Raw genomic sequence first — 42,669 nt, forward strand, 5'->3', positions numbered from 1 at the left:
TGCCCTAATTGTGATGCAGATTTTTATTATTCAGGAGAAAAGAAAGTAGAAGAAGGTTCGTATTTAGTTGATGAGAACGAACCTTTTCCATTCTAAAACTCATAGTCCCCGGTAGGGGATTTTTTTATAAAATAAAATTCAGTATGTTTTGAATGTTTTCACTGTCTCCTATATAATTGTAGTATTGAATAAGCTTTAGTATGAGCATACTGTTTCTTGGAATAATGTCTAAGGAGATAGATTCTAAAAGCTTGTTTTTTAGATCGTTTAAACTATTCCTATCTTTCAACAATACACAAACATCTATCAGATTTTCAAAGCTCTCCGTTAGTGCTCGTGAATTCTTATATAGTCTGGATTCTTCTACGGATTTTAAAAAGAAATTCTTAGCTCTTTCATAATCTTTGATTTCTAAAGCTCCTAAACCAAGATCATTATATATTTGTTGAGAAAATGACTGTTTATCAATAGAACTATAAATATTAAGCAAGTCATTTGAACTTTTTAGGCATAACTTTAAATTCATGGTATCATGAAGTATAATATATGTTTCTATCATGTTACATAACACTATAAGTCTGTATTCTATGTTATCATTATTAGTGATAGCTAACAATTGATTATAAGTATCAATTGCCTTTGTATATAATTTCTTGTTTTTATAGCAATTAGCCTTCGTATTCATAATTGCGAAATTATAATTTGATTCTAATGAGAAATTTTTTTCGAGATATTCTATTTCTTTTAGGCAGTTATCAAATTGATTTAGTTTTTTATGTATCATCATTTTGTTGAAATTAAGTTTGCAACTTGATTTAGAATCAAGGTTAGTGGAATGTGTTTCTAACATGGTGTAATAATCAAGACATTCTTTATATTTACCTAACACATCACAGCAATGAGCTAATGAAAAAAGTAAATCAATTTGCTTTGTATTATGAACGGATAATTTACCACTGTTTTCGAAAGCTTTAATGTAGTATTTGTAAGCATAACTAAACTCGTTACACTTGTCATATATCTCTGCAATTAAAAAATATATTTCAAGTTTTATATGAGCCAGATCATATTTAGCGAGAAAGGTTTCAACAGCATTTATTTTATCTTGGAATTTATCTGACAATGTTAAGTTTGTATCAGATAAGTAATCAATATATTCTTGAGCCTTTTTATTTACCTGTTCTTCAATACTTTCTAATAAATAAGTTTCTGAGATTGAGAAAAAAATCTCATTATTTTTACATAGTTTATTTATATTTTCAGTTACAATTGCAGCTACCTGTGGGGTGAGAGCAGCCTTATTGCTTTCTATTAAACTTATTAAATTTCTAGTTATACTACCTCCTGCAACTTCATCCTGGGTAAATTTGAATCTTTTTCGTATATACTTTAGTTTCTCTCCTGGGCTTAAAATTTGAGCATCATTCATTATAGCACAACTCATAGCACACCTCTGATAATAAATTTATATATATACTATAGCATAAAAAACAAAAAAAAGTAAAAAAAGCCCTTTACGTTTGTAGCAAATAATGGTAATATAATAGTAAAAGAATTTATTTACTTTTAAGGGGTGTTAAATATGAAAAATAAAAAAATAGCAGTAAGCATTATATTATGTATTTTCGTGCTTATGGTAAATGTAAGTATGGTTGAGGCAAAGATACACAAGAATAATAGTAAAAAATATTGTTTGACTAGCATACATAATAATACGCCTTCGGATATTGATATTGGTACAATAAAATAATAAATTTGTAATATTTAATTAAAAAAAATTCCTATTCATTTTTGTGGATATCCATTCGAAAGATATAATTGTTTTAAATAATGTTGTAAAAATTTACGCAAAAGTAGGCGAGATAGCCTACTTTTTATTTGTGTAACAAAGTAAACCACTTGCTAAGCAAGTGGAAGAAAAAAGGCTTATGCCGTTGAGCAAAAAAGAACTCCTATGTTAAAATAAATGCACGTCTAGCCAACCGCAAATAAACAAACATAGGAGGATGTCTAATGAAAGATACAAATAGTTTATCGCATACAGCATGGAATTGCAAGTATCACATAGTGTTTGCACCAAAATACAGAAGGTAAGTAATATATGGAAAAATAAAGAATATATAGAAATAATAAGAATAAAGTTGTGTGAATGGAAAGGAGTAGAAATAATAGAAGCAGAAGCATGTCCAGATCACATACATATGTTAGTAGAAATACCACCGAAGATAAGTGTATCAAGTTTTATGGGATATCTGAAAGGAAAAAGTAGCCTAATGATATTTGACCAGCATGCAAACATGAAATATAAGTATGGAGACAGAGAGTTTTGGTGTAGGGGATATTATGAGTGTTATATATTAGGAAAACCAACAAGCTCTGTTCGTGTGTAGGTGTCTTATCCTACCTGTAAATGCGAGTTGACTTCGATATACTGGATAATGCGGCGCAGCTCGTCGGCAAACTTAAACCGTATGCTTATGTCGCCGCCCTCGTATACTTTGATATGGTCAACCAGTTCGATTAAGATTTCTCTTGTCAGCTTGTCGATGTTCTCGTATTTTCGGAAAGTTGCTAAAAAAGGATTTTCGGTGTCAATGCCATTTTCCAGTTCGTCCCGCTCTTTTTTCAGATTGGCAATCACTGTGCCAATGGCTTCATTTTGCTGTTCATAATCTTCACTCATGTGGCGGTAATCATTATGTGTGATATGACCGTCTTTCCAGTCCTGATAAAGTGCTTGCTTGTACCGCATGATTTTGGTAAGCTCTTTTTCTTTTGCGGTAATCAGTTCATTCAGCCGTATCGACTGGCTTTTTTTGAGCGGAGCCAAGTTAATTTTTGATACAATAGCGGAATAGCTGACTGCAAGATGTACCTGTTGCCGGATTGCATAGAGTACAGCCGCTTCAAGCCTTGTGCTTTTAATAGAGTGCATAGTGCAGGCTTTTTTAGAAAGGCTCTTATATGTTCCGCATTGGTAGTAAACGTACAATTCCTTGCTTGCTATCCGCGACATTGCCCGGCCACAATCCGCACAGCGGAGAAAGCCGCTAAACAGATAAAGCTGTTTCTGTTTTGGAGAAGTGCGGGTGTCACGCTTTAGCAGTTGCTTAACCTTTTCAAAGGCTTCGCGGTCAATAATCGGTTCATGGGTATTCGGGACAACAATCCAGTCTTTTTCAGGTACAGCTTCGATTTTGTGTATCTTGTAGCTTTTCACACGGTTTCGCCCCTGTGCCATATCTCCAACATAGACGGGATTTTTCAGCATATTGCTGATAGTAATGGTACTCCACATGGGCTGTGTCTGTCCGTTGGGGCATTTGTACTTTAATCCCTGACTTTGCTTGTAAACGGAAGGACACATAACACCGTGGTCGTTCAGATGATTCACAATAGCCCTGACGGTCATACCGCTTAGACACATGGAAAAAATCTGCTTTACCACTTCGGCGGCTTCATGGTCTACCAACAAAGCGTGTTTATCATTGGGGTCTTTGATGTAGCCATAGGGGGCATAGGAGCCAATAAATTCGCCATTACGTTTCTTGTAGTCAAACACCTGACGGATTTTCTTTGAAGTTTGGTAACAATACTGGTCGTTCATTACGTTCGTTATAGGAACAAGAATACTTGATACGCTGTCAGGGTTCAAATAACTGTCTACGCCCTCTGCCAAGCTGATAAAGCGTACATTCATCTGAACAAACAAATTTTCAATCAGGCTCCCGGCGTCCGTATAGTTACGGGAAAGACGGGAAAGGTCTTTGACAATCACGCAGTTTACCTTTTTCGCGTAAATGTCGGCCAGCAGTCTTTGAAAATCTGCCCGGTTCGTGTCTGTACCTGTGCAACCGTCATCAACATAGGTTTCGGCGCTTTCAAATTCATCAAGGTGCTGTCTGTAATAATCATCAAGCAACTTTTTTTGATTGGTGACACTGTTGCTGTCGTCCTTGCCACGATTCAAGTCCTCTTTGGATAACCGGATATATTTTGCAAGATTCCACCGTGTAGGATTATACGAAAATTGAGAAACAGCAGTATTTGTTTCCCTGTTTTTGGTTCGTGCCATGCTTCCTCCTTCCTATCACATTACACTTACATTATACCATTTCAGCATAATGCGAACAATGTTGTCGAGGGATTAAAAATACCGTTAGATAGCTGATATTACCGACTTCGGGCCAAGTTGGCCCGAAGTGGCATGACCGATTACAGGCCGCTTTTCTGCCGTATAAGAAAGTTTGTAATTACATCCTGCAAGGGGGGGCCGTCCTCCGGGAACTCTACCTTTACCGCAGTATCTCCATGACGGAAGCAGTAAGGGTTTTTTACCTGCTTCAAAATATGTGCCGCACGTTCCCTTTGAGGCAGGCTGTTATCAAAGTCGATTCCGCTAACATCTGTCAACTGTGATTTATCCACTGTGGCAATATCCACATCTTGCATTGTGATGATCTGTTCCAGATTTACCATCGCTTTGTGCCTCCTTCTCAAATGAAAAATGTACTTTATGTTTCCTGCTGTCCTATGAGGAAACATAAACAGTCACCACTTTATAAGCAAAAGTGATGGCTGTTAATCTTTCCTCATACTTCGGGCCGAGTTGGCCCGAAGTCAATAGGGACTGTTCCGGTAATGCCCGTCTGCTTCGTGAATGGATTTGAAGTCAAATCTTTCGTTCAGTTCCATAACCACGCGCCGAATATCATCAGAGCTAAAACCACAGCTTTCCATTGCCCAAATGACATAGCCGCGACAAGCATTGTTGCTCCACGGTTCAGGCAGTATTTCCGATAAATTCATATCTTTTTCCATTTCGATTCTCCTATGCCAGAATAGGGGGAGTGCCGCGCCGGGAAAGAATGGGCTGTCATTAGACAGAAATGCCCGGCGCGGCCTCCTATATGGTAAATAAGAGGATAACCCGGACAGGCGGCGGCAACCGCCCTCATGGGAATTTCACCCCGCCCCATGCTGATGGCGCGACGGTCAATACTGTGACGCGTTCAAACCGTAAGTATCATTGTACCAATCAAAAGATTATCGCCGGGTAGATTGCCATATCTGCTCTGTCACAGTTGGTAGGAATCGCTCACGCTCCGTTTGGTTTTTCCCCCTTTCAACGGGCGGTTTTGGCGTACCCTGTGGCTTGGCTCCCTTTTGATTGAACGTATCCGGGTTATCTGTATTCAGTTGTCAAAGAACGGCAGATGGAGAAAAAACTCCTTCTAATAGCCGTGTGATTTGAAAGGCAAATTCGGAACTGGAAATTAAGACTTTTTCAAAAATTTCTCCATGCTTTTCAACCCTTTCTCAATAGCAACTCTGACGGCTTTTTCATTTATACCCTCTGCCCGTGCAATATCGGATTTACTCATACCGAGTATGTAATGGGCATAAATTCGTTTTCCTTGCTTGTCCGGCAAGTAAGCGATTGCGGAGTGCAGTTGTTCGGAAGTAATTTTACGCTCGTAAATCTCGCAAGGGGAAAGGGATTCAAAAAGAATATCCTTTTCGATCCCGTCGTCAGCGTCCAGCGAATAGTGGGCTTTGTTATAGAAGCGGCGGCGAATGTAGTTTTTCTCCAAACGTTCTGCTTCCAGCAAAGCGTCCTTGATTTCATCTGATATCTCAACAAAAAAGTCTGAATTATAAAACGGGTAATAATCCCGCAGATTGATTTTTGCCATAAGGCGTTCCTCCATTTCGATTTTTTAGGGAATAGTGAATCGAAATGGAGCGGGAGGGGAACGACAGCGAGGTCGGACTTCGGGCCAAGTTGGCCCGAAGTGACAAGGCTTGTTCCATACGTTGTCAGTGAAAAAAGGATACAAAAAAACACCTTTACGCAAATTAGCGCGAAAGGTGTCGAATAAAAAATGGGCGCAATAGCCGCCCACAAGTTGATATAATACTTTTAAACTATGTAAATGAAATTTTTCTGCTATATTAAACCGTCACAATATGGCGGCGTTTCTCTCAGAGAAAAAAATGCTTTGGGGTACATAAAAACCTCCTTATCCCAAAGCCGCCAGAATAAGAAGAATTACAGGTATACTCTTTCCGATTTTTAACGGAAAATGACGGCTTTGTATGTCTGTTAAATTTGTCAGCAATCGTATAACAGAAAATTGTTATATGAAAAGAGCCGATAATCAAGAGATATGTACTCATTGATTATCGGCTCTGCGTCTTTGCGTCTGGCTCTTTGATAACTGACATATTGAGTTGTAGCACATTGATTAGAGATTCTTGTTTACATTTGGGACAGTATAGGGGGAAGTTTTCGAGGATTGTATCTTTCCTAATTTTCAGTCTTGTTTTATTGCCACATATAGGACATAGTAACCATTGAACTTCAATCATTATCACCCCCTACATCATTTCATTAGTTGCTATTTTTCTGCTCTAATAATTACTGTTCCACAATTTTGATACAAAACTTCAACCGTTTTAAAACCGGCGTTTTTCATAAGTTCAAATTGATGTACCAATGTCAGTGGAATATCAATTTGTATAAACATATCTTCGGGTGTATTATTTTGCTTGCGCTTATATTCGTATTCCTTAAGGCAAAGCGCTTCCTCTTCATCGCAATAGGCAAATCTAGTATATTTCTGTTGCGTTGGACGGTAAGCTTTTAACGCGCTCAAGGTAGCTCTTGCTATTTCTTGCTTCTGTCAAATCGTAGGGGAAATTTAATTTCTCACTTACCTCCAAAGAAATTTTCTGAAACAAATCGCACATGAGAAAAACAGCATCCCATATAGCGTTTATTTGTGCTTTCGAATAAGATTCTAAGTATTGTTCATAAATCCCTTTCGGCAAATACTTGTCCATGTATTTTGCGGATTTCCCTGCGCTGACTGAAAAATCATTATCAATCCCAATTTTCCATTCCAGCAGCCGCCTAAGCATTGGCCTTATTTGAAAATTTATCATATCCATTGCATATGGAATCTCATTCCTCCATAATCCCTTCGCCACATTATTTAAACACCACCAAAATTCATTACATGTACAATAGAATTGATTTGGCACCGGCTTTTTCACCCAATATTCTTCATCGGACAATACTTGTTTTTGAGGCATGATATTGTCCTTGTCAACTAGTGTTTTATACAATTCTAGACTATTAAGTACATTTTCTAATGTCTTTACATGTAAATCCAATCTATTTCCATCAGTGAATTGAATTAGCCAACCATAGCAATTTTCAACATCAGAAGTGTAGTAGATATTTTCCTCTGGATATTGCATATACAAGCGCTCACCAAATCGATCAATCCAGGCTTTGTCCTCTCTGAATGACCTTGTTTCTGTAACAACATATACAATATCATAATCTTGAAAGATATCTTTTGGTACATTTGGATTTGCACGTGAACCTTCTAAGTAGGCCGCACGAATGCGGACATCATTGTTGGCAACTGCTATGATTAAATCCATCATTTCTTTTTCTGATCGCATACTGTGTCTCCTTTTATAGTGAAGATAAACTAAGTTATCCGGACAATTTTCTATTATATCAACTTATGAAAATGCGGCCTCATATTCTCGTATGTACAATGATATCGAAATCCCATATCGAATAATACTTTCTTGGTATTTTCAATATGTGCACCTAGCTGTCCTTTTTTATGACTGTCGCTTCCAATCGTGATAATCTCACCGCCTAATTTTTTATATAAAGTAAGTATATCTTTGGATGGTGTCATATCCGTAAGTCCATATCTGTAGGATGACGTATTTACTTCTATTCCTTTTCCATCACGAATGACAATTTTTAAAATTTCATTAACTATGTCTGAAATCTTTTCAAACGGATATGTGCCATTTTTATCATATCTTATAATAATATCTAAATGTCCCAAAACACTATAATTTTTATATTGTTTTACAATTTCCAGCAGCTCTTGATAATATTTTTCGTTATATTCTTTCTGGCTCTTTCCTTTCTGAAAATCCTGTGTCCATAATTCCAAGTTATCTATTTGATGCACAGATAGAATAATAAAATCAAATGGATATTTCACAAAGAGCTTTTCATATTGAGAAATTGTATGCACCTGTACTCCAAACTCCATTCCCTTTTTTATAGCAATCAAGTCACCATATAAATATTGTAATTCCTTAATCGTCTCAAAATATTCTGGATAATACACATTTGCCATAGGCATACCATCGCGATATTGAATTTCTTTCTTATCATTCCAGTCCAGCTTAACTCCATAATCTACATGATCCGTAAAACATATTTCTTCCATTTTTATTTGTATTGCATCTTTTACAACCTCTTCCATTTCATAAACAGAATCATCGCTAAATTCTGTGTGAACATGATAATCAGCAAACATTTTCTTCATCCCTTCAAGCAGTTTTTTTTACCAGCAATTCATGCATCATCACCATTAATAAAAGAATGATTAGCAAATATACCGGCAGCAAAACAATATTTATATGCTTTGCAATTAAGCCGAATAGCGGCGGCATCACACAGGTTCCCACATATGCACTTGCCATCTGAACCCCGATGATTGCCTGTGACTTATCCGCACCAAAACGGGACGGAGTGGAGTGAATAATACATGGGTAGATTGGCGCACATCCAAAACCAAAGAAAAACAAGCCGACCAAAGATATTACTTCATTTAACGGCAGTAACATCATAATAATACCAGCCGCAATGATTCCCTGCCCCAGACGAATCATTTGTAAATCGCTTAATTTCATACTTATAAATCCACTTAATACCCTCCCAATGGTAATACCAATAAAAAACATACTTGCAAAACCAGCCGCTGTCTCAATTGAAAATCCTTTGATCAGGGTAAGATAACTGCTTGCCCATAAGCCGGTCGTCTGTTCCAAAGCACAGTAGCAAAAGAAACAAAGCATTACTTCTTTTGCTCCAGAAATCTGAATTACCTCTTTCAAAGGCAATGCTTTTCCCGCTAAAATATCATTCTCTTCTGCCGTCCCTTTTTGGTTCTTCCATAACGGCAGGCTAAAAAACAAAACTACTGCAAAAGCAATCTGTAAAAAGGAAATATACTGATAACCTGCATTCCAATTCTGACCATGCTTCAAGGCATATCCCATCATATAAGGCCCAATAGTTGCGCCGATTCCCCACATACAATGAAGCCAACTCATATGTCTGCTTGCATAGTGAAGTGCTACATAATTATTCAAGGATGCATCAACACTACCTGCTCCAAGTCCGTAAGGAACTGCCCAGAAACAAAGCAAACCAAATGAGTGTGAACTGGAAAAGCCAAATAAAGCAACTGCCGTCATAGTAATGCTGATGGTCGTTATCTTTCCGGTTCCAAATTTACGGGTAAGTTTATCACTCTGTAAACTTGAAACAACGGTTCCGATTGCAATAATCATAGAAATGACGCCTATGTATGAAATCGGCACCCCAAATTCCATATACATGGATGGCCATGCCGAACCCAATAAGGAATCGGGCAATCCAAGACTAATAAATGCAATATAGATAATTACTAACAGTAATTGAAACATATTGATCTCCTTCTCTTTTTTGTGATATAATAATATCATCATTCAACGAACTTTTATATAATATTTCACTCGAAATTATATAATAAAATCGTCAAAGAGAAGGTATCTTGTATGAGCATAGCAAAATGTAATGTAACAGTGAATTCTTCCGGTGAAGAAGTTCAAAAGCATGGAACGTCAGAATTCCCGATTGCTTTTTATGAGGAAAACTTATCAAGCTATTCTATTCCCTGGCACTGGCACGAAGATTTTGAGATTATATGGGTAATCTCAGGATCGATAAAAGTATCTGTTAATAGCACAGAACATATCCTAAACAAAAATCAAGGGATATTTATCAATGCAGGCTTTCTTCATTCCATTCATGCAACAAACGATGGCGAATACGTTTTAAGATCCATTGTTTTTCATCCAAGGCTAATCGGAAGCATAGATAGTATATACTGGCAAAATTATATTGAGCCGATTATCCAGAATAAAAATCTGCCATACATTTTATTAGACCCATTCATTAACTGGCAGGACAAAATACTCGCTTACTCGATTTCTGTATGGAACAGACTTTATAACACTGAAAATGGTTTTGAAATATATGTCAGGAACGAATTATCGCAATTGATTCTAATTGTGCTAACAAATCATTCCATATGTGAAGCAAAACCCAGCATTCGAAATCTTCGAAATGCCGATCGAATAAAAACCATGCTTCAATACATTCAGATGCATTTTTCAGAAACCATAACCATCTCTACTTTAGCAAGGGTAGCGCTGATCAGTGAAAGCGAAGTTCTGCGCTGTTTTCACCGTACAATCCATTCCACACCGAATCAGTACCTGAAACAATATCGAATCCAAAAAGCATGTCAAATGTTAATCGATACAGATATGACTTCTATCGATATTGCCTTTCAATGCGGATTTCAAAGCAGCAGCTACTTTACGAAAACTTTCCGAGAACAGATTGGCTGTACCCCTTTGGAGTACAGAAAAAGGGATCAGCAATGCTAATCCCTCTTTCTAATGTAATGAAAAGTTAGACACGACGACCAACTGATATTCGGCAAAAACATTGAATTTTTCTATTTCGAATCTACATATTAAAATCTTCTGCATCTTTTACGGGGTACCCTTTAGTAATCAGGGCTTTAGCAAAAAGTCCCTGACCAGATATTAGCTTCCCGGTAAATGTTCCATCATATATATTGTTAACTCCGCAAGTTGGACTTCTTGACTGCAAAATAGCCAAATCAATTTTTTCTCCTTCTATTTTTTCTAATGCAAGCGCAACTGCTTTCCTATAATCAGAATCAACATTATTTCCCTTATCATCCATCACTACTTCATCAACAATCTCAGCACATGGTCGGGGAATAGGCATATTGGCTAACATTTCAGGACAAATACTGAGAACCTCTTTTCCTTTTAGATATTCAATCACAGCTTCATTGCGATTGTTTCTTCCATTATATTTACAATTACATCCTAGTACACATGCACTTACTAATACTTTCATACTCAACAACTCCTATGGAAGACTTTTACCTTAATCTATATATTTCTCATACATCACCGTTTCGCTTATTTCTTTGCGTTGGGCAATATGACGCTCTGGACTTAAAAAGCCTTTTTCTGGATACCCCATTAAGAGTAAAGCTGTCGGTTCTATGTACTCTGGTAAATGAAATTCATTGCTTATAATTGCGGGATCAAACAAACCAACCATTACGCTTCCAATATTTAATTCTCTTGCTGCCAACATCAGGTGGTCACAGACAATACCTATATCCAAATCGCCAGAACATTTTTGATCAAATGGCCGTATTAATTCATCCCGTCGATCCCGACACACGATAAAAACACACTTAGAACCAAACGTTTGATAAGCCTTTTTAATTTTTAAAATGTTTTCTTCACTTTGAACAACAATAATCCTTTGTGGTTGTTTATTACAGGCTGTAGGGGCGACACGTCCAGCCGATAAAATCTGATTTAAGTCATCTTTTGGAATCTGTGCTCCCGTAAAGCCGCGTGTTGTGCAGCGTTGTTTTGCCAGTGTTAAAAAATCCATTATTCTTCCTCCTATATACGAATGATTATTCACATTATTATTATAGTACCCGCATTGATAGATGTCAACAAAATGCGAATAATGATTCACATTTCATTGACCTGATTTAAAGTTCCAAGTATAATAAAAAAGAGGTGATATTATGAATGATGTAAGAGAACCCATTCAAAAACGTTCTATTGAAACAAAGAAAAAAATACTAGATGCCGGGTTTGCCCTTTTTTGCGAAAAAGGATATTATAAAACCAATACAATTGAGATTGCCAAACGTGCTGGTATCTCAACAGGAGCGCTATATAGTTACTTTAAAGATAAGAAACAAATATACATTGCTGCTTTTCACGATTATCTTGAAAATATTTCAGGCCATTTACTTGAAAAATTAAGTTTGCAACAACCTTTTTCACTAGCTAGTTTTGTCGAAAATTGGATCTGTTATTATATTGACTTATATGCCGATACCAGTCACGCTCTGGCTCAGTTAAGAATGATGATATCAGAAGATACTGATATCAATCGTCATTTTTCCAATTTTGAAAATGAATATTTTTTAAAAATTAAAGAGCTATTAAATAAAAATGGCATAACGCAAGATGACTTATTTGAAAAAGTTTACACTTGCTGCATTTTAATTGATGCTCTTAGACAGGAAAAATCTGCATTTTCACACAACGGCTTAGACTTCAATATTTTTAAAGACCAAGTAACCAAAACTGTCATTGTATTATTGTCAAGTTGATTTTTTATTAAGGGCTAATAAAATCGCAGAGCAAGTCTATTTTTCTGTATGGCAATTCAATTTGTCATTTGATAACTCTATCTATGTAATCTATCAAGGGGTGTAAATGAGAGACTTCAATTAATTCGGAAGCTCTTTCAGACGCAAAGATGGCGTAAGAAATTGCTTTCTTACGCCGGTATTAGCCACAGGTCTAGAGGTCAGGTCTTACCTTTTTCAACTTGTTCAGTTCCCTCGCAAACACATATCAATATTCCATTGTATTAGATAAGGACATTTTCCTTTGGAAAGCGTCATTATTATATCAAAATATACTCCAATCCAAAATCCTTCGCAAAAGTCGTAAACATCTATTAATCCTTCATATTTTCAGACTTTTTACTAAAAAACCATCTCATTCAGGAAAAGAAAGGCATTTGATACAGAAAAAAGGCAATAGCAGGTCCTATACACAGTGATATTAATGTTGTAATCAATTTTTTATGCATAAGAATTATAGCACAAATTAAAAATATTATCTCACAATACATATCATCATGATTACTGGACATAATTTGCAAAAGCATTACCGAAATAACACCTGCTGATAGTAATACCGCTAAGATATTATCTTGCTTTATTTTATGACATAAAACGGCCAAAAACGGCGATATTGCGGTAATTGTATACCAAATTAACATATAGCTATTAACATTAACATGAATCAATAAATGGTATATATGAAATGTAATATTTAGACTTAAGAAAAAAACAAAACTCTAATTGCAGCTGAAATAGATTTTTCGCTTTTTAATGAAATAAATAATGCAATAAGGATCCATATACCAAAATTTGAAAGAATCGCATTTACATTTATTTGACCTAAGAAGAAATTGATATGGATATGCCTATTGTCTATATAGGCCGAAAAAAGACCTAATAAAACACCAACCACTGTAACGCTTAGTATGGGAATGACATTCTTTTTTGTTATTTTATTCAACTTTATAACCCTCCAAATTATATAAATAGCGAGTAATATCCATTCGCATTTTTCCATGATACATCTATTTATTTGCTAAATGAGATTGCAGTGTGTAACTGTAGCAATAATAATTAACGCAACGCCTGAACCAAACCATAACCCAACGAAATGGGACAACATCTGCTAAAGGCCCAAAAATCGCCATACCAATAGGCAAAAAACCGGAGTAGATTATTTTTGTATTCCATTGTTTTTATCCATATTTGCATTATACTTTGCGATGAACTTAATGGCAACCATAGCTCCATATATCTTGCCTCTGGAGTCGTATCATAGTACATCTCGGCAGCGAAATTACCGTAAATGCTTACAGTTTCACCATCATCACCGCACACAGACAGACATAATGACCACGTATTCACGCCGAAGTATCAGCGAAAGATAATCTATTATCAATTGAGGGACGACATACGGCAAATCATAAGAGATTTATGCAAAAGGAAGGGAATTGCGATCATAGAAGGACATATAATGCCCGACCATATTCATTTGCTTCTCTCAATTCCACCAAAATACAGTATATCGCAAATCATGGGATATCTCAAAGGAAAAAGTGCGATAATGATTTTCGATAGACATGCAAATTTAAAATACAAATTTGGTAATCGGAATTTTGGGGCGGAAGGATATTAAAAGCAAACCACAATTTTTGTGCCATTTTTGGGGCTTACGCTAACCCGCAAGCAGGGCAAGTGTATTGACACTTGCACATTTTTAAGAATTTCCCTGCGGTCAACTCTTAAAAATTGCTTGTTGGGGCAAGCCGCCCCAAACCCTGCGACTTCGGGCCAATTTGGCCCGAAGTCGGTGCGTTGCACCTCATGTTGCGTCATGTTCGCTATCGCTCCATTTCCTTATTTTTCTGCGCGTCCGTCAGGCCGAGCAGGTGGTCTATATTGCTTTTCACCGTAACAATTTCCTGCATGGCCTTTTTGGTTTCCCGGTACTCCCGGTAAGCCTTTTTCTTATCTGCCGATAACCGCTGGAACTCCGCTTTGAGCGTATCCATTTTGGGGAGCTTCGCCCCGGACAGCAAACGCCGGAAGATGTCCTGCGCCGCCCGGTAGGCGGCAATATCCGCTTCATGCTCCGCAAGATATTTCTTGCTGTACTTCGCCGCCTTGTACCCCTCAAATACAGAACGGGTTTTAGCATAATCCACCACCGCTGCCTTTAGCTCCGCATTGACACGCATAGCGGCTTCGGTGGCTTTTATGCTGTCTGAAAGCGTATGGAAACGGTCGGTAAGCTCCGCGGTCTTTTGCTCCAAATCTGCATATTCCAGCAAACCATTTTCCTGCAAATACTGTAAAGCTGCCGCCATCTGCTTGAGGTTGAATACCTTTGCCCAGCGTTCATAAGCCGGTCCTTTTTCGGCTTTCATACGGGCTTGAATATCCACAATCAGATTGACCTTGCGCCGTTCCTGCGGAGCGGCTTTTCCCTCAATCGCCGCTTGTATATCCTCCTGCCCGTAGCCCTTGCCAAGCGTAGAAGCACGGAGCCGGGTAAAGCGTTCCTGCCCCTCTGCCCGAAAGCTGATCGTGCCGCCGCGCCCCTGCTTGATTTCATAGCCAGCCGCCGTCATTGCCTGTAAAAAAGTGTCCATATCCGGCGGCTTCGTTGCAAGACAAATATCAATTTGTGCCTTTAATTTTTCTTGAAAGGTAGGCGGTTTATGACCTCCCAGCCATTCCCCGTAATGCTTGAATTTCCCCTTGCTGTGGCGTTTCGGATTGGTAATAACAGACAGTCCGTTTTCAAGGCATATCCGGTCGGAAAGCCGCCGCACCGCACGGGCAGAACCGATAAAATCCCGGAATTTCCGGGTGCAGTCCAGTGAGGTGGAATTGTAGTAAATATGGCAATGAGGGTGGGGGCGGTCAGCATGGGAAACCACGAAAAAGGCGTGTCGCCCTTTTGTCCAGCGCATAGCAAGGTCATAGCTGATTTTAAGAGCGGTTTCCGGGTCTGTTTCGCCGGGCGGGAATGCCTGTCGGATTTGATAATACAGCACATCATTCTCCCGTTTTTGCTCCCGCCCGGTAATAGCCTTATATTTTGCTTTGGAGAGTAAAAATTCTGCGTCAGCCGTGGCAGGGTCACATTCATAGGCAAGAATTAAATCTCCGTTGCGGGTCTTATCTGGATTTTTCCCGTAGTCAAAACCGTCCTTTAAAGTTTCCATAATGGTCATGCCACTTCCCGTGTGACGGGTCATAAGGCGGGTGGTTGCCATGTCGTTTCCTCCTTTCCTCGAAAAAACAACTTCGGGCCAAGTTGCCCCGAAGTTGCCCGGCAGTTCTGTTATGCCGCTGTTAGCTTACAATGAAAAAGCGAAGCGAATTGTTTAGGCTGTGCAGTCCGTCAATGAGGTATTCCGCAATGGCGGGAATCCCAAGGGGTGAAATTAAAAACGACAGGAACAGGAACACGCCGAAGCCCAGCTTTTCACCGCTTATCAGCAGGGCAATACTGATAAGAACGCCTATCCCGGAAACTACCTGTAAGAGAGCGGCGGCATAGCAGAACACAAATTCAATCATGGGTGTTATTATCGTCAACAGAACCACAAACGGCGCGGCGATAATCTTAAATATCAGCTTGATAAACTTCATAAAAAATCTCCTTTCATTGAGTGGCTTTCTTGTTGTATCCTACCTATATTTTACCATTTTGGGCAGGGTGCAACAATGTTGTCGAGGCCGCACCGATCTTGTCCCGGGACTTCGGGCCAAGTTGGCCCGAAGTTAGCTTGTTTATGTAAGGAAAATGCTGTATAATTAAATATAAATAAATTTTACCATTTTTTAAATTTGGTACATATTGCTGCTTTTGCAACGAAAAGGATGGATAAAGGCGAAGGAGAAGAACAATTATGAATATTGATGAAACATTGTATCAATCGATGCTCGAAAACCAGAATTGTTTAAAAATTAGCAGTAAGATTGAATTCCCTGTATTTGATAATTTCAATGGGGAAAAAGACTTACAGTCTATGCGTGAACAATATCGAAAGAGAATTGAACCGTGGCTTAGTGCAGCACTACAAACTGAACATTTATCTATGTTAATCGGCACTGGACTTACGATGGCAATCTGTTCTTCTGCTGATGTTAAGTCATCTTCTATGGCAAAGGCAAAATTTGGTGAGGACTTTTCTACTAAAATAAACACTTATGCTGAAAATGCCGCAAAGCAAATGGGAAGAGGTAATTATAATATTGAAGATCAGATACGAACCGCTTTATCCTTGCTTCATGGCTACGAAATAGATAATAATGATAAAGCAGCAAAGAAGCTTGGTGCTGAAATTGATATTGTTCTTACTGATTTTAGTAATAGTATTTTAGAAGCAGAAAAAAGTTTTATGACAGCACTAGAATCTTCAGATACTATCCAATCAGCTAAAGCAGAATTCGCACTATTTTTACTTAAGTCATTTATTACATCTTTCAGTAGTAGGACTGCAACCAGAGAGCGAACGCATATTTTTACAACCAATTATGATCGTTTTATAGAACTCGCTTGTGATTATTCAGGTATTAAAATTTTGGATCGCTTTTGGGGAAAAATTGTTCCCCGTTTTCAAGAAAGTCCAGCTACAATTGATTATTATTATCGGACACCAGATGCCAAAAATGAATTTCGCTATGCAGAAGGTGTTGTTCGTTATAGTAAAATTCATGGCTCTGTAGATTGGGTTAATAAAGATAATGCAATTTATAAGGATTGCCTTCGATTCGGAGCTGAAAAAGTTGAATTACCCAAAGATAAAACTTATCGTGACCATTTAATGATTTATCCTAATTCCATGAAATCAGTTGAAACAGCCTTATATCCATATTCGGAGCTCTTTCGTGATTTTAGCAGTGCAATATGTCGGCCAAATTCAACATTGGTGACATATGGATACGGATTTGGTGATACCCATATAAATAAAATCATAAAAGAAATGCTTAGTACTCCCTCTACGCATTTAATCATTATTTCCTATGGAATAGACGAACGTCTTGTTGGATTTTTAAGACAAATTAATCTTGCTCAAATAACATTACTCTGTGGTGGCGAGTTTGGTAGTATTGAAAATTTGGTACAATTTTATTTACCGAAAGCAGCTATTGACACGATAACTGAATCGGCAAGTAAACTCGTTGATGCTCGTAAAGGATATTTGGACAGAGCAGAGGTTAGTGCGGAGGTGGAGAATGAACTTTAATAATTATTCAGATAAATGTATCGGAATAGTAGACTCGGTTTCTCCTTCTGAAATTAAAGGTTTCTTATTGGATACTGCACCAACAAATGTTTCCATTACTGAGGGTAATATATCTTTATTCCCAAGAATAAATAGTTTTTTAACCATCCCTAATGAAACGGGGTGCTTAGTTGGCATGATTTCGTGGATAGGATATAATCATTTAAATGTAAATAGTGAGGTCAATCTTCCCCGGGGAGCGCGAATTATTTCGTTAAATATACTTGGTCATATCACAGCTACATTAAATGGCCTTGAATTTGAACGAGGAGCATTTACCTTACCTACTGTAGGTGACCCTATTCTTCTTCCTGACCCGGAGCAAATGGATACTATCATTGAAAACCATGATGAAGAATCCATCACAATTGGAACGTCACCATTAGCTGGTAATAGGGATGTCCGTATTTCTGTTAATGAACTTTTTGGGAGACATCTTGCTGTGCTCGGAAACACAGGAAGTGGAAAATCCTGTACGGTTTCTGGATTGATAAGGTGGTCAATAGAATCAAGTGAAAAAGCTGGTCAAAAATCTCCAAATGCTCGATTTATTATCCTTGACCCTAATGGAGAATATAAACATTCATTTGATAATTTAAATGTTGATGTAACACATTGTACTGTAAAGGATTTGGATAAATCCAGTTCTTCTCAACTGCGGATTCCTGCATGGATGTGGACAAGTTCTGAATGGGCTAGTGTATTTCAAGCAAGTGATAAAACACAAAAGCCTTTATTGCGTGAAGCTCTTAGAGATTTAAAAGCAGCAAACCAAGATTGTACTAAATTCAGCAAAGAAACTGTAACTGGAGATCGTATTAAAATTTTTATTTATAAATTGGAATGTTTTCTGCGTGAATCCATCGTTTCTCAATCTCATTTATCTAATGAAAGGACAAAATTCGGTAAAGAACTTAAGGCTAGAGTTGAAACGCTAAGGCTCGAAGTTCTAAAGCTTGAGGAAACGAACGATTATAAAACAGATTTAATAAATTTTTGTGACACTACTGATACTACAATTCAACAATATCAAGGTACATATAACGGAAATTTGTACTACAATATTTTCCCCGCGCAAGATGTTCAAATAATTCTTAGTAATACTATAGGTATCTCTGGTACTTTTGGAAAAGCAAGCGAAAACTTAACATGTAATGAAGATGATCCTATAGAATTCCCCATTGAAAACCTTGCCCCCTATATCGCTGCACTTGCAAATGATACCCAAGTGGCACAATATATTGATTTTATGACTATAAGAATTAAGAGTATTCTTCGTAATTCTGTACTGTCGCCCGTCATTGGAAACAATCCACAAATCACTTTGTTAGACTGGGTAAATTTATTCTTGGGTGAATCAAAAGAAAAGAAGGCAAAAATTTGTATTATTGATTTATCCCTATTACCTTCAAACATAGTCCATTTGATGGTTTCGGTCATTGCAAGGCTAATTTTTGAAGCATTGCAGAGATACCGAAAACACTATGAAAAGGAACTTCCAACACTATTAATTATGGAAGAGGCTCATAACTTTATAAAAAAGTATTCTGACAATAATGATAATTCGTCAGAAAAACTATGTACACAAGTATTTGAGAAGATAGCGCGTGAAGGTAGAAAATTTGGTTTGGGACTTGTTGTTTCTTCACAGCGTCCTTCCGAATTATCCCCGACAGTTTTATCACAGTGTAATTCTTTTATCTTGCATAGAATCGTAAATGATCGTGATCAAGATATGGTCAGGAGAATGGTTCCAGATAATATGGGAAATATTTTATCAGAACTCCCCGCTTTACCAACTAAAAAAGCTATTATTTTAGGTTCTGCCGTTTCAATTCCTACTGTGGTAGATATTAAAGATATCCCTTCACAAAACCGGCCTAAATCGGACACTCCAGATTTTTGGAAAGTTTGGACACATGCCGAAGAGCGTTCCCTGGATTGGAAACCAATTGTTGACACTTGGCAAGGCTAATTACCTGCTAAAGTAAAAGCGGGGAGCGACGGCATGTGCCAACGCTCCCCGCTTTTCTTATAGCTCCACTATCGCCGTAAGCTGTTTGAGTACCTCTGAAACCCGGCCCCATAGCTCGGTATAATCTTTTTGCAGAGCGGTAATTTCGGACGGATAAATGCCGTAGGTGTTGGCATGAATGGCAACCTGATTCAGATTGTTGGCACATCTGCGTTGCAGGGAAACCAGCTCCCGGACAGGGGAAATGTCAATATTTAACACATAGCCATTGAGCGCCATTTTTCGGATATAGGCGCTTAAATTCTGTGTTCCGGCCTGTGCCATACGCTCCTGAATGGCAGCGTATTCATCATCACTCACCCAAACATAAAGGGGAACGCCGCGCCTGCGTTTGGGGCGACTCACCGTTCCTCCCGTTCCCGGCTCCGGTGTTTTGCCGGCGGCTCCTTTACCCGGTCTTTCGGCCTTTCCTCCGGCATGGTCTGCGGAACAGGCAGAGGGGCATTATTTGGAATCCCATCAATCATATTGTAATTCTGCTCGATCGAAAGCTCTGCATTTTTTAAATAGTTATCCTTTTCCATTCTCAAAAAACCTCCTTTTTAGTGACTTCGGGCCAAGTTGGCCCGAAGTGATTACCTGTCTTTCTCTGCGCTTTTTTGGGGAGCAGGACGGGCGGCATTGTCCCGTGCCGCCTGTTTTGCTCCCTCTGCCAGCCGGGCGGTAATTGATTTACTTTCTCCCGGTTCCCGCATGGGAGCTTTTCTGTCGGGATTGCCGGGAGCTGCCCGAAGCTCATAATCGCCAATCTGCTTTTCTGTCAGAGGTGCGTCATACACAAGATAGCCCCATGCCAGAAAGCGGCCCTGTTCCACACTTTCCGGCTTATCAAAATTCACAAGGTATAACGGGCCGTTCTCCGTTTTGGGGAACGTGCCAATATCCACCGGCCTTTGTGTAGAATAATATCGATAAGCCGATTTTTCGGATACGCGGTAGTCATGATGATATTCGGAAACACGGTTCTCATAATCCCTTGTGGCGGCGGCTTTATCGGTGGTATAGTGCCCCCAATAATAATCGCGCCTGCCGCTTGCGTCCTCGGTAAACTGCCATGTGGCAAAGGGCTGTACCGCCTGCGGATTTTCCCCAAGAGCAAAACCCCGGTCATTCTCAAAGGCAATGGCCCGTTTGATTTCATATCCTTTTACGTTATCGCTCATTTTTCCCTCCGTTCTCATACATGGAAATGTCACGCTGTTACCCGCAAAAAGTGGGGGCAGGAAGCATAGATACCTTTTCCTTGAAACCGGCGCCGGAAAGCCCCGGAAATCAAGGCTTTTGGGGGCAAACTTCGTGACACCTTACCCCCTGTTTTTGCGCCTGTGCCGCTGTTGGCGGCGGCGGTCTGCTTCGCGTTTTCCTTTCCGGCGGCAGGCTTCGGAGCAATAGGCCTGACTGGTAACAGGAAGATAGGCCGCCCCGCAGACCGGGCAGGTCTTACGGGAAAGCACCGTAGGGTTTCCGGCTAAATCAGCTTCCAGCACCGGGTTAAGCGGAAGCACGGCCTTTTGAAAATATTTGCAGTATGTGCCCGTCCAGCATTTATCCATCATATAACAGCCGCCGTAATCAAGGGGCAGACAGCCATATTCCGGGTCATAGTTGGCGCATATCCCTGTTACCAGCCTGCGGATTGCGGCGTGTTCCTGGCGGGTCAGTTCCCGGGGTTCGGCACTCATACGTCTGACTTCGGGCCAAGTTGGCCCGAAGTTCCCTCCCTTTGCGGCAAAATCAAATCCCGGTAGCAAACGCCCACGCAGACAGAGCCGTTCCAATAACTGCAATCCCGGCAAGGGGAGCCTTTCGGCGGCTTGCGCGGTGGAACCGGGCGACAGGGACGGGGCTTTTCTTTCATCATTTTTTCATAGGGGCTGTTAGTAAAGTTCATGCGTCCTCGTCCTCCCCGGTATCCGAATCCTCCCCATCCACTTCCCACGGAGGGGTATCGTCCTCCTGCTCGTCGTAAGGGTTGGTTTCGTATTCGTCAAATTCGTCCTCTGCCAAAGCGGCCTGTTCCTGCTTCGGGCGATAAATCTTAAAGTAATATCCGGCCCCGCCGCCAATCACTACAACCGCCAGCACCAGCAGGAGCATGGTAGTATTGCTTTTTTGCTCCAATTCCGCAGAGGTTTCTAAAGAAGTTTCGGAGCTTATGTCTGTTTCAGAACCGCTTTCCGGTTCGGGAGTAGAAATAGCGGCGGTTTCATTTTCCACGGTATCCTCGGATTTTTCCGCAAGAGCCAGCAGGTCTTTTTCCGTCACGGCATTCAGAAAATACACATTGTCCATTTCCCGCTGAAGGTCAATCACGAGGTAAAATACATTTTCGTCCGGGGTGGTGATGGTGTAGAATTGCTTGCTGTCCTCGTCCGTGGCGGTATTGACTACGGTTCCCGTTCCGGCTGGGGTAAAGGGATTGGTTTCAGAAGTCGCCGGAGCTTCCGTTACTTCCGGGGTTTCCTCACCGCCGCTGGCATAGGCCACAGTGCTAAAGGAAAATACCATTAAAAAAGCGGCGCACAGCACCGCCATCATACGAAATTTCTTCATTCTTCGATTTCCTCCTTTTCAGTTTGGGCGGGTACTGCGGACTTCGGGTTAAGTTGGCCCGAAGTAGCCCCGCCTGTCTTTGCCACTTTCAGCAGGTCGGCAAGGTCGGTCAGGGAAATATCCATGCCGCGCACCGCGTCCACAATTTCCAAATTTTCAAGCTCGATTTTCTGCTTTTCCAGCTCCCGCAGCTTTGTTTGAAACTCATTGATTTTTTCCTTTGTTTTCTGTATGTCCTTGCTGACACGTTCAATTTTCGCGTTCAAAAAATTACCTCCTATGTTTCGTTAGGGCAAACGCCCATAGCCTAAAAAGTGACTTTGCCAGTAGCTTGTATTGATAGAAGCGTACTGTATGGGAGAGCCGCAATGGATCATCATGCCATTTCCTACGTAAATTCCCACATGGCTTGCGCCCGGAGTGTCGTAGGTGCCTTGAAAGAAAATCAGGTCGCCGGGCTGTGCTTCGCCCGGTGGGATATGGGAACAGAAATTGAAAAGCCCCGTTGCGGTCGTTCGCCCCACGCTTCCCACACCAGACTGATTGATGACCCAGCACACAAAGCCCGAACAATCAAAGGAAGTGGAGGGAGAAGAACCGCCCCAAACATAGGGATAGCCTAAATATTTCTCCGCTTCCGCAATCAGAGCGGCAAATTCCGGGTCGGCCAGAGCTTGTGGCGGTATGTCGTAATCGGTGTATTCTCCGGCATGGGCGTAAATATTGCCCTCAAACAGATAAGGGCGGTTGCCTTTGGTCTTTTGGTAAATGGCATAGCGTTCCGACTGCTCCGGGTCGAGATTGGTAAGAGCTACAGCCCCCAATGACTTATTTTTTAAAGACACATTGAGGATATAGTAATCATAGGGAACCTCGTAGGTGTCGGTATGGGTTTCGCCGTTTTCGTCCGTCCAAGTATCGGTTTCCGTGCGGTAGCGTACCTCCACCGTTTCCGTGATGGTCAGGATATACTGTTGCCCGAATAGGGCTTGCAGTTCGGTCTGTACCTGCGCCGGGGTGTAGCCGCCGTATTTGGCGGTCAGATAGGAAGCCAGCTCAAAGGGGTCATGCCCGATTTCGTCCACGGAATAGCGGTACTCGTCATAGTCTGGATAATCGCTTTCTATTCGGGAGAGCCGATCCCGTAAATCCTTTTCCAGTGCGGTATAGCTTTCGTCCACAGCTTCAATATCGCTGTCCGACGAACCGTAGGAAGTGCCGCCTACAACGCTAATCAGGCCGTTGCCAATGGTGGTGATTCCCGCCATGCAGGATTGCAGAACCACAATCAGCAGGAACAGCACCAGCCCAAGCAATAGAATTTTGGGATTGCGCTTTACAAAGGCCGCAACCGTTCGGGCAATTTTTTTTGTGAACCTCACCGCTTTTTTGCCCTGCTTTACCGCTTCCTTTGCCTGCTTTCGGTACTGCTTTTTTAGCTGTTGCTTCTGCCAGAACCGGGAAACCGGATTGCTTTGCAAGCCCGGATTTTCCTGCACAAGCTGGCGGTAGGTGTAATCGGCTCTTGCGCTGATATGTCTGCTTTCCCACTTGCGAACCTGCCGAGCGGGACGGGTTCTGATACGGTGATTGATAAAGCGTGTACCGCCCCAGATAAGGTGTTCCCCGGCAAGCTCCGTTTTGTGGGCGGCTTCCGTTCCCATATTTTCATGCTCCACTTCATGGATTTTTCCATGCACATACCGCCATGGCTGATACTGGACGGCACGGCTGATGGTTTTGACTGGGCCGGGATTTTTCTGCGGCTTCTGATTCGCCAACTTTTCACGGGCGGTATTCAGCTTATTGCCGCTTTTTTCCATACGGAGCTTTGATTTCTCCATACGCTTGCTGTCCGGCGGGGTGTCCGTTTTTTCATTACCGGGCGGCGGCTCCCCGTCATGCCGCAGACGTTCCGAGGGGCGGGGTTTCTTGCTGTCCTGTCGGAGCTTTCCCGACTTCGGGCCAACTTGGCCCGAAGTGGCAGGGGCAACGGATTTTGGTGGTATGGTGGTGTCCGGGGTGACTTCCTCATCAAACTGTAATTTTCGTTTTTTCGTATTAGGCGGGGCAGGGTCAGAGCGATTACCCACAGGCGGCGAAGCTCCCGATGGGTCGGAGGTTTGCGGCGGTGTTTCCCCGGCAGTTTCCTTTTTCGGGATAGCTCGCTTTTCTGACTTCGGGCCAAGTTGGCCCGAAGTTCCCGCCTGCCCTTTTGGCGTAAACCGCAAGCGGCCCGGCCTGCCCGTATCACGCATTTTGGACCTCCCGTATGTCCTCTGGCCTTGTGGTTAGCAGATTGTAGATTTCTCCACGGGGGAAACGGTCTACAAAGGGAATGGTGGTATTGCCGAAGAACAAAAGCCCTTCCCCTGAATTACTGTGGGCGATATACGAAAGCTGATGTTCCGATATACCAAGCTGTTTAGCGAGGATTGCCCGGTCGCCCTGCGCCTGTGACAGCAGTATCATAAAGTCGCTGTTTTCCAAGATATTTTCGATTTCCCGGCTGGCTAAAAGGTCTTTTACATTCTGCGTGAGGGCACTCGGTACACAGCCCTTTTTCCTCAGCATCTTCCAGACACGGACGAAATAACTGGCACTTAGGGCATCTTGCAGGAGAATATGAAATTCATCATAGTAGCACCAGGTCGCAAGGCTTCTGGAAAAGTTTTTGTCTACCGCCTGTGTCACCAGCTCATTTGTGATGTGCATGGCGATTTTGCGTAGGTTTTCGCCCATGCTTTTCAGCACGATACAGGTAATACGGCTATCGGTCTGCACGTTGGTAGGGTGGTTAAACATATTGAGGGAGCCGGTGCAGTAAAGCTCCAAGGCGGTTGCAATCCGTCTGGCTTCCGGTTCGGGCTGTTTGCACAGGGTTTCATACAAATCTTGCAGAAGCGGCATTTTCCCGTCCCCGATACCAAGGGCAAGCTCCCGGTACACCAAGCGCACACAACGGTCAATAACCGTTTTTTCAATGGGCTGTAAGCCCTCCTTGCCGCCGATAATCAACTCACATAAGGACAATAAAAAATCCGCTTTCATCGAAAGCGGGCTGTCCTCTCCGGCTAAGTTCAATTTTAAGTCCATTGGGTTGATGTGATGGGGGCTGTTGGGCGATATTTCTATGACCTCACCGCCAAGCCGCCTGACTAACGGGGCGTATTCGCCCATTGGGTCTACCACGATAATGCGGTCTTTGGTGGCAAGGAATACGTTGATTAGCTCACGCTTTGCGGCAAAGCTCTTGCCGGAGCCGGTGCTTCCAAGATACAAACCATTGGCGGATTTCAGCTTTTTGCGGTCTGCCATAATCACATTATGGGAAAGAGCGTTCATTCCGTAGTATAAAGCCTGCCCGTCCATGCGAAGCTCCTGCGTCATAAAGGGAACGAATATCGCCGTAGAGCTTGTTGTCATACCCCGCTGTATCTCGATTCCGTTGTACCCAAGAGGGAGCGAGGACATAAAGCCCTGTTCCTGCTGAAAATCCAGCCGTTTGAGAAAGCAGTTATATTTCTGCGTAATGCCCGACACCGTGAAAATATCGTTTTCCAACTGCTGGCGGGTGGGGGCTGTGTTCACCACAAGAAACGTGAGAAGAAACATTCGCTCGTTACGGCTCTGTAAATCTGCCAAGAGTGCCGCCGCGTCCTTGCTGTAAGTGAGCAAATCCGGGGGCAGAATATCAATGTCATACCCGGCTCTTGCGGCTTTTTTCTGCTCGTCCATTTTCATACGGTCTATGTCGGTCAGCTTTGCCTTGACCGTTTTTACCGCTTTGGTCTGGTCTACCGTCTGGATATGCAGGGTGATGATCATTTCTGCGTCCACCTCCAAAAGCTCCGCTAACAGCTTGTCGGAAAGCTCCGAAGCCATAATCTGCATATACAGAGCCGCGCCCCATGTAGTCCCCACACGAAAGGCGCGGCTTTGGCGAAAATCAAAGGAAGTGGGAGCAATGAAGTCCTTTGTTCCCATGCCGGTTTTGGGTATCATATCCCAAGAGAAAATAAATTTTTCCTTTCCTCCGGGGTGTAGCTGGCTGTGCAGCACTTCCAGGCGTTCCCGCCCGGAAAGGGTTGCCGACTGTACGCCCAGCTTCTTGAAGTTCCCCACAATATCTGCTTCGATTCGCTCCAAGCGGGGCCGAGCCGCCGCTATCCCGTCTGCTTGAATCCCGAATGTAATGTATTTGGAGCGGACAATGCCGTTGTTGCTTTTGGCAATCTGGTTTTCCAGCATGGCGGTAAATTCACCCCGGATACTGTTAAAATCATCGTCCTGCGGGGAAATGTTCACGCTGTAACGGTTCTCCGGGCGGGAGCGGTGATTGATAAAGGAAAGCTGAAAGGGTAAGGCGCTGTCAAAGTAATTGAGAAAGCCGCAGTACCCGTCAAAAATGGTGCTTTGGTCGTCACTGGAAGCAACAGCATAGTTAATATCTTCATAGGAAAGGGTCTTTGTGTAGTAGCCCTCCCGCACCTTGCAGATACCGTCTTTCAGCATTTCCTTATAGGGAATGGTCTGCTGTGCCGACTGCGGCCCACGCCTTTTAGGCTTTCCGCTTTTTACAGGAATGGGCGGGCGTTTTGTTTCTTGTGCCATTGGGTGAAACCTCCTTTCCGGGTTTGCTTAGGTAGGAATAGAAATTCTGTGTCTGGTAGGGGCGTGTACGGGGCCACAGAAATTTGGAGCGGACAATATTTCGCACCACCTTTTCCAGCGGTTGTCCGTCACGCTCATACATGGCAATAAGAAAGCAAGGGAGCATTAGGGCAATCATCAGAAGCATGGCCCCGGTATTGCCAATGGCGGTACGGGTAAAAAGATAGGTCGGAATCCCGACTACCGCCGCCGTTCCGAAGCATAGTAGCTGGCGTTTGGTAAGATTGAACGCCACTTTGGTTTTTATTTTCGATAAATCATTTGGTACGCTTACATATGCCAATGAAAAATCCTCCTTTCCGGGTGTTTTCATGGTATAATTTAGAGAAAAAGCAAGGAGTGTTTTTATGGAAACATTGAATACAAAAGGGTTGTTGCCGATTGCACTTGACGCTGTTGTGTTGGAGTGCAGGGACGCAGCCGCTTTATCTGATTTTTATATACGGCTTCTCGGCTGGAAGAAAAACCATGTGGAAGAAAACGAGTGGACGGATATTATTTCGCCCTCTGGCGGTGTAAAAATCGCCTTTCAGCAAAATCCAGACTACGTTCCGCCCGTATGGCCGGACGAGCCGAGCGCACAACAGCAAATGGCACATTTGGATTTTACGGTACAAAATCAGGAGCAGTTGGAGCTTGCCGTACAGCACGCGCTTTCCTGTGGGGCAGTAAAAGCCAATATACAATATGGCGAAGCCACTTCACCGGAAAGTGAATCCTTATGGACAACTATGCTTGACCCAGCAGGGCATCCCTTTTGCTTTGTCATTTGGTCGTAACTTCGGGCCAACTTGGCCCGAAGTTCATTATCGCTCTGCGCTGTGAGTGGAAACCGTCTGCCGGGCCGGGGTCTTTTCAAGCCCGGCCTGCCGTACCCGCCAATAATCCGGGTTGTGTTCCCGAAGTGACTGATTGATGTTTTCCTCAAAAGCCACCTTATCCTTAATACGGTCAGGAACCGCCCACAGCTTTTTATCCAAAAGCTCCCGCAGGGCAACATCTTCCTGCGTATCTTCCTCAAAGCAGAGAAAACCGCTGTGACGGAAGCCGCACTTGATAGCGGCAGGAGAAAGCACCGCCGCCATATCCTTTGCAACCATTGTCCCGCCGTGACTGGCGGTACTCACAAGAAACACGCCGGGGCAGAGCATATCACAGGTCTGCACCTTGCCCCACGGCGATTGTTCCGGCTGTTGGTAAAGCATAGAATCCTCCTTTCCGGCACTTCGGGCCAAGTTGGCCCGAAGTTACCTTTCTGCATTTTGGGCCTTACTGGCCTTTGCCGTAGTAGAACGGGCGGCGTTTTCCTGTGCCGCCTGTTTGGCTCCCTCTGCAAGCTGTTTCGGGATAGACTGCTTTTCGGGGGAAGCAATGGCAGCGGCGCGGGTCTGCAACTTTTCAAGCTCCGCATGGTAAGCTGCTGTCACGGCTTCGGTCAGCTCGGCGCGGAACTCTTTTGTGATGGGGCGGGACGTATCCCGGTAGCCGGTCTTGCTGGTCTTATCCGGCTTGCTCGGCATACCTACAAAAATGCCCTTGTCGTTTTGCAAAATCTTGAAATCGTCAATTACAAAGCAGTCGTTCAGTTTCAGACTGGCAAAGCCTACAAGATTGCCTTTGGGTTCAATGAGCCGGGCGGTAACGTCCAGCTTCAGCGGCAAAGCCGCCTGTCCGGGTTGCGGTTCCGCTTCCTGCGGAACCGGTGTTTTTTCGTTGCTCATAGTAAAAAATTCTCCTTTCTCACTTCGGGACAAGTTGGCCCGAAGTTATCAGTGCGCTCCAAAAATGGATTTCGCAAGGCTTCCCGTTTTGAACATAGTAAAGCATAGCAGAACCGTATAGCCAATAACCGTCCATATGGCTCCAATGGGGTCGCCGCCTACGGCGATACTCTGCACCAGCTTTGCGTAAATTCCCACGCATACCAAAATCAGCAAGCCTTGAAAGCCCACGGCGCACAGGGATTTCAGATAGTTCTGACCCATGCCGCCGATTTCCCGGTTGACCAAGGTCGCTATTGGCACAGGGGCTAAACTGGTGAGTAGGTAAATTTCAATCATTCTGCCGTACACAATGACAAACACAACAATGTTAATTACTACGACTACTATTCGTATCAGGAAAGATTGCATCCACAGGCCAAGCAGAGGGCCGATTTCCATTGTCATGAGTTGGGTTTCCAAGCTATCCAGCATATCGGAGCTTACCGCCGTGTTTCCTGCAATCACGCCCCCTGCGTTGTTAATGACGCTTTGGGAAACATCAAATACTGCCATTACGATATTGAACGTGTTGGAAAGGAGCAGTACCGCGACAAAGGTCTTGAATATCCACTTGAAGAAAATCCATGTGTCAATGTCGTGCAGGTTGTTCCGCTCAATCAGCATTTGTATCAGCTCATAGCACATGACAAAGGTAAGCACCAGTCCGGCAATCGGCAAGACAACCGTTTCGGAAAGCTGCCGTATGAGGGAGAACACGCCGGGGTTCCAATTCCCCGGCGTGGTTCCCACCTGTGTTGCAATCTCTCCGATCTGGTCGTTCACGTTCTCGAAAAGGCCGCTTAAATTGCCCATGATACCGTCCACCAGCAGGCCCTTTATCCATTCGTTAATCCAGTCGGTGAGAAAATCCATACCGGCCTACCTTAAAACAGGCTGGAAAGCATAGGCACAAGCGTTGTTCCCAGCAGGATAACGCCGCCCCCGGCCATGAGCTGTTTAATGCCTTGCGATTTCGCGCCCGGATTGTCCGACCCGTAACCTTCCAAAAGGTTGATAACGCCCCACACGGCAAGACCCGCGCCAAGAGCTACAACAAGGGTTTGCAAGGTACTAACTGCACTCGTAAAAAATCCCATAATCTGATTACCTCCATATTTTCATATTGTTTTCGGGTACAAAAAAACCGCCATTTTCGGCGGCTGTCACTTCGGGACAAGTTGGCCCGAAGTTATGCAAATGCTTCCGGGTCGTCCACATCATCATAGTTGAGAATGTCCTCGTTCTCGTCTATGGCGGCGGTTTCCCCGTCGGCACTTACTTCATAAACGGTATACTGCTCATTGGGATTGAGCTTTTTCATGCGGCGGTTTACCAGCTTTGAAGCGTCAAAAGCGTTGCGCTTGTCGGCTTCGGCGGTATACCTGTAATTGGGGTGCTGTTTTAAATCGTATTTTGGGGAAAGGAATGGACGCAGACCGCGAAGCTGTAAAATGCACTTGTTGCCCGGCATAGTGGTCAATTCGTCCATTGTCATAAGCTCCTTGCCGAGCCGTTGCAAGTTCTGTCCGTAGCTTTCCGACTGGCCCCGTGTCCGGCTTTCTGTCTGCATGGAAATGGTTTCTTTCCCCAAGACCTCCGAAAGCTCCTTGATGGTGGAATGTTCCCGCCCACCAAGAAAAATCACGCTGTCCATATTCCCCATAATGGTTTCAGCGTGGTCTTTGTATAAGGCTTTGAGTTGGCTTTGCGCCTGTAAAAACAGGCACAGGGAGATTTCACGGGAGCGGATAACGGCAACCAGTTTTTCCAGTTGAGGCACTTGTCCTGTATTAGCGGCTTCGTCCCATAGCACCCTTACATGATGGGGGAGCCTGCCGCCGTATTTGCTGTCAGCCCGTTCGCACAAAAGATTGAACATCTGCGAAAAAGCAAGGGCAACAATAAAGTTGTAGGTCGTATTGGTGTCGCTGATGATGAAGAAGGTGGCGGTTTTCTTATCGCCCATGCGGTCAAGTTCCATTTCATCATAGCTCATAATCTCCCGGAGCTGTCCAATATCAAATGGGGCAAGTCTGGCTCCGCAGGAAATCAGGATACTTTTCGAGGTTTTCCCGCTGGCGAGCTTGAATTTTTTATACTGGCGCACCGCAAAATGGTTGGGATTGCGCTTTTCCAAGCCAAGGAACATATAGTCCACGGCGTTCTTGAAATTTTCATCATCTTCCCTTGTTTCCATGCTGTTCAGCATATCCACTAGGGTATTGATATGGCGTTCTTCCTCCGGCCCCTCAAGGACGATATAGCCGATTAAAGCACAATAAAGCAAGGTTTCTGCTTTCGTCCAGAATGGATCACCCTCTTTACCGTCGCCCTTTGTGTTCTCAATCAGAGCGTTTACAAACTTCAAAATATCGCTTTCCGTCTTTAAGTAGGCCAGCGGGTTATAGTGCATTGACCGGGCAAAATCAATGGAATTGAATACCTTGATTTTGTAGCCCTGCTTTTTCAGAAAAGAGCCGACCTGCTCTAAAATGCCGCCCTTTGGGTCAACCACCACATAGGACGAATGAGCCTGTAAAAGCTGTGGGGTCAGCCAAAAGCGAGTTTTCCCGCTTCCGCTGGAGCCTATGATACAGCAGTTAAGGTTTCGGGCGTTGGCGGGTCGGGTATTCATGGTAAGAAGCTCTGTCCCGGTTAGTATCACGTTGTTGCTGAATTTTGGGTCGATAAAGGGCTTGATGTCCTTTGCCGTTCCCCACCGGGCCGAGCCATATTCCACATCCCTCCGAAACTTTTTTGCGTTTTTTACCTTATACCATACCACCAGCCGGAGTATGACCGCCCCGGCAAGGCCAATGAGCCAATCGGACAGCACAAAGCCCGGCGCAAATGAAGCAAACGCCGGGCTTATAGTCTTTATCATGCCAACCAGTTTATTTCCGAAGTCTGCACCTGCCGCAAGGCGGTAGGCTGTGCCGAGCTTCAGACAGAACCACAGCACCAACAGATAGGGAACATTGGGAATCACATATCTACGGATTTTATCGTTCATTCCGCACCACCTCCCGTTTTCGTTCCTTTTGTCGCGGTTTGGTGCGCTCCCTGTCGGCAAAGGCTTTTAACTGTTTCAGAATAGAGGGGTGGCGGCTCTTGCCCCGGTTCAGCACCAGCTTTGTATATTCGCCAAAACAGGCGGTAATAGCGTCAGCCTGCCCGGCCTTGAAGAATAACAAATATTTATCCGGCCCGGTTTTGTGAAAAGCATAATCTACATTGTACTTTCGGGCCACACGGTCAAAGAGCTTCGTATCCCCGGACAGGTCAAGACTGTTTGTAGAAACGCCGTGGTTCATCAACTTTTTTACGCTCTGTCTGCCCTGCGGGGTCTGCCGCTTCTGATGGCCCTTTTGTATCTGCCGGAGTGCTGCCGCCAGCACCTTTGCCAGCGTCCGGCCCGTCAGTTTTGTAGCATTGACAGATAGGGCAACCGTCCGGCGTTCAATATCTTCCTGCATGAAATTCCTCCTTTCCTGCCAGATATGGCAATCGTATAGGCGGGAGGACTTCGGGCCAAGTTGGCCCGAAGTGTGTTACCTCTCTGCATTGACAGGGCGGGGGCGTTCTGTGGTGGGAGCGTCCTTTTGTGCCTGCGCGATTTTTTCATTGTGAGTAGCAAGAGCTTCCCGGATAGAGGGCTTTTTCTCTGCCGCCCGTTCTTCCAACCGTGCCAGCGTATTCAAAGATTTTTCTATATGGCTTTTTATACTGGAAAAATGGGAACGCTCCGCACGGAATGGAGCGGATATGACCGCCGCCAGCTTGCCGGGCTGTTTTACTTCCTGTGCCGCTTCTCTGCCAAGCATGACCCGACCCATGTTTTTCAAATGCCGCCCGGCTTGATGGTATTCGGTGCTGATGGCTTCGATTTTGGCAATAGCCTTATCGTCGTACTGAATATCCTTTGTGAGCATATCCCGCATGGCTTCTAAAGTGGGGCGCACCTTGAAGAACCGGGCTACGTTATCCAGCGCGGAAATGCCGGTTTCCTTAAAAGCGGTAACGGCGTTCTTACAACCGTCTATGACGCTTTGCTTTAGCTCCGCCAATTTATCCCGCAAGTCCAATACCTGCCCCTGCATAACAATGACCGCCTTTTGCAAAGCGGTCTTAACCGGGTGGTTCTGTTCCTGTGCTGTTCGGAGTTCCTGCCGCATGGCGGCAAGCTCCTTTACAGCGGCGTCAAGCTGTTTTTCCATTGCTCCGACATGATGCAGAACCGCAAGAAAATCCTTTGTGGACGGGGAATTGTTTTCCCGCAATATCGCCAAAAGCTCCTTAACGTGTTCATTTTCCAAAATCGGCTCGGCGGTAGTTTTCGTTTTTGCCATAGGCTTTAACCTCCTTTCACACTTCGGGCCAAGTTGGCCCGAAGTTGGTTATCGTTCCGCATTGGCGGGGTGGGGGCGCTCACGGGCGGCGGTGACGGTTTCGTTTATCATCTTCCCGTAGCTTTCCAGCGTTTTCTTGATGGATTTTTCCGGTTTGGGATAAGCAAAAATTCGGTGTTCCTCCGGTAAATCGTCCCTGCCGCTGTAAAACTCGGTAAAGCTGTCGCCTGTCCGCACCACATAGCCGCCATCTGTAAAGCGTCCGTCCTCGTCCATGCTCATATCCCGTCCGTAGGCTTCGTAATCAATGTAGTTTGTTAAATGCTCTGGGATTTCCAGCGTACACATTTCATCAATATAGAATCGCCCCAAATCTTCCTCATTCTCAATCCCGGCGTAAAACTCAAAACAATCCAGATTTTGCGTAAGGTTAATTAGGGCGGGTACACTGTTGTACTCCCCGAAGTCCACGGCGGCAGAAAACTTTTCTAACTCCCATTCCTCCATATCATCCAGCAGGGAAGCCAGATAGTTCAGCTCGTCAATGCTTTCATATTCGCCCAAGCAGTCACGCAGGCCGGGTACGTCGGTTTCATAATTAGTAATGAAAATTTCCTCATACCGCACACCGTCCACATGGATACGCTTCAAAAGAGCCTGCACTTCCTCGGTGGTGGCAGGGAGCTTTAAAGGCTCCCCGTCCAAATATCCCTCGTTATACCGTCCAAGATTGGTAACAAAGGCTTCAAGCATGGTCTTTTTCCTGCCCCTGTGTTTTCACGGTCAGAATCCCGTCCAGCGTGGTTGCCGTGATGTTCAGCCGCCCGGCAACGGCAATGTCGTTTTTCACGTCCTCGTCAATATCGCTTCCGCATACGACAAGTACATGGGCGCGGCGCAGGAGATCCCGGCTCATATCAATGCCGCTTTTATGTTCCTCCGGGATTGCGTCATTGAGAAAAAGCGGAAGATACAGGGTCGGGCAAACCGGGGAAAACCCGGCTTCATAGACTGCCCGGCAATACTGCGCCGCCTGTTTGGTATCCGTATCGTGATTGCCGCACCACGCGGCAGTAATGTATGCTAAAGGTCGTTTCATGATTTAAGCACCTCCGTTCTTGTTGCGCTGAATGTGTCAACCTATCCCCCCGCCCTTTCCACGCTTGGAAAGGGAGCAGCTCAAAGGAATATATATCCCCGTCGCTTGACTGCCTTAAAGCATAACCGGGAGAAATCCGTCAAGAGTGCGAAGCACCGCCTACGGCGGCAAGCTCTTGACCGATTTTCCCGGCTATGCTACCCAATAAGCGGCGACGGGGAATATATTTATCCTTAGAGCTTTGGGGCACGGGGCAAAGCCCCGCATATACCGACTTCGGGCCAACTTGACCCGAAGTGCTTATTTTTCCTGTTCGGCTTTCTTTTGAGGAGCCGAAACCTCTTTCAGCTTCGCCTTGTTTTCCTCCAGCAGTTTCATAATGGTATCCTTCATTTCGCGAGGTGTTTTCTCCTTGCCGAAATACTGGCTTAATTCCTGACTTGAAATAATCACTTTGACTGCCTCCTTTTTTTCTTCTAACATGATTCCGTCAATCACATCGGGGTTTAACAACTTCTTTTGGTCAAGGTCACGCATACGCTGTGCCTGTGAGAGTGAGGGAGCCGACTGCTGGCCCTCAATGGCGATAGCGATATACCGCTGATTTTTGGGCTTGATGAACGCAAGCTCCACGGCGGGAGTGAACGCGATTTTCTTTTCGTCCACCATTTTTATAAGGTCGGGAACCAACTCATTGAGCTTAATATACCGCTGAACCTGCTTGACCGTCATTTTGTTGCGCTCTGCTACAACCTCATTGGAGCGTTGCCCGTTGCCGGTTCGCGCGCCCTGCCGCTTGATGGCTTCCAACTGCATTTGCAGGGCTTTGGCCCGTTCACTGGGCAGGATATTTTCACGCTGGTTGGTGTTGTCCTCTACCATCTGCGTGATGGCCTGTTCGTCCGTCATGTTGCGGATAATACAAGGCATATCCGCAAATCCGGCTAATTCGCTGGCCTTCTGGCGGCGGTGGCCTGATACGATTTCATAGCCGCCATCTTCACGGGGGCGCACAATGGCAGGCTGGGTAACGCCCTTGTCCTTAACGCTTTCCACCATAGCCGCCATTTCTTCATCATTACGAACCTGAAACGGGTGATCTTTGAAAGCGAAAAGCTCGGAAAGATTGAGATAAACAATCTGTTCCTGTTCGCCGGGGCGGGGTGCTTCCCTCGGTTCGGACGGCAGTTCCGGGGCAGGGGACGGCGTTTCCTGCTGTGCCTGTTCCGTAGCTTGCGGGGAATCAGAAGCCCCGCCGCCAATTTCTGCGGCTTGTTTCGGTTTATCCGGCTTTTCCGGTTTTACAGCCTTTGGGGCTTTTTCCTGTTTGGCAGGGCGAGTAGGCTTTTTGTCCGCTTTTTCAGTGGTTTTTTGTGAGCGAGATTTGGGCTTGCTGTTAGCCGTTTTCGGCTCGTTTTCCTTTCCCTTATCCATACCGGGTTTCTCTGGCTCTGCCTTTTTTTCGGTGTGTGCTGATTTTTCCATGTCCTTTTTTTCGGGGGCGGTCTGCTCCGCTTCCTTTACCGCCGCCTGTTTCCCGGAAACAATCTCATTGATTTTGTCAAAGGAAACCACCACATCACCGGGGGCGGGAATGTCAATGCGATTAGGTTCTTCCGGTCTGTCCTTATCGGATTCAGACAGGGCGGTTTCGTCCTCACGGGGAAGTGCCGCTGTTTCCTCGGCGGTCTTTTCCGGAGCAGGAGCTTCTCCGCCAATCTCCGGCATGGGAGCAGGCGTGTTTTTTTCTTCTGCTGTTGCTTCCTGGGCCGGGGCGGTTTTTACTTCGTCCGGTTTGTTTGGCTCATTTTTTGCCATGCGTTTTTCCTCCTTGTCTGTTTTATGGCATGAAAAAGGGGCTTGATTTTTTAGGTCAAGCCCCACAGGGATTTGTAATCCCCCCTTTCCACTTCGGGCCAAGTTGACCCGAAGTTCCGCTATCCAGATACAAAAATACCGCCTATCTTGTCCAATTAGGCGGTATCCTGTGTAATGTGATAGCTCATATTTTATTTTGGTATTCCCTTATCCCGCATAGAATAAGGGTTTTTGCAGTTTTCCTAATACGTTTGGCTCATATGTAGATACAATAGGAAAAAATAAAAATAAAATAGCAGAGTATATAAGAAATCAGCTACAAGAAGATTTAGCATATGAACAAATGAGCATAAAGGAGCTAGTTGACCCGTTCACGGGGAAACCAGTAAAGAAGAGCAAAAAATAGAGTCGTTTTAGCGATTGCATGTGAAAATATGCGATTGGCAGACCGATTCAGAGGGCTTTCAGCCCAGCCATGCCCTTATAGGGCTGAGCAAACCATCGCGGCTTAGCCGGTGGTTATGATTCGCCCAGCATGGGCGCAATCTAATGGGTGAAAACCCCTAGTCTACCCTAGTAGTGGGAAGGACATAGTCAAAACCAAGGGTGTTCATCGTGAGGTGGAGTCTGAAGGAAGGTGGAGGCAAATCTCTAGTCTGACGAACAGAAATCACATGAGGCTACAGTTAAGGATAAGGCCGCATAACAAGCCAAAGTCCAATAACTACTCAGAATTAACTGTGTGTGGTATCTGCGGAGCAGAATAGAAAGAGCATGTGGAAGTGCATTCCAATAAGAGGATTGCTGAAAACAATGACATCATCACAGATTTTCAGACAAACAATTTGCTGGAAGAGATTTTACACAGAGATAACCTCAACAAGGCTTATAAAAAAAGTGAAGTCAAATAAAGGGGCTGGAGGTGTTGAGGGAATGAGCGTAGATGAACTTCTAGCATTTCTCAAAGACAACGGAAGGCAATTAATCCAGCAGATAAGGGAAGGAAAATATAAACCCAATCCAGTTTGAAGGGTAGAAATGCCAAAAGAAGAAAAAGGAAAAATCAGAAAACTGGGAATACCAACCGTAGTTGACCGAGTGATACAACAAGTAATTACACAAGTACTATCACCGATATTTGAAAAACAATTTTCTGAATACAGCTATATTTTCATTTCTAACACAATGGTACCTATAAAGATTTGGAAAAATTATATTAGAAGAATCCATGGAGTCAGCCTTTATAGTCTTTAAAACTTCTCCTTTTTCTTTTTTACTCAACTGTAATATATGAGTCATCTCTCTTATACTTAAATCCTTATATATTAATTCTATGTGAACTGTTGAAAATTTTTTATGAAATAAATTTTTATTACATTACTTTATTTGCTTTTTGTATTATGAAAAGAAGAAAAATAAAAAAAGCATTTACATATATAGTTAGTAATGGTAATATAATAGTAAAGAATTTAATTTACATTTTTGGAGGCGGTAAAACTGAAAATTAAAAAAGTGACTTTTAGCGTAATATTATGTATCATGGCCTTTATACTAAATACATACATAGTTGAGACAGAAATACATTACAATAATGGTAAAGAATATTGTTTAATAAATACATGCAAATTTTCTCCGTTTCATATTGATGTAAATACAATAAAATAGCAGTTTTGAACATTTAAAGTGTAAAAATTATATTAGTAAAATATTGACTATAATAATAAAGATATAACGTAATTTAGGAGATTCAACTATGGTATTAATTGAGATACTGAACATACTATGCTTTTAAAGTCTGTAAGCGGTATTTAGGTAAGAATAAAGGGTAAAGGTAATATTAGTCAGAAAGGATAGTAAAACTCTAATTTGTTTTTAAATGGACAAAATAATTCGGAAATACGTGGTTTTCTGTGCCTAATAAAACTGATTGTCAGTGAAGATCCTCCTATAATTTAGGAGGATTTTTGCTCGAAAAATATGAGAGGGATGGTCAAATGAAAGTTTCAAAATATAATGTGAATATTGATATTAATGAAAATGAGTACATAATTTATAACACATTTACTAGAAAATATTTGAAGCTACAATCAATATATAAATCTCATATAGAAAACTTAATTAATAATCTAACAAGAGTTGCGATTGCTAGAGAAGATATAAATATTATAAAGAATATGGTTGAAAAGGGAATAGTAATTAGAAATGAGGTAGATGAATTAGAAATTATAAAAAATAGAGAAGTATTAACAAGGTTTCAAGAATATATTTTTTATTTGTCTTTACAACCAATTCTAAAGTGTAATTTTAATTATAAATACTGTTCTGAAGCTTGTACAGGAGAGGAATTTTCAACAAATACGGTAGAAAAAATAATTAGATTTGCTGAGAATGTAACTAAAAAAGTGCACATTTTGCAGGTATCTTGGTTTGCAGGAGAATCACCAATACAATTTAAAAATATGATGGATATTACACAAAAACTAAAAAGAGTTTGCAATAAGAATAATTGTCAATATAGAGCATGTATAACTATTAATGGATATTTACTATCAGAAAATTATATAAGTAGATTACCAGAGCTTTCCATAGAAAGTATTCAGATAGCTATTGATGATGCAGCTGAGTATAATGATAGGCAAAAGTCACTAGGCATAGGTGAAGAGAAGTTTGATAGAGTACTGCAAAATATATTACTACTTCTTAATAAACGTATTAATCTTGTGTTGAAGATAAATGTAACTGATGAAAACTATAATAGTGTTATAAAAGTTCTGGAGTTAATTCCGGTAAATAAAAGAAAAGATGTAACTCTGAACATGGTAAGTTTTTCTCAAGGTAAGAATAGCATAAAGCTTTTTGACTTATACAAAAAAGCAATAGGAAAAGGTTTTGATTATTATAATATAAAGAATAGATATCAAAATTGCGAGGCTTGCTTTAAAAACTCTATAAATATTGAACCTGATGAAAATTTATGCACATGTCCATTGGCGGGTGAGGATGGATTTTATATAGGTAAGCTGGGAAGTGACGGGGAAATACAGTATAGTAATGCTCAGGAGTTTTTGAAATTTATAAATCTATCAGCAATAGATAATGAAAACTGCAGAAATTGCATTCAATTACCCATGTGTATGGGTGGATGCAAATATTCAAGATATAAAGATTCAAAAGTATGTAACGCTTTATCACCAAATGTGCTTTCATTAGAGGAAAAAATATTGTTGCATTATTATACTGATAATAATCCTATGGTTTATGAAAATGATACCTTAGCTAAAAAACAAAAATCTATTGTTTATAATTATGGAACAAATAATGGGTGTCAGCGAGGGTAAAAATATTATTAGTGAATTGGAACAAAATTAATCTGTTATCATATCGACTACTGGATATAATGTAATCAGTGTGGTACAATGAACTGTAAATTGTCATAGAAATATATGAATTTACAATAAAATTAACCATTGGAGGAAAAAATGATTGGCTTAATTACAGACTCTTCAAATTATAAAATTATGGCATTTATTGGTATTATATTTGCTTACATATTAACTCACGTACTACTTCATTACTGTAAGGAGATGCTGCCTAGAGATGGCGGAAGAGCGTTTGCTCATGATGGAAAACTATCTGCAGGAAAACCAAGAGGAGCAGGAATAATATTTATTTTGGTATTTGCAGCAGCTTCTATTTTATTTTTAAAGATAAATTTAGAAAATATTATATATATTGTGTTACTTATTGCAGCTATGCTTACAGGATATCTTGATGATGCATCTAAGTCTCCTTGGGGAGAATACAAAAAAGGGTTCTTAGATTTAATCATTTCAGTACTTACAGCTGTAACGTTTATGTATTATAATTCAAGCTCAATTTATATAAATATTATTGGAAAAAGCTTTACGCTGAATCCTGTGCTATTTGTAATACTTGGTACAATACTTGTATGGGCAGCAATCAATGTTACAAATTGCTCTGATGGAGTTGACGGTCTTTCTGGAACTTTAGCAATAATTACATTGATTACAATATATTTTATAGGAACAGCAAAGGATGCTAACGGAAGCTTCAGTTATATGATTTTAATGATGGTAGTTTCTATTATGGCATATCTTTGGTTTAATGCTACGCCAAGTAAAATGCTAATGGGTGATGCTGGTTCAAGAGCAATGGGACTGTTTATAAGTATAGCTATACTTAAGACTGGAAGTCCGCTTCTTTATATACCTGTTTCATTTGTATTTATTGTAGACGGTGGACTTGGGTTAATAAAGGTAGCACTGTTGAGATTTTTGAAAATAAAAATAATACCGAATATCAGAACTCCGCTTCATGATCATGTGAGAAAGAATAAAGATTGGTCCAATACTCAAACAGTGTTTAGATTTGCAATTATTCAGATTTTAATTGGCTTTTGTACAGTATGGCTTTTAAAGTAGAATTATAAAATGCCAGCATATTATGAAATATGCGGGCATTTATTTTTTGTGACAGGAATAGTATATAATAAAATTCATGGGAGAATTGATAATTTATTAAAAAAAGTGAATAATTACATGGATAATTAATAAATTGTAAAAAATATAAATTACAACCATATGTTTCTTGGCTCGCTTGAAAATAAAATTATACTGAAATTATCAGTCTTAATACTAAAAATAATTATTTTACAAGGGGGAAGGAATATGAAAAAAGTTAAGATGATTTCAGTATTTTGCATGGCATTAGCTTTGCTGTTTTACAGTGTGCCTGGAAATGTAATATTTTCAAAGGAGGCAAAGAGTACAGTGACAGAAGGAAATGCATTTACATTAACAGCTAAGGATGATTTTAAAAATGGGAATGTCGAAAATCTTGTAGTTGGTAAAGAAAAAGGCGGACAAGTATCTTTAGCTAAAGATGATGGAAAATATGCTTCAAAGGGTAGTTTTACTTCAAAAGCTATTTATACTGAACCTTTTTCAAATTTGATCGCATCTTGGGATTCACAGACGCCGGAAGGCACTTCAATAAATGTAGAAGCACAGGTGTTGGTGGATGGAGAATGGTCAAGCTGGATTACTTGGGGAACCTGGGGTACAAATCAAGAGAACTCATCAGTAGATGACAGCGATGATTTTAAACTAGCAGGAATATGGACAGATACTTTATATGTAAAGAATGATAAAACTGCTAATGCATTTAAGCTCAGAGTGACTTTGAATTCAGATGACAGTAAGACGACTCCTGTATTAAGAGCCGTTAATGCAACGATTGACTTGGGATATGGTGCTAACAGAATTTATCCATCGAATGAGGACAAAGATAAGATTGAAAATGTAGACAAGCAGCTTGATGTACCTGCTTTTTCACAGATGATAAGGGATCCCCAAATCAAAAGCAGAATCTGCAGTCCAACTAGTTGTACATGTGTTGTAGATTATTATTTAAACAAACATAATAAAGATAATGTTCTTCCAGAAGAAAGTGCATATACGGTTTATGATAAGGTATATGATGGATTTGGTAACTGGGCCTTCAGTGCATCATATATTGGCAGCTTCGGACTTGATGGTAAGGTTGAATTTTGTGACTCGCTATATGATTTAAAGAGAGAAATATATAAAGGAAATCCCGTCGTAATAAGTGTTAACCATGCAAGAAGTGAAAATGATACAGATCCTGAAGATGCAAAATACCCACTATTACATGGGTTTCCTATATTGGCTACTAATGGACATCTCATTACCGTTACTGGTTTTACTAAGAAGGATGGTAAGGAATATGTTTGTGTAAATGATTCTGCAGCTGCTAGTGATGCTGAGGCAAAAAGGATGTATTTGGCAGATGAATTTGATAAGGCTTGGGCTACCAGTGGAAGAGTAGCCTACACTGTAAGTGATTCAGAAGAAAAAGTATATAACCCGATAAAAAGATTAAAGGCATCCTTTGATGAGATGAGTTCAGCAGATAATAAGGATTCAATTGAATACAGTCTTATCTATAAAGGTCAGATTGTAGATTTAAGCAGTGCCAATGCTAAGGTTATTATGGTATCTAAAGATGGCGGTGCTTATGAATATATCACTCCAGGTACGAATAAGAACCTGTCTTTCTCAGCAGATAAGGAAAGCGGAAAGTACAAGTTTTTGATAATTGCTAAAGCAGGAAAAGAATACACTGGAAGTATTAAGATTAAAGAGTAAAGTGAATGTTAAAATTCAGCGTTCAAGCTTTTTTAGGAAAAATGTGACTAATTATATAAGATTTCATTTTGCTAAGAAGGAAGAAATACTTATTGAGGCTATTAATAGATTGAAAAAATTGAAATATATCTATTTTATCTTCAAGGATTTGTTTATTTAATCAGTTATTGATTTTTCGTTCTACTTTCTTTTTTTCTCACTATAAAATATTTAAAGGATAAAACAATTAATGAGCAAATATTTGTGAAAAGTAAGTAGTTGATTGAAATATAATCGATTCTGGTATCATATAGAAAATCAGATGTGATTATTATATTCAATATAATAGGACATACAAGAGAGGTAAAATTAAACAGATAATTTTCATAGATTAATGCGAATAATGGCAGTATAGCATAAGAAAAACATAAAAGAAAACTTAAAATGATAATTACTAGGAATATAGCTAAAAATACGTTTGAATTATTGCTTAGTCCTAGTTTACAAAAAAGAAAATAGGATACGATTATAGAAAATAATAAAGCAATATATATAAGAGAAGTAATTAAGTTATTTCTAAGGATA

The 42,669-nt window shown here is 41.9% G+C and carries 46 protein-coding genes and 3 pseudogenes; 14 read left to right on the top strand and 35 right to left on the bottom strand.

The annotated features are described in order from the left end of the window. Positions 1-124 precede the first annotated feature (124 nt). A complete protein-coding gene (locus tag CLORY_RS15100) occupies positions 125-1,444 on the bottom strand; it encodes a helix-turn-helix domain-containing protein (protein WP_079425935.1) in 1,320 nt (439 codons plus the stop codon). A 138-nt stretch (positions 1,445-1,582) separates the two neighbouring features. Here CLORY_RS15100 and CLORY_RS23330 point away from each other — a divergent pair, with 138 nt between their 5' ends. Both CLORY_RS23330 and tnpA (CLORY_RS15105) read left to right on the top strand, forming a co-directional pair. Further along, positions 1,583-1,750, top strand: coding sequence for a hypothetical protein (locus tag CLORY_RS23330; RefSeq protein ID WP_169911644.1), 168 nt, complete (start codon positions 1,583-1,585; stop codon positions 1,748-1,750). Between the two features lie 263 nt (positions 1,751-2,013). After that, positions 2,014-2,345 (top strand): annotated as a pseudogene (gene tnpA / locus CLORY_RS15105) (IS200/IS605 family transposase); the annotation flags it as partial. 50 nt (positions 2,346-2,395) lie between these two features. Here tnpA (CLORY_RS15105) and CLORY_RS15110 read toward each other — a convergent pair. The 9 genes from CLORY_RS15110 to CLORY_RS15150 all read right to left on the bottom strand — a co-directional run bounded on the left by CLORY_RS15110 (position 2,396) and on the right by CLORY_RS15150 (position 9,537). Continuing rightward, a complete protein-coding gene (locus CLORY_RS15110; RefSeq protein WP_011988840.1) occupies positions 2,396-4,075 on the bottom strand; it encodes a recombinase family protein in 1,680 nt (559 codons plus the stop codon). Positions 4,076-4,215: 140 nt separating this feature from the next. After that, a complete protein-coding gene (locus CLORY_RS15115) occupies positions 4,216-4,479 on the bottom strand; it encodes a DUF6870 family protein (RefSeq protein ID WP_009064822.1) in 264 nt (87 codons plus the stop codon). A gap of 141 nt (positions 4,480-4,620) precedes the next feature. Continuing rightward, positions 4,621-4,821, bottom strand: coding sequence for a hypothetical protein (locus tag CLORY_RS15120; RefSeq protein WP_011988842.1), 201 nt, complete (start codon positions 4,819-4,821; stop codon positions 4,621-4,623). A gap of 455 nt (positions 4,822-5,276) precedes the next feature. Continuing rightward, positions 5,277-5,696: an RNA polymerase sigma factor gene (locus CLORY_RS15125; protein ID WP_009064814.1), complete on the bottom strand. Its 420-nt coding sequence runs from the start codon at positions 5,694-5,696 to the stop codon at positions 5,277-5,279. 487 nt (positions 5,697-6,183) lie between these two features. Beyond that, positions 6,184-6,372 carry a cysteine-rich KTR domain-containing protein gene (locus tag CLORY_RS15130; protein ID WP_011988843.1) on the bottom strand — a complete coding sequence of 63 codons (189 nt, stop codon included), beginning with the start codon at positions 6,370-6,372 and terminating at the stop codon, positions 6,184-6,186. Positions 6,373-6,401: 29 nt separating this feature from the next. Then, a complete protein-coding gene (locus CLORY_RS15135; RefSeq protein WP_011988844.1) occupies positions 6,402-6,659 on the bottom strand; it encodes a hypothetical protein in 258 nt (85 codons plus the stop codon). Next, positions 6,613-7,476 carry an aminoglycoside 6-adenylyltransferase gene (locus CLORY_RS15140; RefSeq protein ID WP_011988845.1) on the bottom strand — a complete coding sequence of 288 codons (864 nt, stop codon included), beginning with the start codon at positions 7,474-7,476 and terminating at the stop codon, positions 6,613-6,615. The genes CLORY_RS15135 and CLORY_RS15140 overlap by 47 nt, the downstream gene beginning before the upstream one ends. Positions 7,477-7,529: 53 nt before the next feature. Further along, positions 7,530-8,363, bottom strand: a complete 834-nt coding sequence (locus tag CLORY_RS15145) for a histidinol-phosphatase HisJ family protein (protein ID WP_009064810.1) — start codon at positions 8,361-8,363, stop codon at positions 7,530-7,532. 13 nt (positions 8,364-8,376) lie between these two features. Beyond that, entirely contained in the window at positions 8,377-9,537 is a 1,161-nt protein-coding gene (locus CLORY_RS15150) for an MFS transporter (RefSeq protein WP_009064824.1), read from the bottom strand. A 111-nt stretch (positions 9,538-9,648) separates the two neighbouring features. Between CLORY_RS15150 and CLORY_RS15155 the strand changes: the two genes are divergently transcribed. Next, entirely contained in the window at positions 9,649-10,545 is an 897-nt protein-coding gene (locus CLORY_RS15155; protein ID WP_009064827.1) for an AraC family transcriptional regulator, read from the top strand. Positions 10,546-10,627: 82 nt separating this feature from the next. Here the strand turns inward: CLORY_RS15155 and CLORY_RS15160 are convergent, their stop codons facing one another. Both CLORY_RS15160 and CLORY_RS15165 read right to left on the bottom strand, forming a co-directional pair. Then, on the bottom strand, positions 10,628-11,050 hold the full coding sequence (locus CLORY_RS15160) for a 2-thiouracil desulfurase family protein (RefSeq protein ID WP_011988846.1): 423 nt from the start codon (positions 11,048-11,050) through the stop codon (positions 10,628-10,630). 30 nt (positions 11,051-11,080) lie between these two features. Further along, on the bottom strand, positions 11,081-11,605 hold the full coding sequence (locus CLORY_RS15165; RefSeq protein WP_009064821.1) for a nitroreductase family protein: 525 nt from the start codon (positions 11,603-11,605) through the stop codon (positions 11,081-11,083). Between the two features lie 142 nt (positions 11,606-11,747). On the opposite strand from CLORY_RS15165, the gene CLORY_RS15170 reads away from it, so the two are divergent. Then, positions 11,748-12,344 carry a TetR/AcrR family transcriptional regulator gene (locus CLORY_RS15170; protein ID WP_009064831.1) on the top strand — a complete coding sequence of 199 codons (597 nt, stop codon included), beginning with the start codon at positions 11,748-11,750 and terminating at the stop codon, positions 12,342-12,344. A 739-nt stretch (positions 12,345-13,083) separates the two neighbouring features. Here the strand turns inward: CLORY_RS15170 and CLORY_RS15175 are convergent. After that, on the bottom strand, positions 13,084-13,326 hold the full coding sequence (locus CLORY_RS15175; RefSeq protein ID WP_054954586.1) for a hypothetical protein: 243 nt from the start codon (positions 13,324-13,326) through the stop codon (positions 13,084-13,086). Between the two features lie 113 nt (positions 13,327-13,439). Continuing rightward, a complete protein-coding gene (locus CLORY_RS23335) occupies positions 13,440-13,730 on the bottom strand; it encodes a hypothetical protein (protein WP_169534922.1) in 291 nt (96 codons plus the stop codon). Between CLORY_RS23335 and tnpA (CLORY_RS15180) the strand changes: the two are divergent. Further along, positions 13,672-13,998: pseudogene (tnpA, locus tag CLORY_RS15180) on the top strand (IS200/IS605 family transposase); the annotation flags it as partial. The gene CLORY_RS23335 and the pseudogene tnpA (CLORY_RS15180) overlap by 59 nt on opposite strands. Positions 13,999-14,206: 208 nt before the next feature. On the opposite strand, the gene CLORY_RS15190 reads toward tnpA (CLORY_RS15180), so the two are convergent. Together CLORY_RS15190 and CLORY_RS15195 are read right to left on the bottom strand one after the other, a co-directional pair. Beyond that, the gene (locus CLORY_RS15190; RefSeq protein ID WP_020073006.1) at positions 14,207-15,607 is read right to left on the bottom strand and encodes a relaxase/mobilization nuclease domain-containing protein; all 1,401 of its coding nucleotides are present in this window, start codon (positions 15,605-15,607) and stop codon (positions 14,207-14,209) included. Positions 15,608-15,686: 79 nt separating this feature from the next. Further along, complete coding sequence (locus tag CLORY_RS15195; protein ID WP_020073005.1) at positions 15,687-15,986, bottom strand: CD1845 family protein; 300 nt, start codon at positions 15,984-15,986, stop codon at positions 15,687-15,689. A 260-nt stretch (positions 15,987-16,246) separates the two neighbouring features. Between CLORY_RS15195 and CLORY_RS15200 the strand changes: the two genes are divergently transcribed. Further along, entirely contained in the window at positions 16,247-17,587 is a 1,341-nt protein-coding gene (locus CLORY_RS15200) for an SIR2 family protein (protein WP_020073004.1), read from the top strand. After that, positions 17,577-19,601: an ATP-binding protein gene (locus CLORY_RS15205; protein WP_027103904.1), complete on the top strand. Its 2,025-nt coding sequence runs from the start codon at positions 17,577-17,579 to the stop codon at positions 19,599-19,601. The genes CLORY_RS15200 and CLORY_RS15205 overlap by 11 nt, the downstream gene beginning before the upstream one ends. 57 nt (positions 19,602-19,658) lie before the next feature. On the opposite strand, the gene CLORY_RS15210 is transcribed toward CLORY_RS15205, so the two are convergent. The 9 genes from CLORY_RS15210 to CLORY_RS15255 form a co-directional block, all read right to left on the bottom strand. After that, entirely contained in the window at positions 19,659-20,006 is a 348-nt protein-coding gene (locus CLORY_RS15210; protein ID WP_020073002.1) for a plasmid mobilization protein, read from the bottom strand. Then, positions 20,003-20,185 carry a DUF4316 domain-containing protein gene (locus tag CLORY_RS15215; RefSeq protein WP_020073001.1) on the bottom strand — a complete coding sequence of 61 codons (183 nt, stop codon included), beginning with the start codon at positions 20,183-20,185 and terminating at the stop codon, positions 20,003-20,005. Before CLORY_RS15215 ends, CLORY_RS15210 begins: the two co-directional genes overlap by 4 nt. 51 nt (positions 20,186-20,236) lie before the next feature. Next, positions 20,237-20,824, bottom strand: coding sequence for a defense against restriction DarA-related protein (locus CLORY_RS15220; protein WP_020073000.1), 588 nt, complete (start codon positions 20,822-20,824; stop codon positions 20,237-20,239). A 141-nt stretch (positions 20,825-20,965) separates the two neighbouring features. Next, the gene (locus CLORY_RS15225; RefSeq protein ID WP_020072999.1) at positions 20,966-21,343 is read right to left on the bottom strand and encodes a cysteine-rich VLP protein; all 378 of its coding nucleotides are present in this window, start codon (positions 21,341-21,343) and stop codon (positions 20,966-20,968) included. 205 nt (positions 21,344-21,548) lie between these two features. Beyond that, positions 21,549-22,214, bottom strand: a complete 666-nt coding sequence (locus CLORY_RS15235; protein ID WP_020072998.1) for a DUF4366 domain-containing protein — start codon at positions 22,212-22,214, stop codon at positions 21,549-21,551. Next, positions 22,211-22,480, bottom strand: coding sequence for a DUF4315 family protein (locus CLORY_RS15240; RefSeq protein ID WP_020072997.1), 270 nt, complete (start codon positions 22,478-22,480; stop codon positions 22,211-22,213). The genes CLORY_RS15235 and CLORY_RS15240 overlap by 4 nt, the downstream gene beginning before the upstream one ends. 21 nt (positions 22,481-22,501) lie before the next feature. Further along, positions 22,502-24,472, bottom strand: coding sequence for a C40 family peptidase (locus CLORY_RS15245; RefSeq protein WP_029161777.1), 1,971 nt, complete (start codon positions 24,470-24,472; stop codon positions 22,502-22,504). Next, positions 24,465-26,828, bottom strand: coding sequence for a VirB4-like conjugal transfer ATPase, CD1110 family (locus CLORY_RS15250; protein ID WP_079425944.1), 2,364 nt, complete (start codon positions 26,826-26,828; stop codon positions 24,465-24,467). Before CLORY_RS15250 ends, CLORY_RS15245 begins: the two co-directional genes overlap by 8 nt. Continuing rightward, positions 26,776-27,171: a PrgI family protein gene (locus tag CLORY_RS15255; protein WP_020072994.1), complete on the bottom strand. Its 396-nt coding sequence runs from the start codon at positions 27,169-27,171 to the stop codon at positions 26,776-26,778. The genes CLORY_RS15250 and CLORY_RS15255 overlap by 53 nt, the downstream gene beginning before the upstream one ends. Before the next feature lie 64 nt (positions 27,172-27,235). On the opposite strand from CLORY_RS15255, the gene CLORY_RS15260 reads away from it, so the two are divergent. Further along, positions 27,236-27,667 carry a VOC family protein gene (locus CLORY_RS15260; RefSeq protein WP_020072993.1) on the top strand — a complete coding sequence of 144 codons (432 nt, stop codon included), beginning with the start codon at positions 27,236-27,238 and terminating at the stop codon, positions 27,665-27,667. 27 nt (positions 27,668-27,694) lie between these two features. Here the strand turns inward: CLORY_RS15260 and CLORY_RS15265 are convergent, their stop codons facing one another. The 10 genes from CLORY_RS15265 to CLORY_RS15310 all read right to left on the bottom strand — a co-directional run bounded on the left by CLORY_RS15265 (position 27,695) and on the right by CLORY_RS15310 (position 35,917). Beyond that, positions 27,695-28,093 carry a DUF7007 domain-containing protein gene (locus CLORY_RS15265; RefSeq protein ID WP_020072992.1) on the bottom strand — a complete coding sequence of 133 codons (399 nt, stop codon included), beginning with the start codon at positions 28,091-28,093 and terminating at the stop codon, positions 27,695-27,697. A gap of 42 nt (positions 28,094-28,135) precedes the next feature. Beyond that, entirely contained in the window at positions 28,136-28,609 is a 474-nt protein-coding gene (locus CLORY_RS15270) for a SpoVG family protein (RefSeq protein WP_020072991.1), read from the bottom strand. A 48-nt stretch (positions 28,610-28,657) separates the two neighbouring features. Next, positions 28,658-29,524, bottom strand: a complete 867-nt coding sequence (locus CLORY_RS15275) for a VirB6/TrbL-like conjugal transfer protein, CD1112 family (RefSeq protein ID WP_079425945.1) — start codon at positions 29,522-29,524, stop codon at positions 28,658-28,660. Positions 29,525-29,535: 11 nt separating this feature from the next. Beyond that, entirely contained in the window at positions 29,536-29,748 is a 213-nt protein-coding gene (locus CLORY_RS15280) for a Maff2 family mobile element protein (RefSeq protein WP_011988858.1), read from the bottom strand. A gap of 92 nt (positions 29,749-29,840) precedes the next feature. Next, positions 29,841-31,664: a VirD4-like conjugal transfer protein, CD1115 family gene (locus tag CLORY_RS15285; RefSeq protein ID WP_079425948.1), complete on the bottom strand. Its 1,824-nt coding sequence runs from the start codon at positions 31,662-31,664 to the stop codon at positions 29,841-29,843. Beyond that, on the bottom strand, positions 31,654-32,127 hold the full coding sequence (locus CLORY_RS15290) for a PcfB family protein (RefSeq protein ID WP_011988860.1): 474 nt from the start codon (positions 32,125-32,127) through the stop codon (positions 31,654-31,656). The genes CLORY_RS15285 and CLORY_RS15290 overlap by 11 nt, the downstream gene beginning before the upstream one ends. 75 nt (positions 32,128-32,202) lie before the next feature. Then, a complete protein-coding gene (locus tag CLORY_RS15295; RefSeq protein WP_011988861.1) occupies positions 32,203-33,000 on the bottom strand; it encodes a DUF6674 family protein in 798 nt (265 codons plus the stop codon). A gap of 48 nt (positions 33,001-33,048) precedes the next feature. Beyond that, entirely contained in the window at positions 33,049-33,753 is a 705-nt protein-coding gene (locus CLORY_RS15300) for an antirestriction protein ArdA (RefSeq protein ID WP_079425950.1), read from the bottom strand. Further along, positions 33,746-34,099, bottom strand: a complete 354-nt coding sequence (locus tag CLORY_RS15305; RefSeq protein ID WP_011988863.1) for a DUF7768 domain-containing protein — start codon at positions 34,097-34,099, stop codon at positions 33,746-33,748. The genes CLORY_RS15300 and CLORY_RS15305 overlap by 8 nt, the downstream gene beginning before the upstream one ends. Positions 34,100-34,399: 300 nt before the next feature. Next, a complete protein-coding gene (locus tag CLORY_RS15310; protein WP_207652220.1) occupies positions 34,400-35,917 on the bottom strand; it encodes a ParB/RepB/Spo0J family partition protein in 1,518 nt (505 codons plus the stop codon). Positions 35,918-36,170: 253 nt separating this feature from the next. On the opposite strand from CLORY_RS15310, the pseudogene CLORY_RS23815 reads away from it, so the two are divergent. The 6 genes and pseudogenes from CLORY_RS23815 to CLORY_RS15335 all read left to right on the top strand — a co-directional run. After that, a pseudogene (locus tag CLORY_RS23815) lies at positions 36,171-36,323 on the top strand (IS200/IS605 family transposase); the annotation flags it as partial. A 368-nt stretch (positions 36,324-36,691) separates the two neighbouring features. Continuing rightward, complete coding sequence (locus CLORY_RS24250; protein ID WP_423236525.1) at positions 36,692-36,946, top strand: hypothetical protein; 255 nt, start codon at positions 36,692-36,694, stop codon at positions 36,944-36,946. 9 nt (positions 36,947-36,955) lie between these two features. Beyond that, entirely contained in the window at positions 36,956-37,171 is a 216-nt protein-coding gene (locus tag CLORY_RS24255; protein WP_423236526.1) for a hypothetical protein, read from the top strand. Positions 37,172-37,881: 710 nt separating this feature from the next. After that, the gene (locus CLORY_RS15325) at positions 37,882-39,255 is read left to right on the top strand and encodes a radical SAM/SPASM domain-containing protein (RefSeq protein ID WP_079425955.1); all 1,374 of its coding nucleotides are present in this window, start codon (positions 37,882-37,884) and stop codon (positions 39,253-39,255) included. Positions 39,256-39,396: 141 nt separating this feature from the next. Beyond that, a complete protein-coding gene (locus CLORY_RS15330; RefSeq protein ID WP_079425958.1) occupies positions 39,397-40,359 on the top strand; it encodes an MraY family glycosyltransferase in 963 nt (320 codons plus the stop codon). A 246-nt stretch (positions 40,360-40,605) separates the two neighbouring features. Further along, positions 40,606-42,105 (top strand): C39 family peptidase, encoded by a 1,500-nt coding sequence (locus tag CLORY_RS15335; RefSeq protein ID WP_169911645.1) that lies wholly within the window; start codon positions 40,606-40,608, stop codon positions 42,103-42,105. The last annotated feature ends 564 nt before the right edge of the window (positions 42,106-42,669 follow it).

Origin of the sequence: Clostridium oryzae, from assembly GCF_002029235.1 — a bacterium.
GTDB classification, from domain to species: Bacteria; Bacillota; Clostridia; order Clostridiales; family Clostridiaceae; genus Clostridium_AE; species Clostridium_AE oryzae.

Excerpts from the sequence above, each read along its gene's own strand:
- CLORY_RS15100 (WP_079425935.1), bottom strand. The coding sequence starts at position 1,444 with ATGAGTTGTGCTATAATGAATGATGCTCAAATTTTAAGCCCAGGAGAG.
- CLORY_RS23330 (WP_169911644.1), top strand. The coding sequence starts at position 1,583 with ATGAAAAATAAAAAAATAGCAGTAAGCATTATATTATGTATTTTCGTG.
- CLORY_RS15110 (WP_011988840.1), bottom strand. The coding sequence starts at position 4,075 with ATGGCACGAACCAAAAACAGGGAAACAAATACTGCTGTTTCTCAATTT.
- CLORY_RS15115 (WP_009064822.1), bottom strand. The coding sequence starts at position 4,479 with ATGGTAAATCTGGAACAGATCATCACAATGCAAGATGTGGATATTGCC.
- CLORY_RS15120 (WP_011988842.1), bottom strand. The coding sequence starts at position 4,821 with ATGGAAAAAGATATGAATTTATCGGAAATACTGCCTGAACCGTGGAGC.
- CLORY_RS15125 (WP_009064814.1), bottom strand. The coding sequence starts at position 5,696 with ATGGCAAAAATCAATCTGCGGGATTATTACCCGTTTTATAATTCAGAC.
- CLORY_RS15130 (WP_011988843.1), bottom strand. The coding sequence starts at position 6,372 with ATGATTGAAGTTCAATGGTTACTATGTCCTATATGTGGCAATAAAACA.
- CLORY_RS15140 (WP_011988845.1), bottom strand. The coding sequence starts at position 7,476 with ATGCGATCAGAAAAAGAAATGATGGATTTAATCATAGCAGTTGCCAAC.
- CLORY_RS15145 (WP_009064810.1), bottom strand. The coding sequence starts at position 8,363 with ATGTTTGCTGATTATCATGTTCACACAGAATTTAGCGATGATTCTGTT.
- CLORY_RS15150 (WP_009064824.1), bottom strand. The coding sequence starts at position 9,537 with ATGTTTCAATTACTGTTAGTAATTATCTATATTGCATTTATTAGTCTT.
- CLORY_RS15155 (WP_009064827.1), top strand. The coding sequence starts at position 9,649 with ATGAGCATAGCAAAATGTAATGTAACAGTGAATTCTTCCGGTGAAGAA.
- CLORY_RS15160 (WP_011988846.1), bottom strand. The coding sequence starts at position 11,050 with ATGAAAGTATTAGTAAGTGCATGTGTACTAGGATGTAATTGTAAATAT.
- CLORY_RS15165 (WP_009064821.1), bottom strand. The coding sequence starts at position 11,605 with ATGGATTTTTTAACACTGGCAAAACAACGCTGCACAACACGCGGCTTT.
- CLORY_RS15170 (WP_009064831.1), top strand. The coding sequence starts at position 11,748 with ATGAATGATGTAAGAGAACCCATTCAAAAACGTTCTATTGAAACAAAG.
- CLORY_RS15190 (WP_020073006.1), bottom strand. The coding sequence starts at position 15,607 with ATGGCAACCACCCGCCTTATGACCCGTCACACGGGAAGTGGCATGACC.
- CLORY_RS15195 (WP_020073005.1), bottom strand. The coding sequence starts at position 15,986 with ATGAAGTTTATCAAGCTGATATTTAAGATTATCGCCGCGCCGTTTGTG.
- CLORY_RS15200 (WP_020073004.1), top strand. The coding sequence starts at position 16,247 with ATGAATATTGATGAAACATTGTATCAATCGATGCTCGAAAACCAGAAT.
- CLORY_RS15205 (WP_027103904.1), top strand. The coding sequence starts at position 17,577 with ATGAACTTTAATAATTATTCAGATAAATGTATCGGAATAGTAGACTCG.
- CLORY_RS15215 (WP_020073001.1), bottom strand. The coding sequence starts at position 20,185 with ATGGAAAAGGATAACTATTTAAAAAATGCAGAGCTTTCGATCGAGCAG.
- CLORY_RS15220 (WP_020073000.1), bottom strand. The coding sequence starts at position 20,824 with ATGAGCGATAACGTAAAAGGATATGAAATCAAACGGGCCATTGCCTTT.
- CLORY_RS15225 (WP_020072999.1), bottom strand. The coding sequence starts at position 21,343 with ATGAGTGCCGAACCCCGGGAACTGACCCGCCAGGAACACGCCGCAATC.
- CLORY_RS15235 (WP_020072998.1), bottom strand. The coding sequence starts at position 22,214 with ATGAAGAAATTTCGTATGATGGCGGTGCTGTGCGCCGCTTTTTTAATG.
- CLORY_RS15245 (WP_029161777.1), bottom strand. The coding sequence starts at position 24,472 with ATGCGTGATACGGGCAGGCCGGGCCGCTTGCGGTTTACGCCAAAAGGG.
- CLORY_RS15250 (WP_079425944.1), bottom strand. The coding sequence starts at position 26,828 with ATGGCACAAGAAACAAAACGCCCGCCCATTCCTGTAAAAAGCGGAAAG.
- CLORY_RS15260 (WP_020072993.1), top strand. The coding sequence starts at position 27,236 with ATGGAAACATTGAATACAAAAGGGTTGTTGCCGATTGCACTTGACGCT.
- CLORY_RS15265 (WP_020072992.1), bottom strand. The coding sequence starts at position 28,093 with ATGCTTTACCAACAGCCGGAACAATCGCCGTGGGGCAAGGTGCAGACC.
- CLORY_RS15270 (WP_020072991.1), bottom strand. The coding sequence starts at position 28,609 with ATGAGCAACGAAAAAACACCGGTTCCGCAGGAAGCGGAACCGCAACCC.
- CLORY_RS15275 (WP_079425945.1), bottom strand. The coding sequence starts at position 29,524 with ATGGATTTTCTCACCGACTGGATTAACGAATGGATAAAGGGCCTGCTG.
- CLORY_RS15280 (WP_011988858.1), bottom strand. The coding sequence starts at position 29,748 with ATGGGATTTTTTACGAGTGCAGTTAGTACCTTGCAAACCCTTGTTGTA.
- CLORY_RS15285 (WP_079425948.1), bottom strand. The coding sequence starts at position 31,664 with ATGAACGATAAAATCCGTAGATATGTGATTCCCAATGTTCCCTATCTG.
- CLORY_RS15290 (WP_011988860.1), bottom strand. The coding sequence starts at position 32,127 with ATGCAGGAAGATATTGAACGCCGGACGGTTGCCCTATCTGTCAATGCT.
- CLORY_RS15295 (WP_011988861.1), bottom strand. The coding sequence starts at position 33,000 with ATGGCAAAAACGAAAACTACCGCCGAGCCGATTTTGGAAAATGAACAC.
- CLORY_RS15300 (WP_079425950.1), bottom strand. The coding sequence starts at position 33,753 with ATGCTTGAAGCCTTTGTTACCAATCTTGGACGGTATAACGAGGGATAT.
- CLORY_RS15305 (WP_011988863.1), bottom strand. The coding sequence starts at position 34,099 with ATGAAACGACCTTTAGCATACATTACTGCCGCGTGGTGCGGCAATCAC.
- CLORY_RS15310 (WP_207652220.1), bottom strand. The coding sequence starts at position 35,917 with ATGGCAAAAAATGAGCCAAACAAACCGGACGAAGTAAAAACCGCCCCG.
- CLORY_RS24250 (WP_423236525.1), top strand. The coding sequence starts at position 36,692 with ATGTGGAAGTGCATTCCAATAAGAGGATTGCTGAAAACAATGACATCA.
- CLORY_RS24255 (WP_423236526.1), top strand. The coding sequence starts at position 36,956 with ATGCCAAAAGAAGAAAAAGGAAAAATCAGAAAACTGGGAATACCAACC.
- CLORY_RS15330 (WP_079425958.1), top strand. The coding sequence starts at position 39,397 with ATGATTGGCTTAATTACAGACTCTTCAAATTATAAAATTATGGCATTT.
- CLORY_RS15335 (WP_169911645.1), top strand. The coding sequence starts at position 40,606 with ATGAAAAAAGTTAAGATGATTTCAGTATTTTGCATGGCATTAGCTTTG.